Origin of the sequence: uncultured Bacteroides sp., assembly GCF_910585845.1 — a bacterium.
Taxonomy (GTDB): domain Bacteria; phylum Bacteroidota; class Bacteroidia; order Bacteroidales; family Bacteroidaceae; genus Bacteroides.
On sequence record NZ_CAJUHF010000018.1, the window covers coordinates 1 to 57671 of the forward strand.

Below are 57671 nucleotides of genomic sequence, written 5' to 3' on the forward strand. Positions count from 1 at the left end.
TGGCAACACTATACTCTTGACATCTTCTTCGCCCACCGGAAAAATCCGCTGACCCTTCATCACCCAAAATGTCCAACCTGCCGAAAAAAAATATCCCTATCCTTGTCTGTGCACTTCCCGCTACCTATAATTCAAGCATAGGCTTAATATGCAAAGTATATATCTATTAACAGAATACATGCTGAGTAAACACAAAAAAAACCGCCCCCTTAATAAGGGAACGGCTCTTATATCGGAAAGTATCGTTAACTTATTCTGCTTTAGCTTCCTCAGCTGCGGGCACTTCTGCCACCGGAGTTGCAGGCTCTGCAGCAGCCTTCTTAGAACGACGAGTACGTGTAGCTTTCTTAGCCACTTTTTCCTTCGCCATGTTCTCATTGTAGTCAACGAGTTCAATAAAACACATTTCTGCATTATCTCCCAAACGATGACCAGTCTTAATGATACGCGTATAACCACCCGGACGATCAGCAATCTTCACTGAAATCTCCTTGAACAATTCTGTTACAGCATACTTATCCTGCAAGTTGCTAAATACAACACGACGAGAATTTGTCGTGTCATCCTTTGACTTCGTAATCAAAGGCTCTACAAACTTCTTCAGAGCTTTAGCCTTTGCAACAGTCGTAGTGATTCTTTTGTGCTTGATCAAAGAACATGCCATGTTAGCCAACATCGCATTTCTATGAGAAGCAGTACGACCTAAATGGTTGAATTTTTTATTATGTCTCATTTTTTATTCTTTATCTAATTTATATTTAGAAATATCGGTTCCAAACGAAAGATTCAGACTATCCAGCAAATCATCAAGCTCGGTCAGCGATTTCTTTCCAAAGTTTCTGAATTTCAGCAGATCCGTCTTGTTGAATTGTACCAAATCACCTAATGTTTCTACATCAGCAGCCTTCAAACAATTGAGAGCACGAACTGACAAATCCATGTCAACGAGTTTAGTCTTCAACAATTGACGCATGTGCAGTACTTCTTCATCAAATTCTTCATTACCATCTACATCGTTGCTTTCCAATGTGATCTTTTCATCAGAGAAAAGCATAAAATGATATATCAGAATCTTAGCAGCTTCTTTCAGAGCGTCCTTTGGATGAATGGAACCATCGGTAGTAATCTCAAGTACCAATTTATCATAGTCCGTCTTTTGTTCAACACGGAACGGTTCAATCTGATACTTTACATTACGTATCGGGGTATAAATAGAATCGATAGGGATTACGTTAACATCCGTACAATATTCACGGTTTTCGTCAGCCGGAACATAACCACGTCCTTTGTTAATCGTAATATCGATTTGCATTGTTGCTTTAGAATCTAAATGACAAATAACCAATTCAGGATTTAACACTTCAAATCCAGTCAAATACTTACCTATGTCACCTGCTTTAAATTCACTAGAATTTTCGATCGTGATACTGACTTTCTCACTCTCAAATTCTTCAACTACTTGCTTGAATCTCACCTGTTTCAGATTCAAGATAATGCTAGTAACATCCTCTCTAACTCCCGGAACACTAGAGAATTCGTGCTCAACACCATCTATCTTTATAGTAGTGATAGCAAAACCCTCCAATGAGGAAAGAAGGATGCGGCGCAGGGCATTACCTACAGTAATACCGAAACCAGGCTCCAACGGACGGAATTCAAATTTGCCGAATCGAGAGTCCGCTTCCAACATTAATACTTTATCAGGTTTTTGAAATGCTAATATCGCCATGAAATTAATTATTTTTATTTAGAATACAATTCTACGATCAAATGCTCTTTAATGTTTTCCGGAATGTCTGCTCTTTCAGGAACATGCAACAGCTTACCCACTTTAGAGTTATCATCCCATTCCAACCAAGGATACTTGCTATGATTAAAACCAGCCAGTGAATTAGCAATCACTTCCAAAGATTTAGATCTTTCACGTACACCAACTACCTGACCAGGTTTTACTGCATATGAAGGAATATTTACCACTTCACCATCTACAGTAATATGCTTGTGACCTACCAACTGACGAGCAGCAGCACGAGTAGGAGCAATACCCAAACGGAATACTACATTATCAAGACGGCTTTCCAACAACTGAAGGAGCACCTCACCGGTAATACCTTTTGCTGTAGCTGCCTTTTCAAACAAGTTACGGAATTGTTTTTCTAAAACTCCATAGGTGTATTTGGCTTTCTGTTTCTCACGAAGTTGAACACCATATTCAGAAGTTTTTCTCTTTCTTGAATTGCCGTGCTGTCCGGGAGGATAATTTTTCTTAGACAAAACTTTATCTGCTCCAAAGATACCTTCACCGAATTTACGGGCTATTCTTGATTTTGGTCCAGTATATCTAGCCATTTCTTTTAATTTTTAATTGTTTTATTCATGAACTCAATTTGTTGCAGCCGCGATTACAGAGAGAAATTAATGCAATCCAATAACAAAATCAAGATCATATTTATTAAAGGTAAATCTTAAACTCTACGTCTTTTCGGAGGACGACAACCATTATGTGGAAGCGGAGTTACGTCAATGATTTCTGTAACTTCGATACCTGCACCGTGAATAGTTCTAATAGCAGACTCACGACCGTTACCTGGACCCTTCACATACGCTTTTACCTTTCTAAGGCCAAGATCAAATGCTACTTTTGCACAATCTTGGGCAGCCATTTGTGCTGCATAAGGAGTATTCTTTTTAGAACCTCTAAATCCCATTTTTCCGGCAGATGACCAAGAAATAATCTGCCCTTCACTATTTGCAAGAGAAACAATAATATTGTTGAAAGATGAATGAACATGTAACTGTCCATTAGCGTCAACTTTCACATTTCTCTTCTTTGCTGCAACTGTTTTTTTTGCCATATCAACAATTATTATTTAGTAGCTTTTTTCTTATTTGCAACGGTTTTCTTCCTACCCTTACGAGTACGAGCATTGTTTTTAGTGCTTTGACCTCTTACAGGCAAGCCGATACGATGACGTACACCACGGTAACAACCAATATCCATCAAACGTTTGATATTCAATTGAATTTCCGAGCGAAGATCACCTTCAACTTTAAATTCCGCACCAATGATCTCACGAATCTTGGCAGCTTGATCGTCCGTCCAGTCTTTCACTTTCAGGTCTTTATCAACACCAGCTTTATCTAAAATTTTTGCTGAACTACTACGACCTATTCCATAGATATAGGTCAACGCAATTTCACCTCTCTTATTTTGAGGCAAATCTACACCAACTATTCTTATAGCCATATACTAAATTATTTTTTTTGCAAAAATAATAATATTATCCTTGACGTTGTTTATACTTAGGATTTTTCTTGTTAATAACATACAAACGGCCATTGCGTCTAACGATCTTACATTCTGGCGTACGTTTCTTTAAAGATGCTCTTACTTTCATATCTTAAATTATTTATATCTAAATACAATTCTTCCTTTCGACAAATCGTAAGGAGACATTTCGACTCTTACCTTATCACCCGGCAGGATTTTAATATAATGCATTCGCATCTTACCGGAAATATGCGCAGTAATCTCATGTCCGTTTTCTAATTCAACACGAAACATTGCATTAGACAATGCTTCAACTATAACTCCATCTTGTTCTATTGCTGATTGTTTAGCCATATTAATTTTTTAAATTGCTTTATCTCCTAATACTTCCTCAACATCTTTAAACGATGATAAGATATCTGCTTTACCAGCTCTCACAGCAATTGTATGCTCGAAATGCGCTGCATAAGATCTATCTTTTGTCCTCACCGTCCAGCCGTCACGTTCCATTACTATTTGGCAACTACCTTGCGTAATCATTGGTTCAATAGCAATACAAAGACCTTTTTTCAACATTGAACCACAACCACGTCTACCATAATTGGGCACTTGAGGATCTTCATGCATTGCTTTACCAATACCATGACCGACAAATTCACGCACTACACCATAAGAATTAGATTCACAATGTTGTTGCACTGCATATCCAATATCTCCTAGTCGCTTCCCTTGAACAGCATTTTCAATTCCAAGATATAATGCCTCTTTAGTAACTTTCAGTAATTTGCGAACTTCTTCATCCACTTCTCCTACACAAAATGTATAAGCAGAATCCCCACAAAAACCATCCATATAAGTACCACAATCAACCGATACAATATCCCCCTCTCTCAGTACTACATCACCAGGAATGCCATGCACTACTTGCTCATTTACAGATGTACAAATAGAAGCAGGAAATGGGTCACCACATTGATTCGGAAAACCTTTAAAAGTAGGAATAGCGCCATTGTCTCTAATGAACTCTTCCGCCACTTTATCCAATTCTTTTGTAGTTACTCCAGGCTTTATAACCTTAGCTATCTCAGCCAATGTTTTTCCTACAAGCAAATTACTCTTGCGGAGCAGCTCTATTTCATCTTCTGTCTTAAGAAATATCATCTCAAAAAAGATTAATATGCAGCTACATTACCATTGCGGCCTTTAATACGACCAGACTTCAATAAACCGTCATAATGTCTCATCAACAAATGACTTTCTACTTGTTGAAGAGTATCAAGTACCACACCTACAAGAATCAACAAAGATGTACCACCAAAGAATTGAGCAAACTCAGCTTTTACGCCAAATACACCAGCAAACGCAGGCATAATGGCAACTAAAGCCAAGAAGAAAGAACCAGGCAAAGTAATACGTGACATAATCACATCAATATACTCAGCTGTTTGTTTTCCTGGTTTAATACCCGGAATAAAACCATTGTTTCTCTTCATATCTTCAGCCATCTGAGTTGGGTTAATAGAAATTGCAGTATAAAAATACGTAAACAATATAATTAATACTGCAAAAATCAAATTATACAAGAAACTTGTATGATCAGTCAATGCACGAACAAAACCGCTTAAATCATTTAGATTCGAAAAACCAACAAGAGTGATAGGAATGAACATGATTGCCTGAGCAAAAATAATAGGCATCACGTTGGCTGCATTCACCTTCAAAGGAATATATTGTCTGGCACCACCATATTGCTTGTTACCCACAATTTTCTTTGCATATTGAACAGGAATCTTTCTAGTACCTTGTACCAAAAGGATAGCAAATGCAATAACAACAAGTAGAACAACAAGCTCTATCAAAAACATTACCAAGCCACCAGTCTTATCCGTCATACGAGAAATCAATTCTTGAAATAAGGACTGCGGCAGACGAGCAATAATACCAATCATGATAATCAGCGAAATACCATTACCAATCCCCTTATCAGTAATTCTCTCACCAAGCCATAAAATAAACATGCTACCTGCTGCCAAAATGATGGTAGAGGTAATCATAAACAGAGTCCAATCTAATGAAGCATTTAAGGAAGGACCGGCCTGCATTTTAAGATTAAGCAAATAAGAAGGAGCCTGAACCAATAAAATTATAATTGTTAAATAACGAGTATACTGATTCATTTTTCTTCTGCCACTCTCGCCCTCACGTTGAAGCTTTTGGAAATATGGAACTGCAATTCCCAACAACTGAATAACAATTGAAGCAGAAATATAAGGCATGATCCCCAATGCAAAAATAGATGCATTTGAGAATGCTCCTCCCGAAAACATATTTAATAAGGCTAAGAGACCCTCACTTGTCTGTTGATGCAATTGTGTCAGCATTGCCGGATTAATTCCTGGCAAAACTACATACGAACCGAAGCGGTAAATTGCCACAAACAATATGGTAATGAGGATCCGTTGTCTCAGATCCTCAATATTCCATATATTCTTTAATGTTTCAATAGCTTTTCTCATTGAATTAGAGTTTTACTACACTTCCACCAGCAGCTTCAATGGCAGCAACAGCAGTCTTAGAGAATGCATGAGCTTGCACATCCAACTTTGTAGTCAAAGTTCCATTACCTAATACTTTTACTAACTGATTTGAAGAAATAAAGCCAGCAGCAACAAAGTCAGCAATACAAACAGAATTTAATTGCTTTGCTTCAGCAAGCTTCTGAATTGTATCCAAATTGATCGCCTTATATTCTACACGATTAATGTTCTTAAAACCAAACTTAGGAACACGACGTTGAAGAGGCATCTGTCCACCTTCAAAACCAATTTTCTTAGAATAACCAGATCTTGATTTAGCGCCTTTATGACCTCTAGTAGAAGTACCTCCCAAACCAGAACCCGGACCACGTCCAATTCTCTTTCTTGTTTTAGTAGACCCTTCTGCAGGTTTTAAATTACTTAAGTTCATATTGTAATTCATTTTATATTCAACAAATAATTACTTAACAATGGCAACCAAGTGTTTAACCTTATCCACCATTCCAAGAATTGAAGGAGTAGATTCGTGCTCAACCACACGATTCAACTTATGAAGTCCCAGTGCATCGAGAGTTCTTTTCTGATCTGCCGGAGCACCAATTCTACTTTTAACTTGTTTAATCTTTATAGTCGACATATATTCCTCCTTATCCTCTAAATACTTTTTCAACACTAATTCCTCTATTTTGAGCTACCATACGTGCATCACGCATTTCGCCCAATGCCATAATAGTAGCCTTCACCAAGTTATGCGGATTAGAGGAACCTTTTGATTTTGCTAAAACATCAGTAATACCAACGCTTTCAAGTACAGCACGCATTGCACCACCTGCAACCACACCAGTACCATGAGAAGCCGGTTTGATAAATACTTCTGCACCACCAAACTTAGCTGATTGTTCATGAGGAACAGTACCTTTCAACACAGGCACTCTTGTCAAATTCTTCTTTGCAGACTCAACTCCTTTAGCAATAGCAGCAGTAACTTCTCCTGCCTTACCAAGCCCCCAACCGATGATACCTTCTTCATTACCTACAACAACAATTGCAGAAAAGCTAAAAGTTCTACCACCTTTAGTAACTTTGGTCACACGATTAATAGCAACCAAACGGTCTTTCAATTCTATATCGTTTGTAATCTTAACTCTATTATTAATTGCCATAATGATTAAAATTTAAGTCCACCGTTACGAGCAGCATCAGCCACTTCTTTTACTCTCCCATGATACAAATAACCATTACGGTCAAAAACAACAGCAGTAATACCTGCTTCTTGAGCTCTCTTGGCGATCAACTCTCCTACTTTTGCAGCCTGTTCTTTTTTAGGCAACTTTTCAGTCATGCCCAAAGAAGATGCTGCAGCCAAAGTCTTTCCACCCAAATCATCAATAAGTTGAACGTAAATTTGCTTATTGCTTCTAAAAACACTCATACGCGGACGTTCAGCAGTACCTGACACTTTGTTGCGTACTCTATATTTAATTTTAATTCGTCTTTCTATTTTTGTTGTCATAATATTCTAATTTTATGTAAATTACTTAGCACCGGCAGATTTACCAGACTTTCTACGAATTTCTTCACCAACAAACTTAATACCTTTACCTTTATACGGCTCGGGTTTACGGAAAGAACGTATCTTAGAGCAAACTTGACCCAACAATTGTTTATCGCAAGATTCTAAAATTATAAGTGGATTCTTATTTCTTTCAGATTTTGTTTCTACCTTGATCTCAGCAGGTAACTGTATGAAGATATTGTGTGTGTAGCCCAAAGCTAATTCAATAATATTACCTTGATTTGAAGCACGATAACCTACGCCGACAAGTTCCAATTCTTTCTTGTATCCTTCAGATACACCTACAACCATGTTGTGAACCAGAGCACGATATAAGCCATGAAATGCATGTTTTTGCTTAGGGTTATCCAACATTGCATCTTCATTTTCACTCAAAGTCACATGGCCATCTTCGATGCTAACATTGATAGCAGGATTTACATATTGGCTAAGCTCGCCTTTGGGTCCCTTTACTGTAACCACATTTTCTTTCAAAGTAACAGTTACACCAGCGGGAATACTAATGGGTAATTTTCCTATTCTTGACATTGCTAATTCCTCCTATTAATAAACATAACACAAAACTTCGCCACCAATTTTCAAATCAGCAGCTTCTTTGTTTGTCATAACTCCTTTGGAAGTAGATATTATAGCAATACCCAAACCATTAATAACTCGCGGCATGTCCTTATAACCAGTGTATTGACGCATACCCGGAGAAGAAATTCTCTCCAATTTCTTTATTGCATTTACCTTATTCACTGGGTCATATTTCAAGGCTACTTTAATAGTACCTTGAGGACCATCTTCTACAAACTTGTAATTAAGAATGTAGCCTTTCTCAAAAAGAATCTTTGTGATTTCTTTTTTCAAATTTGAAGCGGGAACTTCAACTACTCTGTGCTTTGCTTGAATAGCGTTCCGCAACCTCGTCAAATAATCTGCTATTGGATCAGTCATATAATAAAAAATTAAATTAATCAGGCCTACCCTGACAATATTTAAACCAAAAATTTACCAGCTTGCTTTCTTTACACCGGGAATAAGACCGTTGGAAGCCATCTCACGAAATTGGATTCTTGAGATACCAAATTGACGTATATATCCTTTAGGACGTCCTGTCAATTTACAACGATTATGCATACGAATCGGGTTAGAATTCTTAGGCAAGTCTTGCAGTTTCTGTGCAGCTTCAAATGCTTCTGCAGGATCACCCGTTCTAACTGTCTGTTTCAATGCAGCTCTTTTTTCGGCATATTTGGCTACTAATTTAGCGCGTCTTACTTCACGCGCTTTCATTGATTCCTTTGCCATAATTTATCAATCTTTTTTAGCGTTTTTAAACGGCAAACCAAACTCTTTCAACAATGCATATCCTTCTTCATCCGTTTTTGCAGAAGTCACAAAGGTAATATTCATTCCAAGAATTCTAGTAATGCTATCGATATTAATTTCTGGGAAAATAATCTGTTCTTGAATACCAAGAGTATAATTTCCTCTTCCATCAAACTTGCTTTCAATACCCTTAAAGTCACGGATACGCGGAAGAGCAACACGAACCAACTTTTCAAGGAATTCGTACATTCTCTCACGACGTAAAGTTACCATAACACCAATAGGCATTTTTTTACGCAATTTAAAATTCGCAATATCTTTACGAGAAATTGTCGCTACAGCTTTCTGTCCTGTAATAGCAGTCATCTCGTTAATTGCTACCTCAATAATCTTCTTATCGGCAACAGCCATACCTAAACCCTGATTGATAACAATCTTCTTAAGTACGGGTATCTGCATTGCAGAAGAATACTGGAACTGTGACTTCAATGCAGGCGCAATACGCTCTGCATACTCTTTCTTAAGACTAGCAGTATTACTCATTACTTAATCTCCTCTCCTGATTTTTTAGAATAACGCACTAAAGTTCCTTCAGAACTTTCTTTTCTACCAACACGCGTTGCTTTACCAGTTTTTGGATCAACCGGATTCAAGTTAGAAATGTGGATAGAAGCTTCCTGCTTCACAATACCACCTTGAGGATTCTTAGCATTCGGTTTTGTGCTTTTGGATACCATATTACAGCCTTCAACAATTGCACGACCTTCTTTTACAAGAACCTTCAATACACGACCAGTTTTACCTTTATCGTCACCAGCGTTTACGTAAACTGTATCGCCTTTTTTAATATGTAGTTTACTCATTACTTAAATCTTTTACAAAATTAAAGTACTTCAGGAGCGAGTGACACAACTTTCATGTTAGTAGCACGAAGTTCTCTTGCTACCGGACCGAAAATACGACTGCCTCTAATCTCACCTGCATTATTCAACAACACACAAGCATTGTCATCAAAACGTATATAAGAACCATCAGCACGACGGATTTCTTTTTTAGTACGTACGATCAAAGCTTTAGACACTGCACCTTTTTTAATATCACTTGAAGGGATAACGCTCTTCACAGAAACAACAATAACGTCCCCAACTGAAGCATAACGACGCCCTGTACCGCCTAAAACACGAATACAAAGAGCTTCTTTTGCTCCACTATTATCACATACTGTAAGTCTGGATTCTACTTGTATCATAATTACTTCGCTCTTTCAATTATTTCTACTAATCTCCATCTCTTGGTCTTGCTCAAGGGACGAGTTTCCATGATGCGTACAGTATCACCGATATTGCACTCATTCTTTTCATCATGAGCATGATACTTCTTCGTTTTACTAACGAATTTTCCATATATGGGGTGTTTTTCCTTAAATTTAGCTGCCACAGTGATGGTTTTATCCATTTTATTGCTCAGCACAACCCCAGTTCTTTCTTTTCTTAAATTTCTTGCTTCCATCAAACTCATCATTTATTGTTAAGTTCTCTTTGGCGTAATTCAGTTTTCATACGCGCAATAGTCCTGCGTAATTGTTTGATTTGAGCAGGATTATCCAAAGGAGAAATAGAATGATTTAAAATCATCTGGCCGTAATTCACCACTTCTGCCTCTACTCTTTCTACCAAATCGCTGGTAGACATTTCTTTAATTTCTGCTATTTTCATATTCCTTACGCATTTTGATTTTGAACATCATAATCACGTCTTACAACAAACTTCGTTGTAATAGGAAGCTTCTGAGCAGCCAAACGCAAAGCTTCTTTTGCGATTTCATATGATACTCCTTCGGCTTCGATTATAATTCTTCCCGGTGTCACAGGAGCAACAAAACCCTCTGGAGCACCTTTACCTTTACCCATACGTACATCGGCAGGCTTTCTAGTAATAGGTTTATCCGGGAAAATACGAATCCAAATTTGTCCTTGACGTTGCATATATCTTGTCACTGCAATACGAGCAGCTTCAATCTGACGGCCTGTAATCCATTTTGTTTCCAAAGCCTTAATTCCAAAAGAACCGAAAGCCAACTGATTACCTCTTTGGGCAACACCTTTTTGACGGCCTTTTTGTTGTCTTCTGAATTTTGTCTTTTTCGGTTGTAACATAATTCCTAAAATTCAAATTCGTTTAGCGATTATTTTTCTTTCTTTTGAAGTTCTTTCCGCCATTGTTTCCGCTATTGCTTCCACGACCACCTTCTTTGCTTTGCGTAAAGTTTGGAGCCAATTCTCTCTTCCCAAATACTTCACCTCTACAAATCCAAACTTTGATACCAAGAAGACCAACTTTAGTCAATGCTTCTGTATGACAGTAGTCAATATCTGCTCTGAAAGTGTGCAACGGAGTTCTTCCTTCTTTATACATTTCAGAACGGGCCATTTCAGCTCCATTCAAACGTCCTGAAATCTGAATCTTTATACCTTCAGCTCCCATACGCATAGTATTAGCGATAGCCATTTTAATGGCACGGCGATAGGCAATCTTACCTTCAACCTGGCGAGCGATGTTATTTGCTACAATAACAGCATCCAACTCAGGTCTTTTCACTTCAAAAATATTGATCTGAATATCTTTATCGGTAACCTTCTTCAATTCTTCTTTCAACTTATCAACTTCTTGGCCACCCTTACCGATAATAATACCCGGACGTGCAGTACAAACGGTAATAGTTACGAGTTTCAGTGTACGTTCAATTACAATCCTGGACACACTGGCTTTTGCAAGTCTAGCATTCAGATATTTACGAATTTTGCTATCTTCCAGCAATGAATCGCCGTAATTATTTCCACCATACCAGTTGGAATCCCATCCTCTGATAATTCCTAAACGGTTGCTTATTGGATTAACTTTTTGTCCCATTTACCTTAATTTTGATCTTCGTTATTACTTTTAGAACCAACGAACAAAGTTACGTGATTTGAACGTTTACGAATTCTATATCCTCTACCCTGCGGAGCTGGTCTCATTCTTTTAAGAGTAGCACCACAATCAACAAAAATCTTTGTCACAAACAACTCACCGCTTTCTGCTTTACGTTCGTTTTTCTGTTCCCAGTTAGCAATTGCAGAGCGCAACAGTTTTTCAACTCTGGCAGCTGCCTCTTTTGAAGAAAACTTCAAAACGCCAAGTGCCCTGTTCACTTCCATACCGCGAATCATGTCAGCCACGAGACGCATTTTGCGAGGAGAAGTAGGAACATTATGCAACTTTGCAAAGTACATGGTCTTAAGGGCTTCTTTTCTTTTATCAGCCGATATTTTTTTTCTTACTCCCATTATATTATACTTTATTATTTCAAACAAATATCCTGTTATTTCTTCTTATTACCAGCATGGCCTCTGAAAGTACGAGTTGGAGCAAATTCACCCAACTTGTGACCTACCATATTTTCGGTAACGTATACAGGAATAAATTTATTTCCGTTATGAACTGCAACTGTATGCCCTACAAAATCAGGCGAAATCATTGAAGCTCTGGCCCAAGTCTTAACAACAACTTTCTTGCCTGATTCATTCATGGCAAGAACCTTCTTCTCAAGCTTAACGTTAATATACGGACCTTTTTTTAATGAACGACTCATAGTTTACTCAATTAATCAGATTACTTCTTTCTTCTCTCAATAATATACTTAGACGATTGTTTCTTCGGAGCTCTAGTCTTAAGTCCCTTAGCATACAATCCCTTACGAGATCTTGGGTGTCCTCCTGAAGCGCGTCCTTCACCACCACCCATCGGGTGATCAACCGGGTTCATAACAACACCACGGTTATGCGGACGACGTCCAAGCCAACGAGAACGTCCAGCCTTACCAGAACTTTCCAATCCATGATCAGAGTTACCTACACTACCGATAGTAGCTTTACAAGTGCTAAGTATTTGTCTTACTTCACCTGAAGGCAATTTGATTACACAATATTTCCCTTCTCTTGAAGTCAACTGAGCGAAGTTACCTGCTGAGCGAACCAATGCAGCGCCTTGTCCCGGACGTAATTCAATATTATGAATCACAGTACCAACCGGGATATTCTGAAGAGGAAGCGCATTTCCAATCTCTGGAGCTGCCGTTTCACCTGACATCAAAGTCGCACCTACTTGCAATCCATTGGGAGCAATAATATATCTTTTTTCTCCATCTGCATAAAACAACAAAGCGATACGAGCCGAACGATTCGGATCGTATTCTATTGTTTTAACCACTGCAGGCACACCGTCCTTATTTCTCTTGAAATCTACAATTCTGATAATCTTCTTGTGACCGCCACCGATGTAGCGCATAGTCATCTTACCTTCGTTATTACGACCACCTGAAGACTTCTTGCCAAAAACAAGAGATTTTTCTGGTACCCGCGCAGTAATTTCTTCATAGGTACCAATAATTTTATGTCTCTGCCCCGGTGTTGTGGGCTTAAATTTACGTACTGCCATTTCTTTTAAATATTGCTATAAAAATCAATAGTATCTCCTTCTTTCAACGTAACAATTGCTTTCTTATAAGCATTTGTACGTCCATTGATGATACCAGCTTTTGTATAACGGCTCTTATTCTTACCGGCATACTTAACCGTATTTACATCAATTACCGCAACGTTATACAGGGCTTCAACCTCTCTCTTAATTTCCAATTTGTTAGCTTCAGGACGCACGATAAAGCCAAAACGATTGTTTGTCTTATCCGTAATTGCTGTCATTTTCTCTGTTACTAACGGTTTAATAATAATTCCCATTATTTAAGCCTCCTTTTTACATTAAGATATTGTCAATAGCCGAAAGAGCATTTTCTGTAAACACAACAACCCCAGCATCCAATACTCTGTAAGTATTTAATCCTGAGATAGTCTGTACGTTTGCACTTTCCACGTTACGAGCTGACAAATATACGTTTTTATTTGCTTCCGGTAAAACCATAAGCAGCTTTTTGTCAGAAACTTTAAGATTATTTATCATTGCTACAAATTCCTTTGTTTTCGGAGCTTCAAAAGTGAAGTCTTCTACAATGATAATTGCATTGTTCTGTGCCTTATATGCCAATGCTGACTTACGCGCCAATGCTTTTACTTTCTTGTTCAACTTGAAGTAATAGTCTCTCGGCTTAGGACCAAAAACGCGACCACCACCAACAAGTACCGGTGAGTTCATGTCACCACGACGTGCACCACCACCACCTTTTTGGCGTCCGATTTTACGAGTTGAACCACTTATCTCGCTTCTCTCTTTTGACTTATGTGTACCCTGACGCTGATTAGCCATAAATTGCTTTACGTCCAAATAGATAGCGTGGTCGTTGGGCTCAATTCCGAAGATAGACTCGTTTAACGTAATCTTTCTCCCAGTGTCTTCACCTTTAATGTTATATACGTTAACTTCCATTATTTCTCAATTATTACGATTGAACCTTTGCAACCGGGAACAGAACCTTTAATCAAAAGGAGGTTGTGATCCGGAAGAACCTTTAATACCTGTAAGTTTTGAATTGTCACTCTGTCTCCACCAAGTTGACCGCCCATGCGCATTCCCTTAAACACTTTTGCAGGGTATGAACATGCACCGATAGAACCCGGTTTACGAGCACGGTTGTGCTGACCGTGAGTAGTCTGGCCTACACCTCCAAAACCATGTCTTTTAACTACACCTTGGAAACCTTTACCCTTAGAAGTACCAATAACATCAACAAAAGCTACGTCATTGAACAATTCTACTGTAACGGTATCACCCAGATTCAACTCTGTTTCAAACTCCTTGAACTCAGCCAAGTGTTTCTTGGGAGTTACTCCTGCTTTTTTAAAGTGGCCCATCAACGGTTTCGTTGTATGCTTCTCTTTCTTGTCTTGGAAGCCCAACTGCACTGCTGCATAACCATCTTTCTCTACAGTCTTAATCTGAGTAACAACACAAGGACCTGCTTCGATAACAGTGCATGGCACATTTTTGCCCTCGGCACTGAAAACGGATGTCATTCCGATTTTTTTTCCTAATAATCCTGGCATTTCACTTAAAATTTTAAATAACTACACTTTGATTTCTACTTCCACACCACTCGGCAACTCCAACTTCATCAGAGCATCTACAGTCTTAGCTGTTGAGCTATAGATGTCGATCAATCTCTTATAAGAAGAGAGTTCAAACTGTTCGCGAGACTTCTTGTTAACGAAAGTCGAGCGATTCACGGTAAAGATACGCTTGTGCGTAGGGAGAGGAATCGGGCCGCTAACGATGGCACCCGTTGCCTTCACCGTTCTTACAATCTTCTCAGCTGATTTGTCAACCAAGTTGTGGTCGTAAGATTTCAATTTAATTCTAATTTTTTGACTCATTAGTTTTACTAAATCATTAAGTTATAATAAGATAAATTCCGTAGGCTAAGAGTCATTCGCTAGCCTACGGTTTTATAATGTTTAAATCAGATCTACACGTCCCTTCACTTCTTCCAACACAGCTTTGGCAATTGAATTGGAAACTTGAGCGTGATGAGAGTAAGTCATTGAAGAGGTCGCACGTCCAGAAGTAATGGTACGCAAAGCTGTTACGTAACCGAACATCTCTGCCAGCGGAACCATAGCTTTCACAATACGAGCACCTGAGCGGCTAGACTCCATACCTTCTACCTGACCACGGCGTTTGTTTAAGTCACCAATTACATCACCCATGTTTTCTTCCGGAGTTACAACTTCCAGCTTCATGATAGGTTCCATAAGTACGGGACCGGCCTTAGCACACGCATTCTTATATGCCTGGATAGCACAAATTTCGAATGACAACTGGTCTGAGTCTACCGGATGGAAAGAACCATCAATCAAAGTCACTTTCAGAGAATCAAGCGGATAGCCTGCCAGCACACCGTTTTTCATCGCTGTAACAAAACCTTTCTGTACAGAAGGAATAAATTCCTTAGGAATGTTACCACCCTTAACTTCGTCGATGAACTGCAATCCGCCTTCCTTAAAGTCTTCGTCTACCGGACCGATATTCACGATGATATCAGCGAATTTACCACGACCACCAGACTGCTTCTTATACACTTCACGCAAGTTGACAGTCTTTGTAATGGCTTCTTTATAGTTAACCTGAGGTTTACCTTGGTTACACTCTACCTTGAATTCACGTTTCAAACGATCGATAATGATATCCAAGTGAAGCTCACCCATACCAGAAATTACAGTCTGACCTGTCTGTTCGTCGGTCTTAACCGTAAATGTCGGGTCTTCTTCAGCCAACTTAGCCAAACCGTTAGACAACTTATCCATATCTTTCTGAGTCTTCGGTTCTACGGCAATACCAATTACCGGTTCAGGGAAGTCCATAGACTCCAATACGATCGGAGCTGTTTCATCACACAAGGTATCACCAGTATGGATATCTTTAAAACCAACGCCTGCGCCTATATCTCCAGCACTGATAACTTCTACCGGATTCTGCTTGTTTGAATGCATCTGGAACAAACGAGACACGCGTTCTTTCTTACCAGAACGAGAGTTATATATATAAGAACCTGCTTCGATCTTTCCTGAATAAACACGGAAGAAAGTCAAACGACCTACATAAGGGTCAGTAGCAATCTTAAATGCCAAAGCAGACGTCTTGTCATCTTCACTAGGTTTACGATCTTCCTCAGCACCTGTTTCAGGATTTGTACCAACTACATTTTCCGTATCCAACGGAGAAGGTAAAAATGCACAAACATAATCCAACAATGTCTGAACACCTTTATTCTTGAATGATGAGCCACACAACATGGGAACAACAGCCATTTGTACGGTAGCATTGCGGAGAGCTCTCAGAATTTCTTCCTCTGTGATAGTGGAAGGATCATCAAAATATTTCTCCATTAATGCATCATCAAATTCTGCAACTTTTTCAAGCATCTTGTCTCTCCATTCAGCAGCTTCATCTGCCAAGTTTGCGGGGATTTCCTCTACAGTGTAGTCAGCACCCATTGTCTCATCGTGCCAATAGATGGCTTTCATCTTAACCAGGTCAACCAAACCCTTGAAAGATTCTTCAGCACCGATAGGGATTACAACCGGACACGGATTAGCACCCAGCACGTCTTTCATTTGGCGAACAACTTCAAAGAAGTCTGCACCCGAACGGTCCATCTTGTTCACATAAGCAATACGGGGTACGTTATATTTATCAGCCTGACGCCATACAGTTTCTGACTGAGGTTCCACACCACCTACCGCACAATATGCAGCGACTGCACCATCCAACACACGCAACGAACGTTCTACCTCAGCAGTAAAGTCAACGTGTCCCGGAGTATCAATCAAGTTGATTTTATAAGTTTTGCCTGCATATTTCCAACGTGTAGTAGTAGCAGCAGAAGTAATAGTGATACCACGTTCCTGCTCCTGTTCCATCCAGTCCATTGTAGCAGCACCATCATGCACTTCTCCAATTTTATGAGTCAAACCTGTATAAAACAGAATACGTTCGGAAGTTGTCGTCTTTCCGGCATCAATGTGAGCCATGATACCGATATTACGCGTCAAATGTAAATCTTGTTTTGCCATTTTAATTTCTTTTACTTTAAGTTCTTAATCTATTTACAGCATTAGAATCTAAAATGAGCAAATGCACGGTTAGCTTCTGCCATTCTGTGCATATCTTCTTTACGCTTGAAAGCACCGCCCTGTTCATTATATGCGTCCATGATCTCAGCAGCCAATTTATCAGCCATTGACTTACCACCACGCTTACGAGCGAAAATGATCAGATTCTTCATTGAAACAGATTCCTTACGATCCGGACGGATTTCAGTCGGAACTTGGAATGTTGCGCCACCTACACGACGAGATTTTACCTCAACTTGCGGCGTTACATTATCCAACGCCTTTTTCCAAATTTCAAGAGCAGTTTTTTCCTCGTTAGGAAGTTTTGTTTTTACGATTTCCAAAGCGGCATAGAAGATTTCGTAAGAGGTATTCTTCTTACCGTCATACATCAGGTGGTTCACAAATTTTGAAACCTTTTGATCATTAAACACGGGATCCGGAAGGATTACGCGTTTTTTGGGTTTTGCTTTTCTCATTTGTTTTGAAAGAATAATGTTTTCGTTCTTGGTTGTTTACTTCTTGCGTCTTCAACTCCCCCTCTGGAGAATTTACTCAACCTTTAGCATTTCCAATAAACTAAAACGTAAGTTATTACTTTTAATTTAACAATCTACAGCTACTTTATTTATTTTTTCTTAGCCGGTGCAGCTTGTCCTGGCTTCGGGCGCTTAGCGCCATATTTAGAACGTCTTTGAGTACGTCCTGCTACGCCTGCCGTATCCAATGTACCACGAACAATGTGATAACGCACACCCGGAAGGTCCTTAACACGACCGCCGCGTACCAATACGATTGAGTGTTCCTGCAAGTTGTGTCCTTCCCCCGGAATGTAAGAGTTCACCTCCTTACCATTGGTCAAACGTACACGCGCAACTTTACGCATTGCAGAATTCGGTTTTTTCGGAGTGGTTGTATACACTCTCACGCAAACGCCACGTCTTTGAGGACATGAATCAAGAGCCGGTGATTTACTTTTTTCCACCAGCGCTTCGCGTCCTTTTCTTACTAATTGCTGAATTGTAGGCATTTTAATTGTTTTTAATTATATATTATTGTTATATTAATTTCGTAGCTATACACTTTTGGGCTGCAAAAATACAAATAATATTTGAATAATCAATGCACTACGAGATTTTTTTGATTTTATAGCATGCCTTTTTCATTTAAGAATTAGGATTAGTCTTGGTTTTCGGATTCATAAAAAAAACTATTTCCAGCAGAGGATATTATCATTCATACTGACAAAAGTAGTATATTTATGTCATTCCATCTACCATCTGACGACATAGAACAACGAATAATGCGTTCAATACACAGAGCTACCGCATTGAATATAGAAAGGGAGGTCAGCGGTTCAATTCATCCCATAAGACGAATAAATTCGTTCCGTGAGACGAAAAAGTTCATCCCACGAGATAAATATTTTCAGCTTACGAGACGAATTTATCCGGCTCATGGGATAAAAAAGACGTGTTGGCAATCGCATCACCAATACGTCTTCTACATATGAATATTCCTCCATGAGCCCTTGATAAATATAACGTTTCACCAGAGATAATAACAGCTGGACCATCTTTCTACTATTGCAGTCTTCAACACTGAATACTGCACATATTTCTCCCGAAAAGGAAGGAATCTTCCCGAAAAGACAATATCTCCCACCCTATAGAAGGGAATCTTTCATTATGCTTCCCCTTTCAAATCTGTCATAGGTGGAATTATCTGTTCGTCCAGCAACCGGATTGGTCCGAATGTTCGTTCGTATTTGCCGATATTTTCTTCTAATGCACGTAGTAACCTCTTAGCATGTTCCGGTGCTAACACGATACGCGATTTTACACCAGCTTTAGGTATACCTGGCATTACGCGCACAAAGTCAACAATAAACTCTGAACTGGAATGTGTGATAACCGCCAAATTTGCATAAATTCCTTGCGCTACATCTTCTTTCAGTTCTATTTGTAACTGATTGTTCATTTCCTTGTTTTCCATTTTCCTTCTACTATTATACTTAAAAACACTCAAAGGTAAGAATTATATTCTATTTCTAAAAAAGAAAGAGGAAACATCTCATTAAAGACGTTTCCTCTTTCCTATTTAATAATCAACTGATTGTTATTACTGCATATTATTCTTCAACTTCTACCGAGCTGTAATCCAATACAGTCTTCTTATTTGCAAGAATACGGTCATATTCCTCTTTGGAACCAACAATAATCTTCTCGAATTCACGCTGTCCGGTACCAGCCGGAATCAAGTGACCACAGATGACATTTTCTTTCATGCCTTCCAGCTTATCAACCTTACCATTGATAGCGGCTTCATTCAAGACCTTAGTTGTTTCCTGGAATGAAGCTGCTGACATAAAGCTTGATGTCTGCAAAGCAGCACGAGTAATACCCTGAAGGATCTGAGTAGAAGTAGCAGGTACAGCATCACGAACTTCAACCGGTCTCAAGTCACGACGTTTCAACATACTGTTTTCATCGCGCAACTTACGGGCAGTAACAATCTGTCCCGGTTGCAAGTTCTGAGAATCACCAGCGTCTACAACTACCTTTTTACCCCAAATGCGATCATTTTCTTCCATGAATTCCAGTTTGTCTACCACTTGCTGTTCCAAGAAGCGAGTATCGCCCGGTTCGTCTATTTCTACCTTACGCATCATCTGACGGACAATGATCTCAAAATGCTTATCATTGATCTTCACACCCTGCAGACGATATACATCTTGTACCTCATTTACGATATATTCCTGTACAGCCGTAGGACCTTTAATAGCAAGAATATCCGCCGGGGTGATAGCACCGTCAGACAAGGGAGTACCTGCACGCACATAGTCGTTCTCCTGTACCAATATCTGCTTTGACAGAGGTACCAGATACTTCTTAACCTCACCCGTTTTTGAAGTAACGATGATTTCACGATTACCACGTTTTACCTTACCCATCGTAACCTCACCATCGATTTCAGAAACCACAGCAGGATTAGACGGATTACGTGCCTCAAACAGCTCTGTCACACGCGGAAGACCACCCGTGATATCACCTGCCTTACCAACAGCACGAGGTATCTTCACAATAACCTCACCACCTTTTACCTTCTGCTTGTCTTCTACAACCACATGACCACCCACAGGGAGATTATATGTACGAATAAGTTCGCCATCTTCTGTCACAATATGAGCCATCGGAACTTTAGTCTTATCCTTAGACTCAATAATGATGATTTCACGCAAACCTGTAGATTCGTCAGATTCTACTTTATAAGTGACGTTCTCGATAACCCCTTCAAACTCAATTCGACCAGTAGCTTCCGTTATAATAACAGCGTTGAACGGATCCCAACGTGCAATCAACTTACCTTTTTCTACCACTTCACCGTCAGCAGCATAGAGTGTAGAACCGTAAGGCACATTATGAGTAGAGAGAACAATGCCAGTATTTACATCCACGAAACGGACTTCGGCCAAACGACCTACAACAACCTTTGCAGGTTCGCCAGCTTCATCCACGATTTCTACAGTACGCAGTTCCTCAAATTCCAAACGAGCCGGATTCTTAGCAACAATACTTGCATTAGCCGCAATATTGGCAGCCGTACCACCGGCGTGGAATGTACGCAATGTCAACTGTGTACCCGGTTCACCGATAGACTGTGCAGCAATCACACCTACAGCTTCTCCCTTCTGAACCATCTGGCTTGTTGCAAGATTACGTCCATAACACTTCGCACAAACACCTTTCTTCGATTCGCACGTCAGTACAGAACGTATCTCAACACTCTCTATCGGAGAATCCTGAATTTTCTTGGCGATTTCTTCTGTAATCTCTTCTCCACCGGCGACTAATAATTCGCCAGTAGTAGGATGAACAATATCATGTACAGAGACGCGACCGAGAATACGTTCATACAGCGTAGCAATAACCTCATCATTATTTTTCAAGTCTGTACAAACCAATCCACGAAGTGTGCCGCAATCCTCTTCATTAATAATCACATCATGAGAAACGTCCACCAAACGACGGGTCAAGTATCCTGCATCGGCAGTCTTCAATGCAGTATCGGCCAAACCTTTACGGGCACCGTGAGTAGAGATAAAGTACTCCAATACCGAAAGTCCCTCTTTAAAGTTCGAAAGAATCGGGTTTTCAATAATCTGACCACCCTCAGCACCTGCTTTCTGTGGTTTTGCCATCAAACCACGCATACCAGACAACTGACGGATCTGTTCTTTAGAACCACGGGCACCAGAATCCAACATCATGTATACAGAGTTGAAACCTTGATCGTCACTTGAAATTGTCTTCATCAATATGTTAGACAATTCAGAGTTTACATGTGTCCAAATATCAATTACCTGATTATAACGTTCGTTGTTGGTGATGAAACCCATATTATAGTTGTTGATCACCTGCTCAACCTCATCATAACCTTTCTGTACCAGCTTTTCTTTTTCTTCTGGAATGATAATATCACCCAAGTTAAATGACAGACCACCCTTGAATGCCATCTGATAACCTAAGTTCTTAATACCATCCAAGAAATCGGCAGCTTTTGCCACACCACAAACTTTAATAACATCACTGATAATATCGCGAAGTGACTTTTTAGAAATAATGGTATTGATGTATCCGGCCTCTGGAGGAACAATTTCGTTGACAATCACACGACCTACAGAAGTATCGTGCATCATCTTATCGACTACATTTCCGTTTTCATCCACATCTTTCACAATGACACTAATCGGAGCATGGATATCGACCTTGCCCTCATTGTATGCAATCAATGCTTCTTCCGGTCCATAGAATACCAGTCCTTCACCTTTGGCACCCTTACGCAACTTAGTAATATAGTACAAACCAAGCACCATATCCTGAGAAGGCACCGTAATAGGAGCACCGTTAGCCGGATTTAGAATATTGTGAGATTGAAGCATCAACATCTGAGCTTCCAAAATAGCTTCATTGCTCAAAGGCAAGTGAACAGCCATCTGGTCACCGTCAAAGTCAGCATTGAAAGCCGTACATGCCAATGGATGCAACTGAATAGCTTTTCCTTCGATCATCTTGGGTTGGAATGCCTGGATACCCAAACGGTGCAATGTCGGTGCACGGTTCAACAGTACCGGATGACCTTTCATCACATGTTCCAAAATATCCCAGATAACAGCCTCTTTACGGTCTACTATCTTTTTAGCACTCTTCACAGTCTTTACAATACCACGTTCGATCAATTTACGGATAATGAAGGGTTTGTACAGCTCGGCAGCCATCAATTTAGGAATACCACACTCACCCATTTTCAACTCCGGACCTACAACAATAACCGAACGCGCAGAGTAGTCCACACGTTTACCCAACAAATTTTGACGGAAACGACCTTGTTTACCCTTCAAACTATCAGAAAGAGACTTCAAAGGACGATTGGCATCCGTCTTCACTGCGCTGGACTTGCGTGAATTATCGAATAATGAATCAACCGCCTCCTGCAACATACGCTTTTCATTACGCAAAATAACTTCAGGAGCCTTGATTTCAATCAATCTCTTCAAACGGTTGTTACGGATGATTACACGACGATAAAGATCGTTCAAATCGGATGTAGCAAAACGGCCACCATCCAATGGAACTAGCGGACGAAGTTCTGGCGGAATGACAGGTACAATACGTACAATCATCCATTCCGGCTTGTTTCGACCACGAGATGCACGGAATGACTCAACAACTTGCAGACGTTTCAAAGCCTCATTCTTACGTTGCTGAGAAGCATCATTTCCCGCACGATGACGCAATTCATAAGACAATGCATCCAAATCAAGACGAGACAACAGATCATAAATAGCTTCTGCTCCCATCTTGGCTATAAACTTATTGGGATCTGAATCTTCTAGATATTGATTGTCTTTCGGCAATTTTTCCATCAAATCCAGATATTCTTCTTCCGCAAGCAAATCATAATCGGCAATTTCACCCGACATCACACCGGCTTGAATCACCACATAACGCTCGTAATAAATAATAGAATCAAGTTTCTTCGTAGGTAATCCTAACAAATAACCGATCTTATTGGGAAGTGAACGGAAATACCAAATATGAGCTACCGGTACAACCAACTGAATGTGCCCCATACGCTCACGACGCACTTTCTTCTCGGTCACTTCTACACCACAACGGTCGCAGACAATACCTTTATAACGAATACGTTTATACTTACCGCAATGGCATTCATAGTCCTTAATCGGACCAAAAATGCGTTCACAGAACAAACCGTCACGTTCAGGCTTATACGTACGATAGTTGATGGTTTCAGGCTTTAATACTTCACCACTCGAATTCTCAAGGATTTCTTCCGGAGAAGCTAAGCCAATAGAGATCTTCGAGAAATTACTCTTTATTTTATTATCTTTTCTAAAAGCCATATTTTATTATATATAATTGAAAAATTGACAATTGAATATTGAGCATCAATAGTTGAGAGTAAACAATTACTCCCAACTACCAATCTTATAATTATTCCAAGTTGATGCTAAGTCCCAAGCCTCTCAACTCATGTAACAATACATTCAACGATTCGGGGATACCAGGTTGCGGCATCGGTTCACCCTTCACGATTGCTTCGTAAGCTTTAGAACGACCAACAACGTCATCAGACTTAATAGTCAAAATTTCCTGCAAAATGTGAGCAGCACCGAATGCCTCAAGTGCCCAAACCTCCATCTCTCCAAAACGTTGACCACCAAACTGCGCTTTACCACCTAATGGTTGCTGAGTAATCAAAGAATAAGGCCCGATAGAACGTGCATGCATCTTATCCTCAACCATGTGACCCAATTTCAACATATAGGTAACGCCCACTGTAGCATACTGGTCAAATGGTTCGCCCGTACCACCATCATACAACTTGGTTTTACCATAACGTGGCAAGCCGGCCTTATCTGTCCACTCATTCAAATCATCCAACGTAGCTCCATCAAAAATAGGTGTCGCAAATTTTACGCCCAATTTTCTACCGGCACTACCCAATACGGCCTCAAAAATCTGACCGATATTCATACGAGAAGGCACACCCAACGGATTCAAAACGATATCTACCGGAGTACCATCAGCAAGGAACGGCATATCTTCTTGGCGAACAACACGGGAAACAATACCTTTGTTACCATGACGACCTGCCATCTTATCACCTACACCAATCTTACGTTTCTTCGCAATATAAACTTTCGCCATCTGAATAATACCTGCAGGCAACTCATCACCAATAGTAATGGCGAATTTCTTGCGTTTCAATTCGGCATCCAGTTCTTTATATTTCTTGATGAAATTCATCACCAAATCACGAATCATATTATTGATGCGTGCATCGCTTGTCCAATTACTTAACTGAATAGAAGTAAAATCCAAATCACCGAAATCAGAAGCTGAGAATCTAGCACCTTTTGAAATTACATCAGTTCCCATGTAATCTTTAACGCCCTCTGACGTATGGTTTTCCGTCAGTTTCAACAATTTCTTGATAAGAACACTCTTCAACGCAGCAACCTTGGTATCGAACTCATCATCAATCTTCGGCAATAAAGCCTTATCTGCCAATTTAGAACTACGACTTTTGATAACACGTGAGAACAAACGCTTATCGATAACAACACCCTTCAAAGAAGGAGAGGCTTTCAAAGAAGCATCTTTCACATCACCTGCCTTGTCACCGAAAATAGCACGAAGCAATTTTTCTTCCGGAGATGGATCTGATTCCCCCTTCGGAGTAATTTTACCAATCAGAATATCTCCTGGCTGGATACAAGCACCAACACGTACGATACCATTATCATCCAAATCCTTAGTTGCTTCTTCACTCACATTCGGAATATCAGAAGTCAATTCCTCCATACCGCGTTTTGTTTCGCGAACTTCCAGTGAATACTCTTCTACATGGACAGAAGTCAATATATCTTCACGAACCACACGTTCGTTCAATACGATAGCATCCTCATAGTTATAACCTTTCCAAGGCATGTAAGCAACCAAAAGGTTTTTACCCAAGGCCAATTCACCCTTTTCCGTAGAATATCCTTCGGTCAAAATCTGCCCTTTAGTCACACGCTGCCCAATCTCACAAATCGGACGAAGGTCAATCGTCATATTCTGATTCGTACGACGCCATTTCGGAATACGATATTCCTTCAATGCCGGTTCGAAGCTTACAAATTCCTCATCCTCCGTACGATCATACAAAATACGAATAGTGGTAGCGTCAACAAAGTCAATCACACCATCACCCTCAGCCGTGATTTGAGTACGGGAATCACGTACTAACTGACGCTCAATACCTGTACCGACAATAGGAGCTTCACTCTTCAACAAAGGTACTGCCTGGCGCATCATGTTTGATCCCATCAACGCACGGTTAGCATCATCGTGTTCCAAGAAAGGAATCAAAGATGCAGCAATAGATGCAATTTGCTGAGGAGAAACATCCATCAATTCGATTTCAGCTGGAGGAACCACAGGATAATCGGCATCCTGACGAGCTTTTACTTTATCACGGATAAAAGTTCCATCATCATTCAAAGGTGCATTTCCTTGAGCAATGATCTTGCCTTCTTCCTCCTCTGCTGTCAAATAAGCCAACCCATTATCAGACAAGTCTACTTTACCATTTTCAACTTTACGATACGGAGTCTCTATGAAACCTAATTCATTAATCTTAGCAAATACACACAAAGAAGAAATCAAACCAATATTCGGACCTTCCGGTGTTTCAATCGGACAAAGACGCCCATAGTGAGTATAGTGTACGTCACGTACCTCAAAACCGGCACGTTCACGTGACAAACCACCAGGACCAAGGGCAGACATACGTCTTTTGTGCGTAATTTCAGCCAACGGATTCGTCTGGTCCATAAATTGAGACAACGCGTTTGTTCCGAAGAATGAATTGATTACAGAAGAAATGGTCTTGGCATTAATCAAATCAATAGGAGTAAACACCTCATTATCTCGAACATTCATACGTTCACGTATGGTACGAGACATACGAGCCAAACCAATGGCAAACTGATTTGACAACTGCTCACCTACAGTACGCACACGACGGTTACTCAAGTGGTCAATATCATCCACATCAGCTTTTGAGTTGATCAATTCAATCAAATACTTAATGATTTCAATGATATCTTCTTTCGTCAAAACGCGTATATCCATATCAGTCATCAAGTTCAATTTCTTATTGATTCTATAACGACCAACATCTCCCAAATCATATCTCTTTTCAGAGAAGAAAAGGTTATTGATAACCTCGCGTGCACTGGCATCATCAGCAGGGTCTGCATTACGCAACTGACGATAGATGTACAGCACAGCCTCTTTCTCTGAGTTACTGGGGTCTTTTTGTAGTGTATTATATATAATAGAGTAGTCAGACTGATTCGGTTCTTCTTTATGTACTAGAATGTTCGAAACCCCTGACTCTAAAATAATGTCAACATGTTCCGGCTCAATCACTGTTTCACGGTCAATCACCACCTCATTACGCTCAATGGAAACAACTTCACCGGTATCTTCGTCTACAAAATCTTCAATCCATGTTTTCAAAACACGAGCTGCCAACTTACGTCCCAAGACTTTCTTCAGATTAGTCTTATTGACTTTAACATCCTCAGCCAAATTGAAAATTTCGAGAATATCTTTATCATTCTCAAAACCTATGGCTCTCAGCAAAGTAGTGACTGGCAACTTCTTTTTACGGTCAATATACGCATACATGACGTTATTAATGTCAGTAGCAAACTCAATCCACGAACCCTTGAATGGAATGATACGGGCAGAATAAAGTTTGGTACCATTAGCATGTACACTCTGGCCGAAGAATACACCTGGAGAACGATGAAGCTGTGATACGACAACACGCTCCGCACCATTGATGACGAATGTCGCTTTATCCGTCATATAAGGAATAGGACCGAGAAATACATCCTGAATAACCATATCAAAATCCTCATGATCAGGATCGGTACAGTATAACTTCAATTTTGCTTTCAAAGGTACACTATAAGTAAGCCCTCGCTCTATACAGTCATCTATGGTATAACGCGGCGGATCAATATAGTAGTCCAAAAACTCAAGCACAAAATTGTTTCTTGTATCGGCAATGGGGAAGTTTTCAGCAAATACTTTATACAGTCCCTCATTCTTACGTTTTTCGGGTGGAGTATCCAGTTGTAAAAAGTCTTTGAATGACTTCAATTGTACTTCCAAAAAATCCGGATATTCAAGTGGATTTTTAGTCGAAGCAAAATTAATTCTTTGGTTTACAGTATTTGAAGACATCTGTTAATGGATTTGTAGAACTTAATTTTAAATATATACACAAAAAGGTTAAGAACCCTTATGAGGAGGGTTCTTAACCGAATTACCTGATTTACAGGTTAATGTTATTTAAGTTCAACTTCAGCTCCAGCTTCTTCCAATGTTTTCTTCAATGATTCTGCTTCGTCTTTAGCCAAACCTTCTTTAACTACGCTAGGAGCACCGTCTACCATATCCTTAGCTTCTTTCAAGCCAAGACCACAAGCTTCCTTAACGGCCTTAACAACCTGAAGTTTAGCTGCACCAGCGCTCTTCAATACTACATCAAAGGACGTTTTTTCGTCAGCGGCTGCTGCACCACCAGCTGCAGGACCAGCAGCAACTGCAACAGCTGCAGCAGCAGGTTCAATACCATATTCTTCTTTAAGGATAGTTGCAAGTTCATTAACTTCTTTTACTGTCAAGTTAACTAATTGTTCTGCAAAAGCTTTCAAATCTGCCATTTTTGTATGATTTTAATTGTTTAATTACTAATTTGTTTATGAAAATTTTATTCGGGACGTTCACCAAGAGTTTTGAGAACTCCGTGAAGGGTGTTTCCACCTGATTGAAGAGCAGAGATAACATTCTTGGCCGGTGATTGCAACAAAGCAACGATATCGGCAATAACTTCATTCTTACTCTTGATACTAACGAGAGCATCCAATTGGTCTGCACCAACATAGAAGCTTTCTTCTGCATAAGCAGCTTTCAGTCCGGGAATACCATCTTTAGCATTTGCTTTGATCAACTTTGCAGGCAAGTTGGCAGTATTACAGAACATAACAGCTGTAGTACCTTTCAAGCAACCATAAAGCGGAGAATAATCCTCTTCCAATCCTTCCAATGCTTTGTGAAGCAATGTATTCTTCACCAACATCAACTTGATGTCAGATTTGAAACATTCTCTTCTCAACGCGCTTGTTGCAGCAGCGTCCATTGCAGTGATATCAATCAAATAGAAGTGATTATATTCCTTTACTGTAGCAGCAATCTGCTCAATAATCGTACTTTTATCTTCCTTTCTCATTATTACTCCGTTTTATTAGATTTCTTCTACTGATTTCGGGTCAATCTTGATACCTGCACTCATTGTGCTAGAAAGATAAATACTCTTAATATATGTACCCTTGGCTGCAGTCGGTTTCAACTTGATCAAAGTAGACATGAACTCTTTCGCATTATCACGAATTTGCTCAGGGCTAAATGATACTTTACCGATAGAAGTATGAACAATACCGTTTTTATCAACCTTGAAGTCAATCTTACCTTGTTTTACTTCCTTAACAGCTTTAGCAACATCCATAGTCACAGTACCACTCTTCGGGTTAGGCATCAATCCACGAGGACCGAGCACACGACCAAGTGCACCAATTTTACCCATGATAGACGGCATTGTGATGATCACATCAACATCAGTCCATCCACCTTTGATCTTTTCGATATATTCATCAAGACCAACATAGTCAGCTCCAGCTTCTTTAGCAGCAGCTTCAGCATCAGGCGTACAAAGCACCAATACGCGTACGACTTTACCCGTACCATGAGGAAGTGATACAACACCTCTCACCATCTGGTTTGCCTTACGCGGGTCAACACCCAAACGTACGTCAATATCCAGTGAAGCATCAAACTTGGTGAAAGTGATTTCCTTTACCAAGGATGCAGCTTCTTTCAGTGAGTATGCTTTCCCTGCTTCAATTTTTTCTGCAGCCAACTTTTGATTTTTTGTCAGTTTACCCATTCTAATTGAAGTTTATTAGTTATTAACCGGGAATTCCCCTTTTACAGCGATACCCATACTTCTAGCCGTACCAGCAACCATTTTCATGGCAGCATCTACAGTAAAACAGTTCAAATCAACCAATTTATCCTGAGCAATTGTACGAACCTGTTCCCAAGTAATCTCGGCAACTTTCTTACGGTTTGGCTCAGCAGAACCACTCTTTACCTTAGTTACTTCCAGCAACTGAATAGCAACAGGAGGAGTCTTGATTACAAAATCAAAAGACTTATCTGCATAATAAGTGATAATTACAGGAAGAATCTTTCCTGCTTTGTCCTGGGTTCTGGCGTTGAATTGCTTGCAAAACTCCATAATATTAATACCCTTCGAACCCAAGGCAGGTCCAACGGGAGGTGATGGATTTGCCGCGCCTCCTTTAATCTGTAATTTGATTAGTCCAGCAACTTCTTTAGCCATTTTTTTATTGATTTATATATAAACATTAATAAAGAATATCACAGCGTAACACCTGCTTTATTCTTTTTCAACTTGCATAAAGCCCAATTCGAGCGGAGTTTTCCGACCGAATATTTTCACCATGACCTTAAGCTTTTTCTTCTCAGTGTTCACTTCTTCAATGATACCACTGAATCCACTGAATGGACCATAATTTACTTTCACAGTTTCACCGACTACATACGGGATACTCAGTTCTTCACTAGCATCCTGTAATTCATCCACCGTACCAAGTATACGATTCACTTCCGATTGTCTCAAAGGAACAGGTTTATCCGATCCCCCTAAGAAACCAATCACATTAGGAGTATTTCTCAAGTGGTGAGCGACCTCACCTACTAAAGCAGCCTCCACCAAAACGTAACCAGGGAGATAACTTCTCTCTTTCACAATTTTCTTACCATTGCGAACCTGATAAACCTTTTCGGTAGGAATCAATACCTGAGACACGTACTCACCAAGGTCACTGTTTTTAATGTCAGCTTCAAGATATTCCTTTACCTTAGCTTCTTTTCCGCTAATAGCACGCAAAACGTACCATTTTTTTTCAATCTCAGACATTTTTCCTCATTTTTAATTTGGATAAACTACATTCTCCATTAGATTCTGGAAACAAAAATCCATCGCGAATACTACCAATGCAATTAGCAGGGAAGCATATAAAACAACTACTGCACTGTTAGTAAGTTCAGAATAAGTAGGCCACGACACTTTATGTACAAGTTCGTCGTAAGTTTCTTTAATATAAGCTACAATCTTCTTCATTTCAAAAATATTAGCACGGGAGGAGAGGCTCGAACTCCCGACACCCGGTTTTGGAGACCGGTGCTCTACCAACTGAGCTACTCCCGTGTGAACATAATCAGTTCCCGGTACAATACCGAGAACTGATTAATTATCTGATGATTAGTCAAGAATTTCTGTAATCTGACCAGAACCTACCGTACGACCACCTTCACGAATAGCGAAGCGCAGACCTACATTCAAGGCTACCGGGTAAATCAATTCTACATTGATTTCTACGTTATCACCAGGCATTACCATTTCAGTTCCTTCCGGAAGAGAAATTTCACCTGTACAGTCCATAGTACGCAAATAGAACTGAGGACGATATTTGTTATGGAACGGAGTGTGACGACCACCTTCTTCTTTCTTCAAAACATAGATAGAAGCTTTGAATTTAGAGTGAGGCTTAATCTGACCCGGCTTACAAAGAACCATACCACGTTTGATTTCATTCTTGTCGATACCACGGAGCAACAGACCTACGTTATCACCAGCTTCACCTTGATCCAACAATTTGCGGAACATTTCAACACCAGTTACAACTGACTTCTTGTCTTCACCCAAACCAAGGATTTCAACCTCATCACCTACATGGATAACACCAGCTTCGATACGACCAGTAGCAACAGTACCACGACCAGTAATAGAGAATACATCTTCAACCGGCATCAAGAACGGTTTATCAACATCACGCGGAGGCAGGGGAACCCAGTTATCAACAGCATCCATCAATTCCATCACCTTATTTTCCCACTTTTCAACACCATTCAGTGCACCCAAAGCAGAGCCACGGATAATAGGAGTATTGTCACCGTCGAATTCATATGCAGCCAACAGTTCGCGCATTTCCATTTCAACGAGCTCCAACATTTCTTCGTCGTCAACCATATCGCATTTATTCATAAACACAACCAGTTTCGGTACGTTTACCTGACGAGCCAACAAGATGTGCTCACGAGTCTGAGGCATCGGACCATCAGTTGCAGCAACTACGATAATAGCACCGTCCATCTGAGCAGCACCGGTAACCATGTTCTTTACATAGTCAGCGTGACCCGGACAGTCAACGTGTGCATAGTGGCGATTAGCTGTTTCATACTCCACGTGAGAAGTATTGATAGTAATACCTCTTTCTTTTTCTTCAGGAGCGTTATCAATCTGATCGAAAGACTTAACTTCTGAAAGACCTTTCTTTGCCAACACTGTAGTGATAGCAGCAGTCAACGTGGTTTTACCGTGGTCTACGTGACCAATAGTACCAATGTTTACGTGCGGTTTGGTACGTTCGAATTTCTCTTTAGCCATAGCTTTACTTGTTATTTATTTGATTAATAATCAGCATTTACAATTTATGAGCTGTTACCGGGACTTGAACCCGGGACCTCTTCCTTACCAAGGAAGTGCTCTACCGCTGAGCTATAACAGCAAGGAGAAAAAAATAAGCGTGGGCAAAGATGGATTCGAACCACCGAAGGCGTAAGCCAGCAGATTTACAGTCTGCCCCATTTGGCCACTCTGGTATTTGCCCTTCCATTTCAAAATAAAGTCTTCCCTTCATTTTCTTTTGAGCCTCTTGTCGGATTCGAACCAACGACCCCGAGATTACAAATCACGTGCTCTGGCCAGCTGAGCTAAAGAGGCAACAATTTAAAAAAGCAACCGTCCGTTCTATCCCGAGCGAAACGGCTGCAAATTTAGACATTTATTTTGTTTCCGCAAAATTTTAGCGACTTTTTTATTTGCTTCGTTGTTTTTCCTTGTACTTAACCAGTTGTTTTTCCAAAGCTTCGACACTCAAATCTACAGCTTCTTCAAACGTGTCGCAGACTTTGCTTGCGTAACACTCGCCATTAGGAACGATTACTTTTACGCCAGCCTCCTTATTTTCTACTGTTTCTGGTTTAACTACCTTTAATGACACCTCCACTTTCTTTATATCATCGTAATATTTCTCCAATTTTACAACCTTCTTTTGAATAAAAGATCGCAATTGCTCTGACGCATCAAAGTGAATTGATTGAATTCTTACTTCCATACTTACCTCCTTACTTTTAGGCTCGAGGATGAGCCTGGTTATACACTTTTTTAAGCTCTTCAAAAGTAGTATGCGTATATATTTCCGTAGTTGCCAAACTTTCATGTCCAAGAAGCTCCTTGATTACTCCAAGCTCTGCATTATTATTTAGCATCGCCGTAGCAAAAGTATGCCTCAACACATGAGGGCTACGTTTTTTCAACGTTACCACTTTCGACAAGTTTCGTTTCACAATATTTTCTACGATACTGCGAGAAAGACGTTCTCCGTTTTCCCGGACAAAAAAAGCATCCGAGCATACCGAGACTGACTCGTTCTTCACATTGACATACTCCATCATTGACGTTTTCAACTCTTCGCCAAAAGGTATCAACCGCTGTTTGTTTCGTTTTCCCGTCACTTTAATCAGTAAAGAAGAAAAGTCCACATCGCAAGTATCCAATCCTATCAATTCCGAGAGTCTCATACCCGTAGCATAAAACATCTCAATAATCATACGATCACGACACCCTTTAAATCCTTCACCGAAATCAACCTCGTCCAGCAATTTGTTCATTTCATTCTCTCTCAGAAAGACAGGTAACGGCTTTTTATTCTTAGGCCCTGTCACTTTCTGCAACGGATCTACCGTCACTTCACCTTTCCGCAAAAGAAATTTATAGAACGATCTAAGCGAACTCAACTTCCGATTTATCGAAGTAGAAGTATATCCCTTATCCATCAATGAAACAATCCATTCACGAACATGTTCAGCCTTTACTTCTATAAGATTCAAATTTTCATTTTCCCCTTTAACGAACTCTTCAAATTGACGGAGATCTTCCCGATAGGCTTTTATAGTTTCTTCAGAATAACACCGTTCATATTGAAGATAATCAAAAAAAGAGTTTGTCAACCACATATATCGCTACATCTAAATCATGCAACGAATGTATGAAAAAGAAATCAATAATTCAAGAGATTCTACGAATTATTATTCTTCTACTTGCTGAAGTTGTTGTACGTAAACGGCACGTTCTTTCTTAAGTCTCTTTACTACAGACGGTTTATCAAACTGCTGTCTGCTTCTCAATTCTTTAACGATACCAGTTTTCTCAAATTTTCTTTTAAACTTCTTCAGCGCTTTCTCAATGTTTTCGCCTTCTTTTACAGGTACTACAATCATTTTCTTTTTATTAAAATTTAATGGATTAAAAAAACATCACGATTAATTTGAGCGGCAAAATTACACATAGTTTCTTAATTCACAAAACTTTCTGCAAAAAAACAGCAAAAAACACACGGCTCTTTGCATTTGCTTTTCAGCTGGAGTGGCTGCCATTGTATCCATATAAGGAGCAGACAAAGATGGAACAAATGATTCCTGAGTGAATGCCTTTCAACCTCTGAGTCAAAGGCATTCACTCAGAGATTCATTCAAACACCCTCAGTCAGGCGGAGTCTTTGGGGACATTTCGTAAAGATATAAGATAAAAATCACAAAATAAGATTCATCATGCAGCATACTGATAGGTTTCTATTCCAAAATTAAAGTTCTAAGAAAGAGGCGCAACATAAAAGCAGATTAAGTGCAGCACACTACAGAAAATCCAAAGAAAGTTTTTATCTTTGAGGAGAATATTACACCTTATTATATATACTAAACTTTATATCGTATGAGCCAGACAATAAATAATCGGATTCAAGCCCTACGGGCATTACTCAAGAATGAAGGCATACAAGCTTTTATCATACCTAGCACAGACCCACATCTGAGCGAATATGTCGCTCCCCATTGGAAATCCCGTGAATGGATTTCAGGGTTTACAGGTTCTGCAGGGACTGTTGTCGTCACTACTGACAAAGCCGGACTCTGGACAGACTCACGCTATTTCCTGCAAGCCGCCCAACAGTTGGAAAAGACGGAAATAGAACTTTATAAAGAGATGTTACCCGAGACACCGAGCATTTCCACATTCTTATGCACACAACTAAATGCAGGAGATACGGTCGGCATCGACGGGAAAATGTTTTCCGCAGAAGAAGTGGAGAATCTGCGTTCCGAACTGCAGAAACACGAGATAGACATAAAAAGTATTTCTGATCCTATCGAAAAATTATGGTCTGACCGTCCACCGATGCCGGAAGCTACCGCTTTCATCCACGAAACCAAATATACCGGAAAAAGTTGTATAGAAAAAATAGCCATCATCCGCGAAGAGCTGAAAAGAAACAATGCGCAGGCACTACTTCTCTCCGCCTTGGACGAAATAGCATGGACACTGAATCTGCGTGGAAACGACGTACATTGCAATCCCGTACTCGTAAGCTACCTGCTGATTGAAGAACAAAGCATACATTACTTCATCCAACCGAAAAAGATTACTGCCGAAGTTGCTGAGTATCTGAAAAATGCCAAAGTAAGCATACACCCTTATGAAGAAGTGGAGACTTACCTCCGGCAGATTCAAGTGGAGAGTATCCTCATCAACCCAGCTAAAACAAACTATGCTGTATATTCAGCAGTTAATCCGGCTTGCAGGATTATTTGCGGTACTTCGCCTGTCACTCCGCTGAAGGCCATCCGCAATAAACAGGAAATCAACGGAATACATGCCGCCATGCAACGGGATGGAGTAGCCTTAGTGAAATTCTTGAAATGGCTGGAAGAAGCCGTTCCGTCTGGTGAAGAGACCGAAATCAGCATCGACAAGAAATTGCATGGCTTCCGGGCAGAACAGGATTTATATATGGGTGAAAGTTTCGATACAATCGCCGGATACAAAGAACATGGAGCCATCGTGCATTACGAAGCCACACCAGAAACGGATGTTCCGTTGAAACCAGAAGGGTTCCTGCTATTAGACTCCGGCGCACAATATCTGGACGGTACGACCGACATTACGCGTACCATCGCATTGGGCGACCTGACAGAAGAAGAAAAAACGGACTATACCCTGATACTGAAAGGACACATTGCACTGGCAATGGCTAAATTCCCCGCCGGTACACGGGGAGCACAGTTGGATGTTCTGGCACGCATGCCGATATGGCAACGAAACATGAACTATCTGCATGGTACCGGACATGGCGTCGGACATTTCCTGAATGTGCACGAAGGTCCCCAAAGCATCCGCATGAACGAAAACCCCGTGGTACTGCAATTAGGAATGCTGACTTCCAATGAACCGGGAATATACAAGGCAGGCAGTCATGGAGTGCGTACAGAGAACCTCGTATTAGTAGTTCCCGCGGGTAAAGGCATGTTCGGCGATTACCTGCAATTCGAGACAGTTACCCTTTGCCCCATCTGCAAGAAAGGTATTATCAAAAGCCTGTTGACCAAAGAGGAAATAGAATGGCTCGACAAGTATCATCAGATGGTATATGAAAAATTATCGCCCAGCCTAAACAAAGAGGAGCAAGCCTGGTTAAAGGAAGCAACAAGTAACTTATAAAATTCAACCATTAATCATATCGTATAAAAGAAATGGCACTAATAAAATCAGTACGAGGTTTCACTCCTGAATTCGGAGACAACTGCTTTTTAGCAGACAATGCCGTAATCATCGGAGATGTCAAAATGGGAAAAGACTGTAGCGTTTGGTTCAGCACTGTATTACGCGGAGACGTTAATTCCATCCGTATCGGCAATGGAGTGAACATACAAGACGGCAGTGTACTGCATACCTTATATGAAAAGTCAACCATTGAAATAGGCGACAATGTTTCCATAGGACATAACGTGACTATCCACGGAGCAACAATCAAAGACTATGCTTTAGTGGGAATGGGAGCAACAGTGCTTGACCATGCCGTAGTGGGTGAAGGCGCCATTGTCGCTGCCGGTTCATTGGTTCTGAGTAACACTATCATCGAACCAGGAAGCATTTGGGGCGGCGTACCTGCCAAATTTATCAAAAAAGTAGATCCCGCCCAAGCTAAAGAACTGAACCAAAAGATAGCACATAACTATTTAATGTACTCTGACTGGTACAAAAAAGATGAATAGACAAATGTAGTGACAAAAAGGAAAATAATAATGGTGATAGAACGACAATTCATTATCGTTTTATCACCATTATCACCTTATCACCATCATCATTTCAACAATCTATATCCTTCGGCTTTAAAAGGGGAACGCAACTCTTAAAAGCTCCTCAACCGACCTAATTCCTTTCTCAGAAATTAATCATGCCCAGCACCTTATCCGTTGCTCCGGCATTGCTCGTAACATAATGTCCGGCATTCGCACCCGCCTCATGCAGAAATGCCTCATCTGTCAACATCCGGTCGAGCAATTCCTTCAATTCCTCATAGCTCTTGATAGAGAAAGCCCCTTTGGCTTCTATCAGTTGAACAGCTTCCATAAATTTCTGGTATTTAGGACCAAATATTACCGGAATGCCATAGACAGCCGCTTCCAGCGTATTATGGATACCCACACCAAAACCTCCGCCGATATAGGCAATCTCGCCATAACGATAGATGGAAGAGAGTAAACCGAAACAATCAATTATCAAGCAATCCGCCTTCAATACATTCTTTTCATCCGCACGGGTATAACGCACATAAGGCCTTTTCAGTTTACGGATAATCTCCACCAGATGGTTTTCGTCTATCACATGCGGAGCTATTATCAGCTTCACTTCCGGATGATTGTTAAAATATTCAATGAACAAATCTTCATCCGGCTGCCAGGAACTTCCTGCAACGAAAGTCATCGTATTGTTCTTGAACAACTCTACCAAAGGCAGGTCCTTTGCCTCCTCGCGTATCTGCAACACACGGTCAAAGCGCGTATCGCCCACCACTGTTACACGATTAATGCCTATCTTGCTCAGATAACGTTTTGAACGCTCGTTCTGAACAAACAGATGATCAAAATTGCGCAATACATGGCGATAAGTACCACCATACCATTTGAAAAAAATCTGTCCACGACGAAATATAGACGAAACGCTATATACCGGAATACGACGCCTATGCAATTCAGCCAAATAATTCTTCCAGAATTCATATTTAATGAAGAATGCCATGCAAGGATTAGCTATATCCAGGAATTTCTTCACATTGCGAGACTTATCAAACGGCAAGTAACACACGACATCCGCCCCCCGATAATTCTTGCGCACTTCGTATCCCGAAGGGGAAAAGAACGTCAATAAAATACCGTAATCCGGATATTTGGCACGTATCTTCTCTATTAGAGGACGTCCCTGTTCAAATTCGCCCAAAGAAGCAGCATGAAACCATATATAACGGACGTCTTTTTCCAATTGCTGCCTGAGAAGTTCATACACCACCCAGTGCCCCTTCATCATCTTACGGGGTTTACGGCTGAACGGAGCCGCCAGATGCACCAAAAGATCGTAGATGCCTATCGCAAGGTCGTAAAGCATACTCATTAAATCTAAAGAATTAAGAATCGAAGAAAAAAAACAGAAAATGGACACAACCACCGGATGGCGTGTCCCTATTTCCACTCTTCGATTTATTTCAGTACTTCAATCGCACGTTTCATACGTGCCAGTGTCTCTTCTTTGCCCAATACCCAGGAGATATCGAACATGTGCGGACCTTTCCCTTCGCCTACCAGTGTCAACCGGAAAGCATTCATGATGTTTCCTGTATGATATCCCTTTTCAGCAATCCAGTCCATAACAATCTTCTCCTGACCTTCGATGCTAAAATCTTCAATGCCTGCCAAGACCTCCATCAACTCAGTCATGCAACGTGCAGAATCTTCTTTCCAGCGTTTCTTTACCGTTTTCTCGTCGTACTCAGTCGGAGCGACAAAGAAGAAACTACATGTCTCCCACAACTCACGTACGAAACTCACGCGATTCTTCATCATCCCCACTACCGTTACAACTTTCTCAAACGGAACTTCCACACCATGTTCTTTCAGTATGGGAATAAAGAGTTCCGCAACTTCCTGATCCGGCTTCGACAAAATATATTCATGGTTGAACCAGATACCTTTCTTAAAGTCAAATTTAGCTCCCGATTTGCTGCAATGGCTCAGGTCGAACAGTTTCACCAGTTCTTCCATCGACATGATTTCTTGGTCATTTCCCGGATTCCAACCCAACAGAGCCAAGAAATTGATGACAGCTTCGGGCAGATATCCCGATTCACGGTATCCGGAAGATACCTCACCTGTCTTCGGATCATGCCATTCCAACGGGAACACCGGGAAACCGAGACGGTCACCGTCACGCTTGCTCAATTTGCCGTTTCCTTCTGGTTTCAGCAACAAAGGCAGATGGGCAAAAGCAGGCATCGTCTCTTCCCAACCAAAAGCACGATAAAGTAATACATGCAATGGTGCCGAAGGCAACCACTCTTCACCGCGAATCACATGGGAGACTTCCATCAAATGGTCGTCTACGATATTTGCCAAATGATAAGTAGGCAATTCATCTGCCGACTTATAAAGCACTTTATCATCAAGAATAGAGGAGTTTATGATCACCTCGCCACGAATAAGGTCGTTGACATGCACGTCTTCATTAGGTTCTATCTTGAAACGGACTACATATTGCTTACCCTCGGCAATCAATGCATCCACTTCTTCTTTGGGCAGTGTCAGCGAATTGCGCATCTGCATACGCGTAGAGGCATCATACTGAAAGTTGGCAATCTCAGCACGCTTGGCATCCAATTCTGCCGGAGTATCGAAAGCGATATAGGCTTTGTCGGCATCGAGCAACTGTTTCACATACTTCTTGTATATATCGCGACGTTCGGACTGGCGGTACGGGCCATAGTTTCCTCCAAAACTTACTCCTTCATCGAAATGAATACCCAGCCACTTGAAGGACTCCAATATATACTCTTCCGCTCCCGGTACAAATCGGTTACTGTCAGTATCTTCAATACGGAAAATCAAATCGCCTCCATGCTGGCGTGCAAAAAGATAATTGTATAATGCCGTACGCACACCACCGATGTGCAACGCTCCCGTGGGACTGGGAGCAAAACGAACTCGGACTCTTCTTTCTGTCATATTATGCATCAATTATGAGATAATTAGATGGCAAAATTAAATCTTTTTTTCCACACTATTGTTTTTTTTTGTACTTTTCGCAAAAAATTCAACCGATATGAATAAATATAGACCTCAGAAAAACTTTTCTTATAGAGATTTGCTATACAAAGTGCTCATTTTTATCGGCACAGTGGCTGCTATTGTTTACTTTCTGCCGCGTGACGGCAAGTTCAACTATCAGTTCGACATAAACAAGCCATGGAAATACGGTCAGTTGATGGCAACTTTTGAATTCCCCATTTATAAGGAAGATGCCATCGTCAAGCGAGAACAAGACAGCATACTCGCCACGTTCCAGCCTTACTATCAACTGGACAAAAGCATAGAGAAGAGTGTACTCAGCAGGTTAAAGAACGATTATCAAACTCATCTGCACGACATTGTACCCTCTACGGACTATATGCGTCATATAGAAAGAACATTATCTGAAATATATAAAGCAGGAATCGTCTCCACCGAAGGGCTCGACAAGCTACAGGAAGACAGTACCGCTTCCATCATGGTGATCGATGACAAGCTTGCCAACCAACGCGCCACCGAACAATTGTATTCCGTGAAAGAGGCCTATTCCTACCTGCTAACGGCAGATACCGTACACTACTCTCCGCATATATTGCGGCAATGCGCCCTCAATGAATACTTATACCCCAACCTGACGTATGACGAACAACGGACAGAAACGGCGAGGAAGGAAATCCTCGACAATTATGCTTGGGCAAATGGCATTGTTGTCAGTGGACAAAAAATCATCGACCGAGGAGAGATCGTTACCAAAGAAACCTACAACATCCTCGAAAGTCTGCGCAAGGAATCCATCCAGCGTAGTGAATCCATCGGACAAAAAAGGCTGATACTGACAGGACAGATACTATTTGTCGGTGTATTCATCCTATGTTTCATGCTCTATCTGGAGTTATTCCGCAAAGATTATTACGAACATAAAGGTAGCTTGTCACTACAGTTCTGCATCATCGTATTCTATTGCGTGGTGACTGCTCTCATGGTTACACATAATATCTATAATGTCTACATCCTTCCGTACGCCATGTTGCCTATCATCATCCGCATATTCCTTGATTCGCGCACGGCATTCCTTACGCATACGGTCACTATACTGATCTGTTCCATCTGTCTGCGCTTTCCGCATGAATTCATCTTGTTGCAACTGTCGGCAGGGCTTGTTGCCATATTCAGCCTGCGTGAGTTGTCGCAACGCTCGCAGTTGTTCCGGACAGCGGTATTGGTGATACTCACTTATGCTGCCGTCTACTTTTCTTTTGAACTGATTACAGAAAATGATTTGTCGAAGCTGAATGGTAGTATGTACACCTATTTTATAGCGAACGGCGTGTTGCTGCTATTTGCCTATCCGCTGCTGTTCCTGCTGGAAAAGACTTTCGGTTTTACGTCCAATGTAACATTGGTGGAACTTTCCAATATCAACAATCCGCTATTGCGTCGTTTGTCCGAGACTGTTCCAGGCACCTTCCAACACTCCATGCAAGTCGCCAACCTTGCCGCAGAAGCAGCCAACCGTATCGGTGCCAAAAGCCAGTTAGTGCGTACCGGTGCTTTATACCACGACATCGGCAAGATGGAGAATCCGGTATTCTTCACCGAAAACCAGTCAAGAGGAATCAATCCTCACAAGAACCTCAGCTACGAACAAAGTGCACAAGTCATTATCGGACATGTAACGGATGGACTGAAATTGGCAGAGAAGAACAATCTGCCTAAGGTGATAAAGGACTTTATCTGTACCCATCATGGCAGGGGGAAAACAAAATATTTCTATATCTCATGGAAAAACGAACATCCGGACGAAGAGCCGAATGATGAAATGTTCACTTATCCCGGTCCGAACCCGTTTACTCGCGAAACAGCCATATTGATGATGGCGGATGCCGTGGAAGCGGCTTCCCGCAGTCTGCCTGAATATACGGAGGAGAGTATCAACAACTTGGTGGAAAAGATCATAGATTCGCAATTGGAAGAGGGATATTTCAAGGAATGTCCCATTACCTTCAAGGATATTGCCATTATTAAATCGGTATTCAAAGAGAAACTGACAACCATTTATCATACGCGCATCAGCTATCCTGAACTCAAAAGATAGTTCGTAGAGAAAAGAGTTACCGGAAATCAGAAGGAGTTATCGGCCGATAATCCCTTCTGATTTCCGGTAAATTCTTTATAATAGCCCTACCTCAAGCTTTCCAATAGTCCGGCGCAAGCATCTTCAAGCAGGTCGAGGACATACTCGAAGCCCTCAGCACCTCCATAATATGGGTCGGGAACATGGTCGGCATAGGTAAAACGGGTGCAATACTCCGTCATACGGTGAATCTTCTTCCATGATTCGACAGAAGGGGCGCGCTCTTTCAAATCATCTATATTACGGTCGTCCATACCGATGATTAAATCGAAATTGTAGAAATCTTCTGTCCGTACAGGGCGCGAACGATGGGTAAGGTCATATCCTCTACGAATGGCATGTGCACGCATCCGGCTGTCCGGCAACTCCCCTTGGTGATAGGAAAGGATACCGGCGGAGTCTATCACAAAGTCATTTTCCAGTCCGGCTTCTTCCAGCAAATGTTTCATCACTCCCTCGGCAGAAGAGGAACGACAGATATTGCCGAGGCATACGAAAAGTATTTTACGAGGTTTCATAAGTACGTTTTTACATTTTAGAGCGTAAAGATAGAAGTTTTCTACAAAAAAGCCGTCGCATTTGCTACCGAAACCCCAGGGGTTTGCCGGGAAATTGCCCCGCATTTGTCTGGAAAACCCCAGGGGAATCCGACACAAAGCCCAGGGGATTCGGACACAAAATCCAGGGGAGTCCGACAAATTGGAACCTTACATCGGATCCACGTCATAATAGACAATGAGCGACTTAAAGCGATCTTCCGCCACCATCTCTTTCTGCACCTGTACCAACAGTTCGCGCACACGTGTCATGGGAGCATTATACTCTATCTTCACCACAATCTTGCGTATGAACAACGTCTGTATGCGAGCAACGGGTGGTTTGTCCGGTCCCAGCACACGACTGCTGAAGAACGCACGCAATTTATCCGCCATAGTACGCGCCATCAGATCGAGCAACTGTTCGTTACGGTTCTTCAGATAGACGTAGACCAGACGGTAATAGGGCGGATAATGGAACATCTGACGCTCGGCAAGTTGTCCGGACACCATCTGCTCGAAGTCATTATGGATGACTTGGGAGATAATGGGATGATCGATGCTCTTAGTCTGCAGGATAACCCGCCCACGTTTGTTCTTCCGTCCGGCACGCCCCGCCACTTGAGCCATCAACTGGAAGGCGCGCTCATAAGAGCGGAAGTCGGGATAGTTCAGCATCGTATCCGCATTCAGTATGCCGACCACGCTGACATGGGCAAAGTCCAGTCCTTTAGAGACCATCTGCGTACCGATCAAGATATTTGTCTTGCCTTGTTCGAAGTCTGCGATGATGCGCTCGTATGCCGAACGGGTACGGGTGGTATCCAAATCCATGCGAGCTACCGTAGCTTCCGGAAACAAGGCTTTGATATCATCTTCTATCTTCTCCGTCCCGAAACCGCGGTTACGTAGGTCGGTGCCTTCGCAGGCGGGACATTGGCGAGGCAACTGATAGGTATAACCGCAATAGTGACAAGTCAATTGGTTCAGGCCTTTATGATAGGTTAGGCTGACATCGCAATTCTTGCATTTCGGCACCCAGCCGCATGTGTGGCACTCAATCATCGGGGCAAAGCCACGGCGGTTCTGAAACAGGATAATCTGCTCCTTCTGCGCCAGTGCCTCTCGGATATACTGTAACAGCAATGGCGAGAAAGGACCGTTCATACGCTTCTTGCGGTGCAGTTCGTAGATGTCTACGGGAATGATTTCCGGAAGTTGTATTTCCTTATGCCGTTCTTTCAGCTCCACCAGTCCGTACTTGCCGGTGGAAGCATTGTACCACGTCTCGATGGAGGGGGTGGCGGTACCCAACAAGGTCTTGGCACCATACATCGTTGCCAAGACAATTGCCGCATTACGGGCATGGTAACGAGGGGCAGGATCTTGCTGTTTGTAGGTATTTTCGTGCTCCTCGTCTACAATCACCAGTCCCAGATTGCGGAAAGGAAGAAAGATGGAAGAGCGGACACCGAGGATAATGTCATATCCCTTGTCAGACAATTGCTTCTGCCAGATTTCTACCCGCTCAGCATCGGGAAACTTGGAGTGATATATGCCCAAACGGTTGCCGAATACACGTTGCAGGCGTTCCGTAATCTGTGTAGTGAGAGCTATCTCAGGAAGCAAGTACAACACCTGTTTCCCTTGCCGGATGATTTCTTCTATCAGATGAATATAGATTTCCGTCTTTCCGCTGGCAGTCACTCCGTGCAACAGACAGACATTCTTCGAACGGAAGTTCTGCACAATATCGTCGTAAGCCCGTTGTTGGTGTTCATTCAGAGGATTCATCGGAAGGGTGTCTCGAACCATAGTGTTCAACCGCCCCACTTCCTGCTGGTAGGTTTCAAAGATGTGTTTCTCCACCAAGCCATTGAACACAGCGGGTGAAGCACCGGCGCGGAGCAGGAGCTCCTTCTTTGTGACCTCCTTAGGCAGGTTCTTCAGTCCCTCCCCTCCCAAAATGGCAGACAACTCGATGTACTTCATCAGCAGATCCAACTGCTTCGGGGCGCGCGCCAGTTCATCGAAAAGCATTTGCAACCTCGTCTCATTCCGCACAGCCTCCGTCAGTCTGACACGGGTCTCGGTTTTCGGTTTATAGGTGCGGCGGAGTTCTTCTTTCACGAAGATGGCTTCTTTGTCGAGCAACGACTTGATGATGGGAAGGACATTCTTGATGCCACTCTCCTTTTCCAGCTTGGTGATGCACTGTTCAGGGGCGACGGAAAGCAGATCCAGAATCTTCTGTTCCCGTTCGGGCAAGCGGACTTCCGACTCAAAATCAGGGTTATATTCCACCATCGTCTCGCTCTCCAACTTCAGTCCGGAGGGCAAAGCCGCTTTATACACATCTCCCTGCGTACAGAGATAATAATCTGCCAGCCACTCCCAAAACTTGAACTGCTCCGGCAATAATATCGGACGGGCGTCCAATAGCGTCAACACGTCTTTCACCTCATACTCTTCCGGCTTGAAATAATGTACGTTGCGCACAATTGCCGTATAGAACTTCTTCCGTCCGAACGGCACGACCACGCGGCAACCTATCTGCACCTCGTCTGCCCACTCTTCGGGCAAAGAGTAGGTGAAATAACGGGGCAAGGGCAAGGGCAATATGACATCCGCAAACTTTTTCATCGTGACGGCAAAGATACGAAGAAGTATCCAATAGCTGAAAGTATCTGCCGAAAGATACACAAATCCACCGTACCGGATACATAGACCCAATACGGTGGATTCAATATAGTTCTACAAAACCTCGCTTATTTCATACGATACCGTTCCGGTTAGAAGAGATAAGCAGCGGAAATCTGCCAAGTCTTGTTCTTCGCGCCAACAGCATCAACGGCGTTCTTCAATGTGAAACTGTCTCCCATCGGGAACTGATAGTTGACACCTACTTGCAAATGCTTGATCAGTTTCACACCGACTCCCAGGTTAAGTCCTACCTGTGCCTTGCGGTCAATATTGTCTTTCTTCTTGAAATCAAAGAAGAAATCGGGTCCGGCAGCAACATAAACACCCAGCAGGCTGCCCAAACCAATCGTATATTTCAAATTAATAGGCACTTCCGCTCCTATTTGCTTAAGATCATCCTTGCCTCTTTGCGAAAGCAACACAGCACCGTCAACCCCCAAACCTACAATAGGAATAGTCAGTTCAGCCATAGGACCGATGAAGAAACCGGTAGAATTCTCCTTGTTACCCTTATAGCCGCCATCCCAATCTATCTTCGTCATGTTGACACCACCTTTCACACCCCATTTAATGAGTTGCGCCTGAACCGGCATAGCCATAAACATACAGCATACAGCTATAACGAAAGTACTTAAAATCTTCTTCATAATCTTTTTTCTTTTAATTTATCGGGGGCAAATATATACATTTATTCTTAGAACCTGTTCAAATTTTCTTCAAAAAGTTTTTTATTCAGCTTGTTTTGAGTTTCTTTTCGGTCTGTTTTTCTCTTTTATTCGTTACATAGCCCGCTATGATCCTCATAAAAACAGAAAAACATCCTCAAAAAGAATTCTAAAAAGAAGACTGAAAAAAAATTTAAACAGAATCCAAAAAAGAACAGAAAAGAAACAATTTTGTTTAATGGCGCTGCCTGCGGACTGACGCTCTGGGAGCTGCAGACTCTCGCTTAGATACCGACTGGGACTTATCTGAAGATGCTTTCGCCTTCGGAGTAGAAGAAGTTTTACTTCGTGCAGAGACGGCATTGTCACGTCCTTTCCTTTTGGAGTTAACCGTAGAGACTTTTGCACCCGAAGTTGCAGAAACAGAATCTGTTTCTGCGGTGAGGTCCCGACCGTACAACCCCTTTTCAAAGTCCGCCAACTCCTGCTCTATACGCCGCTGTTCCTTCACCAAGGCACTGTCCGTGGTGCAGTACTGCGACAGGACGCGGTTTTGCAGATTGGTTGTCTTGTAGATATCGCCCTTGTAGAGACGCGCCGCGAAGAAATCGTCCCACGTGCTGTTTGCAGCATTGTTATAGTTGCTCACAGCCACTTTGGATTGCGTCAGATAAGGAGCCAAATCTTTATAGTTCACCCAGAACATAGGCAACTTCACCTTTTCCGAACTAAACTCTTCCGAACGGTGCAACACAGGACAAATGGCGGTTATCACCGAACCATAGGTCGAAGTACGTTGGTCGAAGTACCATACTTCTTTGATGAAATAGCTCAGCACATCCGCCGACGGAATGTCGCTATTGCTGAGAGAGAGCACGCTGTCGCGGCGGTTAGCCACCTTCTTCAACTCATAGTAGATCTGAAAGCGGTCCAACACATCACGGAAAGTGATCTCGGCATCTTTCTGAAAACGCTCTGTGCCATCCAGCTGGTATTCATATGCCGGAATCTTTTTCTGCGCCAGCAGGCGGAACAGAGTGGTGAAGAGATTCATCCGATTGCCTTGCGGCTCCACTGGATAGTAGAGGGCACCATTAGTGTCCTTCGTCAAGTCCAGCGTGCGATAGATTTCACGCATCCACATCACGTCGTCCGGCAAGTTTGCCGAACCGGGATATTGTCTTTGTGCCCACCCCGCTGACAGGTTCAGCATACACAGGGCGGCAACTATCACGAGTTTCAAGGAGAGTTTCATAGTTCTTATACCTTATTATAGATAGTATTATTCCTTTTATTATAGTCAATATCTGATCTCAATTCACAATCACTTCCAACGTAGTAGGCAACAGACGTTCCACACCGTCCGGACCGACTGCACGCACCCGGGATATATAGAAACGTTTCCCACGCGAAAGACGGCGGAACATCTCCTTCTGGCGTGCAGAGAACGATGCGCCCGAAGAGACTTCCGGCACAGCATTGCCCATATTGTCAAAAAAGACCGTCTCGAAGCCCAAGACACGGAAGTTGATGTTCAGCAGTCCGTCGTCAATGGCGGCCACGATGCCCTGAGTGTTCATCAAGACAGCCTTCGGCAATCCGCGCCCGCCGCGGTAGCGCTTCGGTGCCCCGTCTTCAGTATATTCGATAAAGGGCGACGGATCCGGCAACTGGCGCACACGGTAGGTGTAATCTCCCATCGACTGCGTACGTCCGCCGACCGATGCCGTCACGCGAATCACTACATCCTTACCGATAGCCGTAGGACGTGCGATGTATCCGTTCCCCGTACGGCTCAACGTACCGTTGCCATTGGCAATGCTCGCCTGGACCTGTCCGGCAGGAACACCCGGAACAGAGATACTGATAGGGTTGTCATAGCCTGCATAGAGCACGTTCATCATCGTAGCAGATACCGTAGCGGTAGGCTCCACCACGGTATACTTCTGGGAGAAATCCCTTCGAAGCACCTCCCCATTGCCTTGCACCAACTCCAAATAACCATCCAAAGAGAACTCTCCCGTACGGTTGCAGACCGTCTCGAACCAGCCTTCCGCACTGTCCGGCTGTTTCTCTCCACCAATATAGACGGATGGGCGTTGCGTAGAGTCTACAGCCGCCAAAATAACACGACCACTATAAACACTACCGCGAACGACATTCTGCGACGTAGGAATGACGTATGCCTGCAACTGGTTCACGCGCACGTCCTGCACATCGGTGTTCTGCGTCAGCAAGTGGAGCACTTCGCCCTCGGCATAGCGTATATCGCTCTGTAGTTTGGTCAATAAAGTAACGGCAGCTGCCACAGGGGTATTCTCAAACATATACTCCTGCCAGTTCTTCCCTGCTGCCGACACTTTGCGCGGGACTTCCGTACTCAGGTTCTCACGGATAATCTTCTGCTGCACAGGGTCGGCAACCAGAGAGAGGATGTCTTCCCGATATCGGTTGATGCGGTCAAACAGCTCCCTACCTTGTCCGCTTCCAGGGGCAAGCATGATAAAAGAGGCTGCTTCCAAGTCTTCGCGGTTAGAGATATTGGCAACGTCGCCATCCTTCCCGTCCGCCTCGCGCACAATGCGCAGTTTCAGTTGGTCGACATAGGCATATAACGAATCGGAGTTGTTCTTTACGCGTACCGCTTTCTCAAACCAAGGTCCTACTTTTTCCGGGTTACGCTTGTTTGCACCGGCAAGCCCGTCATACAACGACTGGTTTTGCACCGTCGAATTTACCGTCGTACGCGAAAGGCTCTCGTCGACCAACGAGAAACCATTCAGCACATCCGACGAAACGTTTAGTGCCAACAACGCCATCAAGACGATATACATCAGGTTAATCATCTTCTGGCGCGGAGAGTCCGGATTGATATTCATGAGGAATTATGAATTATGAGTTATGAATTAACAATTAGGGATTAACAGGTATGAATTAAGAGTTGGGAATTATGAATCAGGAACTAAGATTTATAATTTATAAGTCATAAATTATAAATCAACAATCCTAACCCATCAGTCATCTCACTTGCACAGCTTGCAACATACGGGCATAGACAGCATTCAGTTCTTCTATCTGACGTGCCATCTTACGGGTCTGCTCATGCACCTGATCTATCGTACTGATCTGAGTGCTGGCGCTGCGAAGCTGCATTTCGTAGATGGCATTGATTCCCGCAAGATTACGGTTCAGCGTACTCATCTGCTCAGCATCGTGCGAGAGGGATTCTGCCTGGGCAGTAAAACGGGACAGCATCTCAGTCATCTCTTTCAACTGGGCGATATAAGCCTGGGTAGTTTCTTCCATCTCTGACGTAAAGGCGGATGCCATGTTTCCGGACAAAGGACTACCACCTCCTACAATCACAGAAGCCGGCTGATTCGCTTGCGACCGATTCACCGACGGTTGACTGACTGACGGCTGGTTCACGCGTATCGGATTCGTTGCGCCGACGGGCACCTGCACCGGACCGTTCTGAGCAAGGCCGGCTTGAGAAAGATCGGCTTGCGACATTCCATCGCCCACGACGATCACTCCGCCCGCAGCATTTGCCACCGGTTTGCCCGGCAAATCGAATGCAGAAATAAAGAATACCAGCACTTCTGTCCCCATGCCAAGCCACAACATCAGATTGGCTCCCGGCAGATGGGTTAGTTTGAACAGTGTACCGGCAATCACTACGGCAGCACCCCAGCTATAGGCATAGTTCATGATTACCTTGCCACGATAGCTTGCCATAAAATCCTGCAACTTCTGCCCCAAACTCTTTTTTCTTCTTACAGTCTCTTGTTCCATCATCTTGTACCTTTTTAGCGACTTAGTCATTTCCCTTTCTTGCTATATCCCACCTGCGTACGTACGCACCGGAAACCGATATATGAGCGTTGCTCATTCTGATACTCCGCCGTACGGGCATCAGAGCGGATAAAGGCGTTCACGTCTTTCCACGAACCGCCACGAACCACTTTCTTCTTCATGGCATAAGGATCGTCCGGTGCCGCTTTATACTGGATATCGGGATTGATGTCGCTTGCCTGCAACACACCCGATTCGGTATAAGCCGTCGAAGTCCATTCCGCCACGTTGCCCGCCATGTCATACAACCCGTTCGAGTTGGGCGAATAGGCGCCTACGCGAGTGGATATCAGGTTACCGTCTTTGGTATAATTGCCTTTGCCAGGCTTGTAGTTCGCATTATAACAACCGCGCTCGTCCTTGGTCTCTTCGCTGTCTTTCCAAGGGTACTTGTTGTTTTCGCGTCCCCTTGCAGCAAACTCCCATTCCGCCTCGGTCGGCAGGCGGTAGCGCTGGATGTACCTTGCCTGTCCACCCAATCCGGCAAGCAGATAGTTGGTCCGCCAGGCACAGAAAGCATTCGCCTGCTCCCAACTGACACCTACCACAGGATGCTCATTGTAACTGGGATGGTTAAAATACAGGCGCATGTACTGCTCATTGTTTGCATCCGGAAAGTCGTTCACCCAACAGGTCGTATCAGGATAGATGTTCACGATGTAGCTGTTCAGGAAATCCCATTCGCTGGAGAGTGGGCGGGTGATGGTACGGTTCACTATACGGCCTTCGTCATCAATATACGCCGTGTCTTTAGTTATCATCACCACCTCTTCGGGATCCACCTTTATATCCGTGTTCTTGACTCTTTCGGCGGGGTTCAGACGGTTACGGCGCTTGGCGGCTTCCGCATAATCATACACTTCATAGTAGTAGTTCAGTTGGGCACCGTCCAGCATCAGTGTGCCGTCAATCGGATGCCGCTTATACACACTCTCGATAGCCATCTGTTCATCTTCCGTAGCGCGCTTCCAAGGGATGGGCTTCGCCCAGTTCAAGTAAGGCTTTATCGGATTCCCTTCGCGGTCTTCCTCTATCTTGAAGACTTCGTTGCCACCATAGGCAGGATCTGCCAGACGCTCGCGGATGATGGAGTCGCGCACCCAGTTGACGAACTGTTTATACTCAGCAACGGTCACTTCCGTATCGTCCATCCAGAAAGATTCTACCGAAATCTCCCGCGAAGGAACGACCGTTCCCCACAAGCTGTCCTGCTTATCGGGTCCCATCTTCACCGAACCGCGTTTCACCAACACCATGCCGTATGGCGCCGGCTCGCTCCATGCCATCGCACTGGCACCTATCACCTCACCGCCTTTCATGGAAGTGTTACCCACTGTTCCCATGCACGACACCAATGAACCGAGCAGCAACAGTGCCGCCCCGTACCATGCATGAATAGCTTTCATCCCTTTCTTCTGTTTCATCATTCGTATATCTCTTACAAAATCCGTACACTCTTATGCAAGTTCCGGCTTTTCTTAAATACATTCAAGTCCAATGCATACCTGACCATCAAATCGTGGCTGCCGCTTGCCGCGCCAATCTTCGAGGTGAAGCACTCGTATGCATACCCCAGTGTCACGCCCTGCACCGTCAACCCAAGACTGAGTGTCACCGAGGTGCCGGGTGAATAGGTTACTCCCCCGCTCAGCACCTTAGAGCGATAGGCATAGAACAACCGCCCCGTCAGGTCCAGCCGTGTAGTAGTAAAGTCACTCTGCAACTGCATCGAAGGCTGTATGGAAATTAACGGATTACGCGTCTGAATATTGTATCCGCCTGTCAAATAAACGATAGGATGTACAGCTATCTCGCTTTTTTCTCCCAAAGAGATGCGGGGAGCCGTCAGATGGTGGACGGAAAGCGCGGCATAGAACCGAGGATGCGAATAGTAGGCACCGAGCCCGATGTCAACGGCACTCCCGCTCTCTGCCGTAGTAGGAAATGCCTCATCGTCGGTTTCTTCACCAAGATTGATGTCGGAAGGGTCGAAAGTAATGTTCAGCATGCCTACCTGAAAGCCGATGCCCAGCTTGCCTTTACGGATTTTCTGTTGATAGGCATACTGCCCCCAGAAACGCTGGTTGCGGAACAGACCGATGGCTTCATTGAAAAATCCCACGCCAGCACCCTGAGGTTTGTTGAACAGCGTGAAAGGCATGTCCGCACCGAAATACATCACCCGCGGGGCATGGGTGAAACCCATCAGTTGCATACCATACGAACCGTATATATTCAGCTTATTCTCCGTCTGCCCTGCCCATGCGGGATGATAATAGCCCGGCACCGCCCAATATTGGCCAAAGCGTGCGTCGAACTGTGCCCGTACTCCTGCCGCACAGAAGAAGAGGCACAGCCAGATTGCCGATTTCAGGATAAAACTGTATTTCATCATTATAAAAACGGACTCACCAATAGCAAGTCATGATACATCTTCAAGCATAGGCTTCAGGATGGAGCAGTATATTTCACTTTCAGCCCCTCCACTCCCATTCCGGTGAAATAGTCTTCAATCAGACTCCAGCGTGTTGCATCATCCATTCCGCTTGTCCCGAAGAAGAAGGAGAACAATTCAATCTGTTCCTGAAATATCTTTTCATTATTATCGAGAATGAGATTATGGTATTCATCGGAAGACGCAATCTGTTCCAGCAGTTCCGGGTCGTCGAAAGTGACCGATACGCAAGGTGTTCCCCCACCCTCTACGCTGAACGAAAGACAATCGAGCATAGAAAGCAGATTGAACAACATGTTCAAGTCAGAAAAAGGTGTCGTATAGAACAGCAGGCGGTCTCCTTTCTCACCCACAATGCGCTGGGTGAAAAGTTTCTGATAGCGGGATAGCAAGAGGTCGAAGCCTTTCGTCACCGTGAAAGAAAGTTCGTTGGAATCTTTCTTCTTCACACTGCTGATGTAGCTCACGCTGCGTCCCTCTTCCGTACGCGATTCTAACAAGGAGCCGATGAAGCGTTTTGCCGACGGTACATCCATGCCATGCTCGGCAAATACCGCACGCAACTCTTCTTCATCAAAACGCCCTTTCGTCTTACGAAGTTTGTCGAACAGTAAGGTCTTCAGGCTGCCGAACAGCGCATCCATACGCCGACGAATCACTGCTGCATCTTCTTTCAGCAGCACCTCGTGCTTGCCCACGGACACCGCACGCGAACCTTCCCACAACGTTCCATTATTCAGTTTCTGCTTGAACTCTCTATAGCCGAACTCTGCGAAACGCTCTTCCCAGAGTTTCTCCAGACGCGCCATGTAGACGTCTTCCGTACCAGGCACTTTAGTCAGATAGTCACTGAACTCGCGGATAAAGGCATCGCCTGTCTTATCTTGTATATATCCTTCGGCAAGCAGGTTTTGCGGACTGACTTCCAGCAGGTGCTTGCCGTAGCGATGACACAAGTCATCTTCCAGCCACAGCAGGGCTGTCTTTATCAGCTGCCCCAATTCCGCTTCGTATTCCAACTTGTTCTTCATGCGAGGCAGTTTCACCACAAATTCAAAATCGGACAGAGAAAGCAGCATCTCCTGTTTTCTACCTTTCATCCGGTACACTTCCATCAACTTCTTCAAGATCAGCGACAACTGCTCCTGCGTGATGTTGCCCGTCATGTGCAGGCGTTTCATATAATAGAAATCCCTCTCATGATAGTCCGTCGCCGAGATGCCCTGAATATCAGCATCGCGGGCGGCACGTCCAATCTCCTGTATATAGTCGACAAATGTACTGGAGGGCGCCACATGATACACACGGTCGATATCACTGATATCCACTCCCATGCCGAATGCCTTTGTGGCTACAATCATCCGCTTCTCGCCCTCCTTGAAGTCCTGCACGATTGCCGCTTTCTGTTCTTTGTCTTTCTTTCCGTAGTAGGAAGCCACCAAATGCCAGTCGACAGACTTCACCCATGCCTTCAGACGCATATCGATGCCGCCTGCAAAGGGATAGTAGAGAATAGTCTTATGTCCGTCGAGAAAGTCTTCCACCCTTTTGGCTATAACACGCTGTTTGGCCTTATCGTATGTCTCACCCTCTTCCATCTCCATCTGCCGGATGTCGAAGCCGATATTGCGGCGCTTCACCGTACCTGCATGGAGCACACAAGGCTCCATCTGCAATGAACGGATCGTTTCAAACACCATGTCATTGCCTCCTTTCGGATTCCAGACTGCCGTAGCCGTCAGTGCAAATAGCGGGAATGTGTAACCGAGACTTTTCTTCAAGCCTTGCAGATAACGCCCCAGAAACCAATAGTCCACACGAAACTCCTTCCCCCACGTAGTGACCGTATGAGCCTCATCCACCACAACCAGGCCAATGCGGCGTTCGCCTACAAAATGCCTGATGTCGTAAGAGAGCAGCAGTTCCGGCGAGAGGTAGAACAGGTCCACTTCGCCTTCGCGCACTTGCCGATACACCTCGTTCTTTTGTTCGGGTGAGAGATCGGAGGAGGCATACGCCACGCGCGTATATCCCAACTCCTGCAAACCTTCCACCTGGTCTGTGATCAATGCTTTCAGGGGAGATACCACGATGGTAAGCAGCCTGTATTCTCTGCCCAGATAGATGGCGGGCAACTGGAACAGTAGGGATTTTCCGGCTCCTGTAGGTGCCGTCAGCAGGACATTGTTGATCTCCGTTTCTCCTTTGTGTGCCTTTTCGGCTTCGGCAATGACACTCTCTATCAGTTGCCCCTGCGAAATGTGCAGTGTATCTTTTCCCCGGAATAAATCGTCGTATACTTCCAAGTCGCGAAATTGTTCGTACCCATATATTTCTCTCAAAAGCGCATGTACCGCTTCTCGACAGCCGCCAGGCAACTGCCGTTGTTTCAACTCCGGCAAACGACCTGCCATTTCTTTTTGCATTTCAACCATATAGTGGAAAATTCTAAAAAAAGAGGTAGTCCTTCACAACTCATCACAAACGAGTCTACGGACTACCTCTTTCTATGTGTCAACAGGGGTGTGGCATAACCGTTTTTCACCACCTAAAAAAGCATATCAATACTCTTCTTCATTAAAGAAGAAATCCTCTTTGCTCGGATAGTCGGGCCAGATGTCTTCGATGCTTTCATAAATATCGCCTTCATCTTCCATTTCCTGCAAATTCTCAATTACTTCGAGCGGAGAACCCGAACGTATGGCATAATCGATCAATTCATCCTTGGTTGCCGGCCAGGGAGCATCTTCCAGTTTAGATGCTAATTCCAATGTCCAATACATAAATCCTAAGTATTAAAATGGTGACTATTATATTAAGTCCTACTTTCTATATTTTCGGCAAAAGTATAATAAAATATTTCACTTACAACTATTATCCCAAAATATTTCATCTTTTTTCTCATCCTGATTGGTTTTTCGTGACAAAATAAACAAATAATCGGACAAACGGTTTACGTAAGCGAGCAAGTCGGGAGCCACTTCGCACTGTTCTGCCAAAGCCAGTATGCGCCGTTCTGCCCTGCGGCAAACCGTTCGGCAGACATGGCAGACCGAAGCGGCACGACTGCCTCCGGGCAGGACAAAAGCACGCAAAGGAGGAAGAAGGGCATCCAGACGGTCTATCTCCCGCTCAATACATTCCGTATCTTCGGGATGGACAATGCTGGCGCACTTCAGGTCGGTCTTCTCCAAGTCGGTAGCCAGGCTTGAGCCTACGGCAAAAAGGCGGTTCTGGACATTGCGGACAAATGTCCTGTCTTTCTCGTCGGACAAGTAGGTGATCAGCAATCCCAAATTGGAGTTCAGTTCATCTACTGTGCCGTAGGCTTCGAGGCGGATGTGTGTCTTCGGCACACGGGTACCCCCTACAAGGGAGGTGGTACCTTTATCTCCGGTTTTGGTATATATCTTCATAAGGTTGTTTTTTTAGTATTATAACGCCTAAAGCTAATCAAAAGTTGACAATATAGTCTTGCTTTAGCTTTGTTTTATCAAAAAAGAGGATACCAAGGTCATAAAGGTCGAACGTTATGCCCACTTTGTCGTCCTGCACCATGCGTTTCCACAGTGCTTTCATCTGCGGAGTGTAGCCTATCCCTTCCACTACGAAGACAGAGCTACCGGCAGTACGCGCGGCACAGATGCGAAACACTTCTTCCACAAATTCCGGACGCTGCCAGTCGTGCAGATAGAGGAAGTCGACCGGTGTCCCGGCTTCCAGAAACAGGTCGGAGAGATCGGACGCAGGCGTATAGTCCGCTCCTATCTTGCCCGCTTTCAGGTAGAGGGCAGAGGCGGAGAGGCGGCCGGCATCCACAATGGTGGCTGGCTGGGCGTAATTGACCAGACGAAACAGCAGGCGTTTCACTTTCTTCGATTCGCGGTTCCAGTCCTTGCCTTTCTGCGGAGCCAGCCTTTTCTGTTCTGCCGCCAGGGCTTTGTATTTATAGTAAGGAGTGCTTTCATAAATCACAAACGTAATGAGGTTGAAAGCAAAAGGAGAATGTATCCCGTAACCGCAACGGTGACGAAAGCGGCGCAGCCAGATGAATGGGCGTTTCAAGGTTAATAGAATACGGTTCATAACTGATAATTCGTTTCTTGAATACAAAGATACGGAAACCTTTCAATTCCTTGACCGGGGAAATAGATATTTAATTTACGATTGTGAGTTTTTGAAAAAATTCAAATTCATCCGAAAGGATTCTCATCCACGCCATCTTGTTCACCGCCTTGTCCACCGCCACCGTTTTCATCCGGTTTCGGAGCTACGCTCGCAGCATCAATCACGGTGCCCTTGCCTACTACCAGCCTTTCTACAGTAGCCTTGCTCAACATGTCCTTGAAGTAGCTTCCGGAAGTAAAGATAATCTTCCGGCGATACACAGTGTTGGCATCCACATCGTTCGCCCCGGACTGGCTCTTCGCGTTCAGTCCAGGACGGAAACAGCCGAAGTCCCCCAACTGCACGGAATATCCTTTATCCAAATCCATATTCAGAGTGTCGATCAATCCGTCAATCACCATCTTCACCACACCGCGCGGCACCATGCTCACCTTCTGCACTTCTTCGCAGAGTTTGTCAAACTTCACCATGCCCAAGACTTTCGCCTGCGCCACATACTTCTCCGTATTCGTCTTGTCAAAACCAAAAACCACCTTTTTTACTTCATACTTAATAGCCATATTCTTTTCACTTTTTAAGGGTTTAAATAATAATGTATATCTCTCTTATCTCATCCGAAATAAGGAAACGTTTTACCGTGAGGCCTCAACGGTCGGCAGTTTCATTCTCTCAGAATCGATGTCGCAAAGTTAGGGCAATATGCGGCGAAAGCCTAAGAAACGACATCTACAGCTAAATATATTAAACCACTGATAAACAGTAGCATAAAAATTTGAGATCTCTACAGTTTGAGAAAATGCTCCCAAACGGGAAAAAGGGGAAATAGGAAGAAGCGGAATGCCATCTCTACAGTTTGAGATGCTAAAGTACTGAAAATGAATGGTAGGCTGGCTGGCAATCTCTACAGGTCATCAAATCTATCAGGGAAAACGACGTTTCATCTACAGATTGCACAAATAGACACAGATTTCCGGATGAAAAAAGAGAGAGCATGTCCGAGAGAAGCCCCCAAAGGCCAAACCGGACACACACTCTCACGGGTCAAGGGATGAAAGTTAAAAACCTTGTTGGCGATAGAACCGCGTTTCGCCTACGCTATAGTCAACGCAATCCTATCCTTATACTATACTATTAACCGGATTCTCTATTTAATAACAGTTCAAAACAGATATCCATTACGAAACCGACAAGAAATCTATTATTTCCCTTGACGCTTTATCGTCAATCATGGGTTGTTCTTCACCCCATTGGGTATCAGTTTCCCTGATTCTGCGATGCGATAAATCTTGGGTTGATATTAATCAAGCGGTATGTAATAGCTGTCGTTCCGGGTACAATGTAATATGCCGGATACAGAGCATCTTCTGTAAGCGCATCCAGTCCCATGCCAAATTGGTAAACGAACGAACGGTGTTTGCCATCGATTTTCAATTCT

Annotated in this window: 65 protein-coding genes and 4 tRNA genes (1 of these 69 running past the window's edge); 3 read left to right on the top strand and 66 right to left on the bottom strand. The window is 42.9% G+C overall.

All coding sequences use genetic code 11. From position 1 onward, the window contains the following. Positions 1-250: 250 nt before the first annotated feature. The 50 genes from rplQ to rpsU form a co-directional block, all read right to left on the bottom strand. The gene (gene rplQ / locus QZ323_RS06845) at positions 251-733 is read right to left on the bottom strand and encodes a 50S ribosomal protein L17 (protein WP_294633875.1); all 483 of its coding nucleotides are present in this window, start codon (positions 731-733) and stop codon (positions 251-253) included. Between the two features lie 3 nt (positions 734-736). Then, on the bottom strand, positions 737-1729 hold the full coding sequence (locus QZ323_RS06850; RefSeq protein ID WP_294633876.1) for a DNA-directed RNA polymerase subunit alpha: 993 nt from the start codon (positions 1727-1729) through the stop codon (positions 737-739). A 14-nt stretch (positions 1730-1743) separates the two neighbouring features. Beyond that, entirely contained in the window at positions 1744-2349 is a 606-nt protein-coding gene (gene rpsD / locus QZ323_RS06855; RefSeq protein WP_294633877.1) for a 30S ribosomal protein S4, read from the bottom strand. 116 nt (positions 2350-2465) lie between these two features. Beyond that, positions 2466-2855: a 30S ribosomal protein S11 gene (rpsK, locus tag QZ323_RS06860; RefSeq protein WP_005675443.1), complete on the bottom strand. Its 390-nt coding sequence runs from the start codon at positions 2853-2855 to the stop codon at positions 2466-2468. A gap of 11 nt (positions 2856-2866) precedes the next feature. After that, positions 2867-3247, bottom strand: coding sequence for a 30S ribosomal protein S13 (rpsM, locus tag QZ323_RS06865; protein WP_294633878.1), 381 nt, complete (start codon positions 3245-3247; stop codon positions 2867-2869). A gap of 34 nt (positions 3248-3281) precedes the next feature. Continuing rightward, on the bottom strand, positions 3282-3398 hold the full coding sequence (gene ykgO / locus QZ323_RS06870) for a type B 50S ribosomal protein L36 (protein WP_002558051.1): 117 nt from the start codon (positions 3396-3398) through the stop codon (positions 3282-3284). 8 nt (positions 3399-3406) lie between these two features. Next, a complete protein-coding gene (gene infA, locus QZ323_RS06875) occupies positions 3407-3625 on the bottom strand; it encodes a translation initiation factor IF-1 (RefSeq protein WP_002558052.1) in 219 nt (72 codons plus the stop codon). Between the two features lie 9 nt (positions 3626-3634). Then, the gene (map, locus tag QZ323_RS06880; protein WP_294633879.1) at positions 3635-4432 is read right to left on the bottom strand and encodes a type I methionyl aminopeptidase; all 798 of its coding nucleotides are present in this window, start codon (positions 4430-4432) and stop codon (positions 3635-3637) included. Positions 4433-4443: 11 nt separating this feature from the next. Further along, a complete protein-coding gene (gene secY / locus QZ323_RS06885) occupies positions 4444-5787 on the bottom strand; it encodes a preprotein translocase subunit SecY (protein WP_294633880.1) in 1344 nt (447 codons plus the stop codon). Between the two features lie 4 nt (positions 5788-5791). Then, on the bottom strand, positions 5792-6238 hold the full coding sequence (rplO, locus tag QZ323_RS06890; RefSeq protein WP_294633881.1) for a 50S ribosomal protein L15: 447 nt from the start codon (positions 6236-6238) through the stop codon (positions 5792-5794). 30 nt (positions 6239-6268) lie between these two features. Further along, complete coding sequence (rpmD, locus tag QZ323_RS06895) at positions 6269-6445, bottom strand: 50S ribosomal protein L30 (protein ID WP_294633936.1); 177 nt, start codon at positions 6443-6445, stop codon at positions 6269-6271. Between the two features lie 10 nt (positions 6446-6455). Beyond that, positions 6456-6971 (bottom strand): 30S ribosomal protein S5, encoded by a 516-nt coding sequence (rpsE, locus tag QZ323_RS06900; protein ID WP_294633882.1) that lies wholly within the window; start codon positions 6969-6971, stop codon positions 6456-6458. A 5-nt stretch (positions 6972-6976) separates the two neighbouring features. Beyond that, positions 6977-7321 carry a 50S ribosomal protein L18 gene (gene rplR, locus QZ323_RS06905; protein ID WP_294633883.1) on the bottom strand — a complete coding sequence of 115 codons (345 nt, stop codon included), beginning with the start codon at positions 7319-7321 and terminating at the stop codon, positions 6977-6979. A gap of 21 nt (positions 7322-7342) precedes the next feature. Next, on the bottom strand, positions 7343-7912 hold the full coding sequence (rplF, locus tag QZ323_RS06910) for a 50S ribosomal protein L6 (RefSeq protein WP_294633884.1): 570 nt from the start codon (positions 7910-7912) through the stop codon (positions 7343-7345). Positions 7913-7927: 15 nt separating this feature from the next. Then, on the bottom strand, positions 7928-8323 hold the full coding sequence (gene rpsH / locus QZ323_RS06915) for a 30S ribosomal protein S8 (protein ID WP_294633885.1): 396 nt from the start codon (positions 8321-8323) through the stop codon (positions 7928-7930). A gap of 54 nt (positions 8324-8377) precedes the next feature. Next, positions 8378-8677: a 30S ribosomal protein S14 gene (rpsN, locus tag QZ323_RS06920; RefSeq protein ID WP_294633886.1), complete on the bottom strand. Its 300-nt coding sequence runs from the start codon at positions 8675-8677 to the stop codon at positions 8378-8380. A 6-nt stretch (positions 8678-8683) separates the two neighbouring features. After that, positions 8684-9241: a 50S ribosomal protein L5 gene (rplE, locus tag QZ323_RS06925; RefSeq protein ID WP_294633887.1), complete on the bottom strand. Its 558-nt coding sequence runs from the start codon at positions 9239-9241 to the stop codon at positions 8684-8686. Continuing rightward, positions 9241-9561, bottom strand: a complete 321-nt coding sequence (rplX, locus tag QZ323_RS06930) for a 50S ribosomal protein L24 (RefSeq protein WP_294633888.1) — start codon at positions 9559-9561, stop codon at positions 9241-9243. Before rplX ends, rplE begins: the two co-directional genes overlap by 1 nt. A gap of 20 nt (positions 9562-9581) precedes the next feature. Then, complete coding sequence (gene rplN / locus QZ323_RS06935) at positions 9582-9947, bottom strand: 50S ribosomal protein L14 (RefSeq protein WP_005825700.1); 366 nt, start codon at positions 9945-9947, stop codon at positions 9582-9584. A gap of 2 nt (positions 9948-9949) precedes the next feature. After that, the gene (gene rpsQ / locus QZ323_RS06940; protein WP_101541763.1) at positions 9950-10219 is read right to left on the bottom strand and encodes a 30S ribosomal protein S17; all 270 of its coding nucleotides are present in this window, start codon (positions 10217-10219) and stop codon (positions 9950-9952) included. Next, a complete protein-coding gene (gene rpmC, locus QZ323_RS06945) occupies positions 10216-10413 on the bottom strand; it encodes a 50S ribosomal protein L29 (RefSeq protein WP_294633889.1) in 198 nt (65 codons plus the stop codon). Before rpmC ends, rpsQ begins: the two co-directional genes overlap by 4 nt. Positions 10414-10418: 5 nt before the next feature. Then, complete coding sequence (gene rplP, locus QZ323_RS06950) at positions 10419-10853, bottom strand: 50S ribosomal protein L16 (RefSeq protein ID WP_294633890.1); 435 nt, start codon at positions 10851-10853, stop codon at positions 10419-10421. 22 nt (positions 10854-10875) lie between these two features. Beyond that, a complete protein-coding gene (rpsC, locus tag QZ323_RS06955) occupies positions 10876-11607 on the bottom strand; it encodes a 30S ribosomal protein S3 (protein ID WP_294633891.1) in 732 nt (243 codons plus the stop codon). A gap of 5 nt (positions 11608-11612) precedes the next feature. Beyond that, positions 11613-12023, bottom strand: coding sequence for a 50S ribosomal protein L22 (gene rplV / locus QZ323_RS06960; RefSeq protein ID WP_294633892.1), 411 nt, complete (start codon positions 12021-12023; stop codon positions 11613-11615). A gap of 35 nt (positions 12024-12058) precedes the next feature. Continuing rightward, positions 12059-12328 carry a 30S ribosomal protein S19 gene (gene rpsS / locus QZ323_RS06965; RefSeq protein ID WP_002558070.1) on the bottom strand — a complete coding sequence of 90 codons (270 nt, stop codon included), beginning with the start codon at positions 12326-12328 and terminating at the stop codon, positions 12059-12061. 20 nt (positions 12329-12348) lie between these two features. Beyond that, entirely contained in the window at positions 12349-13173 is an 825-nt protein-coding gene (gene rplB / locus QZ323_RS06970) for a 50S ribosomal protein L2 (RefSeq protein WP_294633893.1), read from the bottom strand. Positions 13174-13178: 5 nt separating this feature from the next. Then, positions 13179-13472 carry a 50S ribosomal protein L23 gene (rplW, locus tag QZ323_RS06975; protein ID WP_294633894.1) on the bottom strand — a complete coding sequence of 98 codons (294 nt, stop codon included), beginning with the start codon at positions 13470-13472 and terminating at the stop codon, positions 13179-13181. Between the two features lie 16 nt (positions 13473-13488). Further along, complete coding sequence (gene rplD / locus QZ323_RS06980) at positions 13489-14115, bottom strand: 50S ribosomal protein L4 (protein ID WP_294633895.1); 627 nt, start codon at positions 14113-14115, stop codon at positions 13489-13491. After that, complete coding sequence (gene rplC / locus QZ323_RS06985; protein ID WP_294633896.1) at positions 14115-14732, bottom strand: 50S ribosomal protein L3; 618 nt, start codon at positions 14730-14732, stop codon at positions 14115-14117. Before rplC ends, rplD begins: the two co-directional genes overlap by 1 nt. Positions 14733-14753: 21 nt before the next feature. Then, the gene (gene rpsJ, locus QZ323_RS06990; RefSeq protein ID WP_002558075.1) at positions 14754-15059 is read right to left on the bottom strand and encodes a 30S ribosomal protein S10; all 306 of its coding nucleotides are present in this window, start codon (positions 15057-15059) and stop codon (positions 14754-14756) included. 81 nt (positions 15060-15140) lie between these two features. Continuing rightward, on the bottom strand, positions 15141-17258 hold the full coding sequence (fusA, locus tag QZ323_RS06995; protein WP_294633897.1) for an elongation factor G: 2118 nt from the start codon (positions 17256-17258) through the stop codon (positions 15141-15143). Positions 17259-17299: 41 nt separating this feature from the next. Next, positions 17300-17776, bottom strand: coding sequence for a 30S ribosomal protein S7 (rpsG, locus tag QZ323_RS07000; protein ID WP_294633898.1), 477 nt, complete (start codon positions 17774-17776; stop codon positions 17300-17302). Between the two features lie 149 nt (positions 17777-17925). Continuing rightward, on the bottom strand, positions 17926-18327 hold the full coding sequence (gene rpsL, locus QZ323_RS07005; RefSeq protein WP_294633899.1) for a 30S ribosomal protein S12: 402 nt from the start codon (positions 18325-18327) through the stop codon (positions 17926-17928). Positions 18328-18983: 656 nt separating this feature from the next. Beyond that, positions 18984-19292 (bottom strand): DUF3467 domain-containing protein, encoded by a 309-nt coding sequence (locus QZ323_RS07010; protein ID WP_294633900.1) that lies wholly within the window; start codon positions 19290-19292, stop codon positions 18984-18986. Between the two features lie 136 nt (positions 19293-19428). Next, on the bottom strand, positions 19429-23721 hold the full coding sequence (gene rpoC, locus QZ323_RS07015) for a DNA-directed RNA polymerase subunit beta' (RefSeq protein WP_294633901.1): 4293 nt from the start codon (positions 23719-23721) through the stop codon (positions 19429-19431). A gap of 91 nt (positions 23722-23812) precedes the next feature. Beyond that, positions 23813-27625 carry a DNA-directed RNA polymerase subunit beta gene (gene rpoB / locus QZ323_RS07020; RefSeq protein ID WP_294633902.1) on the bottom strand — a complete coding sequence of 1271 codons (3813 nt, stop codon included), beginning with the start codon at positions 27623-27625 and terminating at the stop codon, positions 23813-23815. A gap of 104 nt (positions 27626-27729) precedes the next feature. After that, positions 27730-28107 (bottom strand): 50S ribosomal protein L7/L12, encoded by a 378-nt coding sequence (rplL, locus tag QZ323_RS07025; protein WP_294633903.1) that lies wholly within the window; start codon positions 28105-28107, stop codon positions 27730-27732. A 47-nt stretch (positions 28108-28154) separates the two neighbouring features. Next, on the bottom strand, positions 28155-28673 hold the full coding sequence (gene rplJ / locus QZ323_RS07030) for a 50S ribosomal protein L10 (RefSeq protein WP_294633904.1): 519 nt from the start codon (positions 28671-28673) through the stop codon (positions 28155-28157). Between the two features lie 15 nt (positions 28674-28688). Next, a complete protein-coding gene (gene rplA / locus QZ323_RS07035) occupies positions 28689-29387 on the bottom strand; it encodes a 50S ribosomal protein L1 (RefSeq protein WP_294633905.1) in 699 nt (232 codons plus the stop codon). Between the two features lie 15 nt (positions 29388-29402). Further along, positions 29403-29846, bottom strand: a complete 444-nt coding sequence (gene rplK / locus QZ323_RS07040) for a 50S ribosomal protein L11 (protein ID WP_294633906.1) — start codon at positions 29844-29846, stop codon at positions 29403-29405. 57 nt (positions 29847-29903) lie between these two features. Next, positions 29904-30446, bottom strand: a complete 543-nt coding sequence (gene nusG, locus QZ323_RS07045) for a transcription termination/antitermination protein NusG (RefSeq protein ID WP_294633907.1) — start codon at positions 30444-30446, stop codon at positions 29904-29906. Positions 30447-30458: 12 nt separating this feature from the next. Then, positions 30459-30650 (bottom strand): preprotein translocase subunit SecE, encoded by a 192-nt coding sequence (gene secE, locus QZ323_RS14450; RefSeq protein WP_363174848.1) that lies wholly within the window; start codon positions 30648-30650, stop codon positions 30459-30461. Positions 30651-30664: 14 nt separating this feature from the next. Next, positions 30665-30737 (bottom strand) — tRNA-Trp (locus QZ323_RS07050). 54 nt (positions 30738-30791) lie between these two features. Next, positions 30792-31976 (bottom strand): elongation factor Tu, encoded by a 1185-nt coding sequence (gene tuf / locus QZ323_RS07055; RefSeq protein ID WP_294633908.1) that lies wholly within the window; start codon positions 31974-31976, stop codon positions 30792-30794. Positions 31977-32025: 49 nt separating this feature from the next. After that, positions 32026-32097 (bottom strand) — tRNA-Thr (locus tag QZ323_RS07060). Positions 32098-32116: 19 nt separating this feature from the next. Further along, a tRNA-Tyr gene (locus tag QZ323_RS07065) sits at positions 32117-32199 on the bottom strand. Positions 32200-32238: 39 nt separating this feature from the next. After that, positions 32239-32312: transfer RNA gene (locus QZ323_RS07070), tRNA-Thr, on the bottom strand. A gap of 94 nt (positions 32313-32406) precedes the next feature. Beyond that, positions 32407-32706 (bottom strand): ribosome-associated translation inhibitor RaiA, encoded by a 300-nt coding sequence (raiA, locus tag QZ323_RS07075; RefSeq protein WP_294633909.1) that lies wholly within the window; start codon positions 32704-32706, stop codon positions 32407-32409. A gap of 16 nt (positions 32707-32722) precedes the next feature. Further along, complete coding sequence (gene xerC / locus QZ323_RS07080; protein ID WP_294633910.1) at positions 32723-33607, bottom strand: tyrosine recombinase XerC; 885 nt, start codon at positions 33605-33607, stop codon at positions 32723-32725. Positions 33608-33679: 72 nt separating this feature from the next. Beyond that, positions 33680-33871, bottom strand: a complete 192-nt coding sequence (gene rpsU, locus QZ323_RS07085; protein WP_294633911.1) for a 30S ribosomal protein S21 — start codon at positions 33869-33871, stop codon at positions 33680-33682. Between the two features lie 490 nt (positions 33872-34361). On the opposite strand from rpsU, the gene QZ323_RS07090 reads away from it, so the two are divergent. Both QZ323_RS07090 and QZ323_RS07095 read left to right on the top strand, forming a co-directional pair. After that, complete coding sequence (locus QZ323_RS07090) at positions 34362-36143, top strand: aminopeptidase P family protein (RefSeq protein WP_294633912.1); 1782 nt, start codon at positions 34362-34364, stop codon at positions 36141-36143. A gap of 32 nt (positions 36144-36175) precedes the next feature. Beyond that, entirely contained in the window at positions 36176-36697 is a 522-nt protein-coding gene (locus QZ323_RS07095; protein WP_294633913.1) for a gamma carbonic anhydrase family protein, read from the top strand. Positions 36698-36866: 169 nt separating this feature from the next. Here QZ323_RS07095 and QZ323_RS07100 read toward each other — a convergent pair whose 3' ends face one another. After that, positions 36867-38087: a glycosyltransferase N-terminal domain-containing protein gene (locus QZ323_RS07100; RefSeq protein ID WP_294633914.1), complete on the bottom strand. Its 1221-nt coding sequence runs from the start codon at positions 38085-38087 to the stop codon at positions 36867-36869. 92 nt (positions 38088-38179) lie between these two features. After that, positions 38180-39697, bottom strand: a complete 1518-nt coding sequence (gene gltX / locus QZ323_RS07105; protein ID WP_294633915.1) for a glutamate--tRNA ligase — start codon at positions 39695-39697, stop codon at positions 38180-38182. A 97-nt stretch (positions 39698-39794) separates the two neighbouring features. Here gltX and QZ323_RS07110 point away from each other — a divergent pair, with 97 nt between their 5' ends. Continuing rightward, positions 39795-41855 (top strand): HDIG domain-containing metalloprotein, encoded by a 2061-nt coding sequence (locus QZ323_RS07110; RefSeq protein ID WP_294633916.1) that lies wholly within the window; start codon positions 39795-39797, stop codon positions 41853-41855. Positions 41856-41941: 86 nt separating this feature from the next. Here the strand turns inward: QZ323_RS07110 and QZ323_RS07115 are convergent, their stop codons facing one another. The 14 genes from QZ323_RS07115 to QZ323_RS07180 form a co-directional block, all read right to left on the bottom strand. Next, positions 41942-42412, bottom strand: coding sequence for a low molecular weight protein-tyrosine-phosphatase (locus QZ323_RS07115; protein WP_294633917.1), 471 nt, complete (start codon positions 42410-42412; stop codon positions 41942-41944). A 189-nt stretch (positions 42413-42601) separates the two neighbouring features. After that, entirely contained in the window at positions 42602-45073 is a 2472-nt protein-coding gene (gene priA / locus QZ323_RS07120) for a primosomal protein N' (protein WP_294633918.1), read from the bottom strand. 149 nt (positions 45074-45222) lie between these two features. After that, positions 45223-45780, bottom strand: coding sequence for a porin family protein (locus QZ323_RS07125; RefSeq protein WP_294633919.1), 558 nt, complete (start codon positions 45778-45780; stop codon positions 45223-45225). Between the two features lie 253 nt (positions 45781-46033). Then, on the bottom strand, positions 46034-47053 hold the full coding sequence (gldN, locus tag QZ323_RS07130; protein WP_294633920.1) for a gliding motility protein GldN: 1020 nt from the start codon (positions 47051-47053) through the stop codon (positions 46034-46036). Between the two features lie 58 nt (positions 47054-47111). Beyond that, entirely contained in the window at positions 47112-48677 is a 1566-nt protein-coding gene (gene gldM, locus QZ323_RS07135; RefSeq protein WP_294633921.1) for a gliding motility protein GldM, read from the bottom strand. Between the two features lie 139 nt (positions 48678-48816). Beyond that, complete coding sequence (gene gldL, locus QZ323_RS07140; RefSeq protein ID WP_294633922.1) at positions 48817-49596, bottom strand: gliding motility protein GldL; 780 nt, start codon at positions 49594-49596, stop codon at positions 48817-48819. A 23-nt stretch (positions 49597-49619) separates the two neighbouring features. Continuing rightward, on the bottom strand, positions 49620-51077 hold the full coding sequence (locus QZ323_RS07145; protein ID WP_294633937.1) for an SUMF1/EgtB/PvdO family nonheme iron enzyme: 1458 nt from the start codon (positions 51075-51077) through the stop codon (positions 49620-49622). A gap of 14 nt (positions 51078-51091) precedes the next feature. Then, positions 51092-52045 (bottom strand): PorP/SprF family type IX secretion system membrane protein, encoded by a 954-nt coding sequence (locus QZ323_RS07150; protein WP_363174849.1) that lies wholly within the window; start codon positions 52043-52045, stop codon positions 51092-51094. 56 nt (positions 52046-52101) lie between these two features. After that, entirely contained in the window at positions 52102-54543 is a 2442-nt protein-coding gene (locus QZ323_RS07155; protein WP_294633924.1) for a helicase-related protein, read from the bottom strand. 126 nt (positions 54544-54669) lie between these two features. Next, positions 54670-54891, bottom strand: coding sequence for a DUF2795 domain-containing protein (locus tag QZ323_RS07160; protein ID WP_294633925.1), 222 nt, complete (start codon positions 54889-54891; stop codon positions 54670-54672). Positions 54892-54969: 78 nt separating this feature from the next. Further along, positions 54970-55524 (bottom strand): cob(I)yrinic acid a,c-diamide adenosyltransferase, encoded by a 555-nt coding sequence (locus tag QZ323_RS07165; RefSeq protein ID WP_294633926.1) that lies wholly within the window; start codon positions 55522-55524, stop codon positions 54970-54972. A gap of 37 nt (positions 55525-55561) precedes the next feature. Then, positions 55562-56194, bottom strand: a complete 633-nt coding sequence (locus tag QZ323_RS07170) for a hypothetical protein (protein WP_294633927.1) — start codon at positions 56192-56194, stop codon at positions 55562-55564. 107 nt (positions 56195-56301) lie between these two features. Then, positions 56302-56796, bottom strand: a complete 495-nt coding sequence (locus QZ323_RS07175; protein WP_294633928.1) for an HU family DNA-binding protein — start codon at positions 56794-56796, stop codon at positions 56302-56304. 694 nt (positions 56797-57490) lie between these two features. Continuing rightward, positions 57491-57671 carry the 3' portion of a hypothetical protein gene (locus QZ323_RS07180; RefSeq protein WP_294633929.1) on the bottom strand. 266 nt of this gene lie beyond the right edge of the window, so the window shows 181 of its 447 coding nt (coding positions 267-447); the start codon falls outside the window, past its right edge; the stop codon is at positions 57491-57493.

Bases quoted from the DNA above. Each gene is read 5' to 3' on its own strand.
- rpmC (WP_294633889.1), bottom strand. From the start codon at position 10,413: ATGAAAATAGCAGAAATTAAAGAAATGTCTACCAGCGATTTGGTAGAA.
- rpsN (WP_294633886.1), bottom strand. From the start codon at position 8,677: ATGGCAAAGGAATCAATGAAAGCGCGTGAAGTAAGACGCGCTAAATTA.
- rpsS (WP_002558070.1), bottom strand. From the start codon at position 12,328: ATGAGTCGTTCATTAAAAAAAGGTCCGTATATTAACGTTAAGCTTGAG.
- rplR (WP_294633883.1), bottom strand. From the start codon at position 7,321: ATGACAACAAAAATAGAAAGACGAATTAAAATTAAATATAGAGTACGC.
- fusA (WP_294633897.1), bottom strand. From the start codon at position 17,258: ATGGCAAAACAAGATTTACATTTGACGCGTAATATCGGTATCATGGCT.
- rplE (WP_294633887.1), bottom strand. From the start codon at position 9,241: ATGAGTAATACTGCTAGTCTTAAGAAAGAGTATGCAGAGCGTATTGCG.
- ykgO (WP_002558051.1), bottom strand. From the start codon at position 3,398: ATGAAAGTAAGAGCATCTTTAAAGAAACGTACGCCAGAATGTAAGATC.
- QZ323_RS07100 (WP_294633914.1), bottom strand. From the start codon at position 38,087: ATGCTTTACGACCTTGCGATAGGCATCTACGATCTTTTGGTGCATCTG.
- QZ323_RS07095 (WP_294633913.1), top strand. From the start codon at position 36,176: ATGGCACTAATAAAATCAGTACGAGGTTTCACTCCTGAATTCGGAGAC.
- rplX (WP_294633888.1), bottom strand. From the start codon at position 9,561: ATGAGTAAACTACATATTAAAAAAGGCGATACAGTTTACGTAAACGCT.
- QZ323_RS07175 (WP_294633928.1), bottom strand. From the start codon at position 56,796: ATGGCTATTAAGTATGAAGTAAAAAAGGTGGTTTTTGGTTTTGACAAG.
- priA (WP_294633918.1), bottom strand. From the start codon at position 45,073: ATGAAAAAGTTTGCGGATGTCATATTGCCCTTGCCCTTGCCCCGTTAT.
- tuf (WP_294633908.1), bottom strand. From the start codon at position 31,976: ATGGCTAAAGAGAAATTCGAACGTACCAAACCGCACGTAAACATTGGT.
- QZ323_RS07145 (WP_294633937.1), bottom strand. From the start codon at position 51,077: ATGAAACAGAAGAAAGGGATGAAAGCTATTCATGCATGGTACGGGGCG.
- gldN (WP_294633920.1), bottom strand. From the start codon at position 47,053: ATGAAACTCTCCTTGAAACTCGTGATAGTTGCCGCCCTGTGTATGCTG.
- gldL (WP_294633922.1), bottom strand. From the start codon at position 49,596: ATGATGGAACAAGAGACTGTAAGAAGAAAAAAGAGTTTGGGGCAGAAG.
- QZ323_RS07115 (WP_294633917.1), bottom strand. From the start codon at position 42,412: ATGAAACCTCGTAAAATACTTTTCGTATGCCTCGGCAATATCTGTCGT.
- rplO (WP_294633881.1), bottom strand. From the start codon at position 6,238: ATGAACTTAAGTAATTTAAAACCTGCAGAAGGGTCTACTAAAACAAGA.
- rpsD (WP_294633877.1), bottom strand. From the start codon at position 2,349: ATGGCTAGATATACTGGACCAAAATCAAGAATAGCCCGTAAATTCGGT.
- QZ323_RS07160 (WP_294633925.1), bottom strand. From the start codon at position 54,891: ATGTATTGGACATTGGAATTAGCATCTAAACTGGAAGATGCTCCCTGG.
- QZ323_RS07150 (WP_363174849.1), bottom strand. From the start codon at position 52,045: ATGAAATACAGTTTTATCCTGAAATCGGCAATCTGGCTGTGCCTCTTC.
- rplK (WP_294633906.1), bottom strand. From the start codon at position 29,846: ATGGCTAAAGAAGTTGCTGGACTAATCAAATTACAGATTAAAGGAGGC.
- QZ323_RS06850 (WP_294633876.1), bottom strand. From the start codon at position 1,729: ATGGCGATATTAGCATTTCAAAAACCTGATAAAGTATTAATGTTGGAA.
- QZ323_RS07090 (WP_294633912.1), top strand. From the start codon at position 34,362: ATGAGCCAGACAATAAATAATCGGATTCAAGCCCTACGGGCATTACTC.
- rpsG (WP_294633898.1), bottom strand. From the start codon at position 17,776: ATGAGAAAAGCAAAACCCAAAAAACGCGTAATCCTTCCGGATCCCGTG.
- rpsC (WP_294633891.1), bottom strand. From the start codon at position 11,607: ATGGGACAAAAAGTTAATCCAATAAGCAACCGTTTAGGAATTATCAGA.
- rpsM (WP_294633878.1), bottom strand. From the start codon at position 3,247: ATGGCTATAAGAATAGTTGGTGTAGATTTGCCTCAAAATAAGAGAGGT.
- rpsU (WP_294633911.1), bottom strand. From the start codon at position 33,871: ATGATTGTAGTACCTGTAAAAGAAGGCGAAAACATTGAGAAAGCGCTG.
- rpsE (WP_294633882.1), bottom strand. From the start codon at position 6,971: ATGGCAATTAATAATAGAGTTAAGATTACAAACGATATAGAATTGAAA.
- rpsL (WP_294633899.1), bottom strand. From the start codon at position 18,327: ATGCCTACAATTCAGCAATTAGTAAGAAAAGGACGCGAAGCGCTGGTG.
- rplQ (WP_294633875.1), bottom strand. From the start codon at position 733: ATGAGACATAATAAAAAATTCAACCATTTAGGTCGTACTGCTTCTCAT.
- rpoC (WP_294633901.1), bottom strand. From the start codon at position 23,721: ATGGCTTTTAGAAAAGATAATAAAATAAAGAGTAATTTCTCGAAGATC.
- secY (WP_294633880.1), bottom strand. From the start codon at position 5,787: ATGAGAAAAGCTATTGAAACATTAAAGAATATATGGAATATTGAGGAT.
- map (WP_294633879.1), bottom strand. From the start codon at position 4,432: ATGATATTTCTTAAGACAGAAGATGAAATAGAGCTGCTCCGCAAGAGT.
- rplV (WP_294633892.1), bottom strand. From the start codon at position 12,023: ATGGGAGTAAGAAAAAAAATATCGGCTGATAAAAGAAAAGAAGCCCTT.
- QZ323_RS07155 (WP_294633924.1), bottom strand. From the start codon at position 54,543: ATGGTTGAAATGCAAAAAGAAATGGCAGGTCGTTTGCCGGAGTTGAAA.
- secE (WP_363174848.1), bottom strand. From the start codon at position 30,650: ATGAAGAAGATTGTAGCTTATATTAAAGAAACTTACGACGAACTTGTA.
- rpsQ (WP_101541763.1), bottom strand. From the start codon at position 10,219: ATGATGAGTTTGATGGAAGCAAGAAATTTAAGAAAAGAAAGAACTGGG.
- rpsH (WP_294633885.1), bottom strand. From the start codon at position 8,323: ATGACTGATCCAATAGCAGATTATTTGACGAGGTTGCGGAACGCTATT.
- rplW (WP_294633894.1), bottom strand. From the start codon at position 13,472: ATGGGAATTATTATTAAACCGTTAGTAACAGAGAAAATGACAGCAATT.
- rplL (WP_294633903.1), bottom strand. From the start codon at position 28,107: ATGGCAGATTTGAAAGCTTTTGCAGAACAATTAGTTAACTTGACAGTA.
- gldM (WP_294633921.1), bottom strand. From the start codon at position 48,677: ATGAATATCAATCCGGACTCTCCGCGCCAGAAGATGATTAACCTGATG.
- rplF (WP_294633884.1), bottom strand. From the start codon at position 7,912: ATGTCAAGAATAGGAAAATTACCCATTAGTATTCCCGCTGGTGTAACT.
- rpsJ (WP_002558075.1), bottom strand. From the start codon at position 15,059: ATGAGTCAAAAAATTAGAATTAAATTGAAATCTTACGACCACAACTTG.
- raiA (WP_294633909.1), bottom strand. From the start codon at position 32,706: ATGGAAGTAAGAATTCAATCAATTCACTTTGATGCGTCAGAGCAATTG.
- QZ323_RS07110 (WP_294633916.1), top strand. From the start codon at position 39,795: ATGAATAAATATAGACCTCAGAAAAACTTTTCTTATAGAGATTTGCTA.
- nusG (WP_294633907.1), bottom strand. From the start codon at position 30,446: ATGTCTGAGATTGAAAAAAAATGGTACGTTTTGCGTGCTATTAGCGGA.
- QZ323_RS07165 (WP_294633926.1), bottom strand. From the start codon at position 55,524: ATGAAGATATATACCAAAACCGGAGATAAAGGTACCACCTCCCTTGTA.
- QZ323_RS07170 (WP_294633927.1), bottom strand. From the start codon at position 56,194: ATGAACCGTATTCTATTAACCTTGAAACGCCCATTCATCTGGCTGCGC.
- rpmD (WP_294633936.1), bottom strand. From the start codon at position 6,445: ATGTCGACTATAAAGATTAAACAAGTTAAAAGTAGAATTGGTGCTCCG.
- rplC (WP_294633896.1), bottom strand. From the start codon at position 14,732: ATGCCAGGATTATTAGGAAAAAAAATCGGAATGACATCCGTTTTCAGT.
- rplD (WP_294633895.1), bottom strand. From the start codon at position 14,115: ATGGAAGTTAACGTATATAACATTAAAGGTGAAGACACTGGGAGAAAG.
- rplA (WP_294633905.1), bottom strand. From the start codon at position 29,387: ATGGGTAAACTGACAAAAAATCAAAAGTTGGCTGCAGAAAAAATTGAA.
- infA (WP_002558052.1), bottom strand. From the start codon at position 3,625: ATGGCTAAACAATCAGCAATAGAACAAGATGGAGTTATAGTTGAAGCA.
- QZ323_RS07010 (WP_294633900.1), bottom strand. From the start codon at position 19,292: ATGGAAAACAAGGAAATGAACAATCAGTTACAAATAGAACTGAAAGAA.
- QZ323_RS07125 (WP_294633919.1), bottom strand. From the start codon at position 45,780: ATGAAGAAGATTTTAAGTACTTTCGTTATAGCTGTATGCTGTATGTTT.
- rpsK (WP_005675443.1), bottom strand. From the start codon at position 2,855: ATGGCAAAAAAAACAGTTGCAGCAAAGAAGAGAAATGTGAAAGTTGAC.
- xerC (WP_294633910.1), bottom strand. From the start codon at position 33,607: ATGTGGTTGACAAACTCTTTTTTTGATTATCTTCAATATGAACGGTGT.
- rplP (WP_294633890.1), bottom strand. From the start codon at position 10,853: ATGTTACAACCGAAAAAGACAAAATTCAGAAGACAACAAAAAGGCCGT.
- gltX (WP_294633915.1), bottom strand. From the start codon at position 39,697: ATGACAGAAAGAAGAGTCCGAGTTCGTTTTGCTCCCAGTCCCACGGGA.
- rpoB (WP_294633902.1), bottom strand. From the start codon at position 27,625: ATGTCTTCAAATACTGTAAACCAAAGAATTAATTTTGCTTCGACTAAA.
- rplN (WP_005825700.1), bottom strand. From the start codon at position 9,947: ATGATACAAGTAGAATCCAGACTTACAGTATGTGATAATAGTGGAGCA.
- rplB (WP_294633893.1), bottom strand. From the start codon at position 13,173: ATGGCAGTACGTAAATTTAAGCCCACAACACCGGGGCAGAGACATAAA.
- rplJ (WP_294633904.1), bottom strand. From the start codon at position 28,673: ATGAGAAAGGAAGATAAAAGTACGATTATTGAGCAGATTGCTGCTACA.